At 48.0% G+C, this 57,671-nt stretch carries 51 protein-coding genes and 2 pseudogenes (1 of these 53 cut by a window edge); 24 read left to right on the top strand and 29 right to left on the bottom strand.

Going from position 1 to position 57,671, the window contains the following annotated elements; all coding sequences use genetic code 11:
* The first annotated feature begins 93 nt into the window (after positions 1-93).
* Positions 94-378 carry a sulfurtransferase TusA gene (gene tusA / locus LJ740_RS22300; RefSeq protein WP_229531353.1) on the top strand — a complete coding sequence of 95 codons (285 nt, stop codon included), beginning with the start codon at positions 94-96 and terminating at the stop codon, positions 376-378.
* A gap of 3 nt (positions 379-381) precedes the next feature.
* On the opposite strand, the gene LJ740_RS22305 is transcribed toward tusA, so the two are convergent.
* Positions 382-1,326 (bottom strand): LysR family transcriptional regulator, encoded by a 945-nt coding sequence (locus tag LJ740_RS22305; RefSeq protein WP_229531354.1) that lies wholly within the window; start codon positions 1,324-1,326, stop codon positions 382-384.
* A 120-nt stretch (positions 1,327-1,446) separates the two neighbouring features.
* Between LJ740_RS22305 and LJ740_RS22310 the strand changes: the two genes are divergently transcribed.
* Positions 1,447-2,340 (top strand): DMT family transporter, encoded by an 894-nt coding sequence (locus LJ740_RS22310; RefSeq protein ID WP_229531355.1) that lies wholly within the window; start codon positions 1,447-1,449, stop codon positions 2,338-2,340.
* 9 nt (positions 2,341-2,349) lie between these two features.
* Here LJ740_RS22310 and LJ740_RS22315 read toward each other — a convergent pair whose 3' ends face one another.
* A complete protein-coding gene (locus tag LJ740_RS22315) occupies positions 2,350-2,640 on the bottom strand; it encodes a YebG family protein (protein ID WP_229531356.1) in 291 nt (96 codons plus the stop codon).
* Positions 2,641-2,692: 52 nt separating this feature from the next.
* The gene (locus LJ740_RS22320) at positions 2,693-3,664 is read right to left on the bottom strand and encodes a helix-turn-helix domain-containing protein (RefSeq protein WP_229531357.1); all 972 of its coding nucleotides are present in this window, start codon (positions 3,662-3,664) and stop codon (positions 2,693-2,695) included.
* A 116-nt stretch (positions 3,665-3,780) separates the two neighbouring features.
* On the opposite strand from LJ740_RS22320, the gene LJ740_RS22325 reads away from it, so the two are divergent.
* Entirely contained in the window at positions 3,781-4,176 is a 396-nt protein-coding gene (locus LJ740_RS22325) for a rhodanese-like domain-containing protein (RefSeq protein ID WP_229531358.1), read from the top strand.
* A 15-nt stretch (positions 4,177-4,191) separates the two neighbouring features.
* On the opposite strand, the gene LJ740_RS22330 is transcribed toward LJ740_RS22325, so the two are convergent.
* The 6 genes from LJ740_RS22330 to LJ740_RS22355 all read right to left on the bottom strand — a co-directional run bounded on the left by LJ740_RS22330 (position 4,192) and on the right by LJ740_RS22355 (position 9,895).
* On the bottom strand, positions 4,192-4,881 hold the full coding sequence (locus LJ740_RS22330; protein WP_229531359.1) for a helix-turn-helix transcriptional regulator: 690 nt from the start codon (positions 4,879-4,881) through the stop codon (positions 4,192-4,194).
* 77 nt (positions 4,882-4,958) lie between these two features.
* Entirely contained in the window at positions 4,959-5,504 is a 546-nt protein-coding gene (locus LJ740_RS22335; protein ID WP_229531360.1) for a heme NO-binding domain-containing protein, read from the bottom strand.
* 56 nt (positions 5,505-5,560) lie between these two features.
* Positions 5,561-6,301: an esterase family protein gene (locus LJ740_RS22340; RefSeq protein ID WP_229531361.1), complete on the bottom strand. Its 741-nt coding sequence runs from the start codon at positions 6,299-6,301 to the stop codon at positions 5,561-5,563.
* 5 nt (positions 6,302-6,306) lie between these two features.
* Complete coding sequence (locus LJ740_RS22345; RefSeq protein ID WP_229531362.1) at positions 6,307-7,470, bottom strand: ATP-grasp domain-containing protein; 1,164 nt, start codon at positions 7,468-7,470, stop codon at positions 6,307-6,309.
* A 32-nt stretch (positions 7,471-7,502) separates the two neighbouring features.
* Positions 7,503-8,627, bottom strand: a complete 1,125-nt coding sequence (locus LJ740_RS22350) for an alpha/beta hydrolase-fold protein (RefSeq protein WP_229531363.1) — start codon at positions 8,625-8,627, stop codon at positions 7,503-7,505.
* Positions 8,628-8,665: 38 nt separating this feature from the next.
* Positions 8,666-9,895: an ATP-grasp domain-containing protein gene (locus LJ740_RS22355; RefSeq protein WP_229531364.1), complete on the bottom strand. Its 1,230-nt coding sequence runs from the start codon at positions 9,893-9,895 to the stop codon at positions 8,666-8,668.
* 344 nt (positions 9,896-10,239) lie between these two features.
* On the opposite strand from LJ740_RS22355, the gene LJ740_RS22360 reads away from it, so the two are divergent.
* From LJ740_RS22360 to LJ740_RS22375, 4 genes are all read left to right on the top strand, one after another.
* On the top strand, positions 10,240-12,147 hold the full coding sequence (locus tag LJ740_RS22360) for a CBS domain-containing protein (protein WP_229531365.1): 1,908 nt from the start codon (positions 10,240-10,242) through the stop codon (positions 12,145-12,147).
* A 110-nt stretch (positions 12,148-12,257) separates the two neighbouring features.
* Positions 12,258-12,464, top strand: a complete 207-nt coding sequence (locus LJ740_RS22365; RefSeq protein WP_229531366.1) for a hypothetical protein — start codon at positions 12,258-12,260, stop codon at positions 12,462-12,464.
* Positions 12,465-12,546: 82 nt separating this feature from the next.
* Complete coding sequence (locus LJ740_RS22370) at positions 12,547-13,434, top strand: succinylglutamate desuccinylase/aspartoacylase family protein (RefSeq protein ID WP_229531367.1); 888 nt, start codon at positions 12,547-12,549, stop codon at positions 13,432-13,434.
* A gap of 134 nt (positions 13,435-13,568) precedes the next feature.
* The gene (locus LJ740_RS22375) at positions 13,569-15,068 is read left to right on the top strand and encodes a S10 family peptidase (RefSeq protein ID WP_229531368.1); all 1,500 of its coding nucleotides are present in this window, start codon (positions 13,569-13,571) and stop codon (positions 15,066-15,068) included.
* Positions 15,069-15,132: 64 nt separating this feature from the next.
* On the opposite strand, the gene LJ740_RS22380 is transcribed toward LJ740_RS22375, so the two are convergent.
* Together LJ740_RS22380 and LJ740_RS22385 are read right to left on the bottom strand one after the other, a co-directional pair.
* Complete coding sequence (locus LJ740_RS22380) at positions 15,133-17,643, bottom strand: alpha-amylase family glycosyl hydrolase (protein ID WP_229531369.1); 2,511 nt, start codon at positions 17,641-17,643, stop codon at positions 15,133-15,135.
* A gap of 58 nt (positions 17,644-17,701) precedes the next feature.
* A complete protein-coding gene (locus LJ740_RS22385) occupies positions 17,702-20,902 on the bottom strand; it encodes an alpha-amylase family glycosyl hydrolase (RefSeq protein ID WP_229531370.1) in 3,201 nt (1,066 codons plus the stop codon).
* 984 nt (positions 20,903-21,886) lie between these two features.
* On the opposite strand from LJ740_RS22385, the gene LJ740_RS22390 reads away from it, so the two are divergent.
* From LJ740_RS22390 to LJ740_RS22400, 3 genes are all read left to right on the top strand, one after another.
* Positions 21,887-22,405: a hypothetical protein gene (locus LJ740_RS22390; protein ID WP_229531371.1), complete on the top strand. Its 519-nt coding sequence runs from the start codon at positions 21,887-21,889 to the stop codon at positions 22,403-22,405.
* A gap of 79 nt (positions 22,406-22,484) precedes the next feature.
* Complete coding sequence (locus tag LJ740_RS22395) at positions 22,485-22,817, top strand: type II toxin-antitoxin system RelE/ParE family toxin (protein WP_229531372.1); 333 nt, start codon at positions 22,485-22,487, stop codon at positions 22,815-22,817.
* Positions 22,804-23,118 carry a helix-turn-helix domain-containing protein gene (locus LJ740_RS22400; RefSeq protein ID WP_229531373.1) on the top strand — a complete coding sequence of 105 codons (315 nt, stop codon included), beginning with the start codon at positions 22,804-22,806 and terminating at the stop codon, positions 23,116-23,118. The genes LJ740_RS22395 and LJ740_RS22400 overlap by 14 nt, the downstream gene beginning before the upstream one ends.
* A gap of 280 nt (positions 23,119-23,398) precedes the next feature.
* Here the strand turns inward: LJ740_RS22400 and LJ740_RS22405 are convergent, their stop codons facing one another.
* On the bottom strand, positions 23,399-24,142 hold the full coding sequence (locus LJ740_RS22405; RefSeq protein ID WP_229531374.1) for an alpha/beta hydrolase-fold protein: 744 nt from the start codon (positions 24,140-24,142) through the stop codon (positions 23,399-23,401).
* Positions 24,143-24,264: 122 nt separating this feature from the next.
* Between LJ740_RS22405 and LJ740_RS22410 the strand changes: the two genes are divergently transcribed.
* Positions 24,265-24,666, top strand: coding sequence for an MAPEG family protein (locus LJ740_RS22410; protein WP_229531375.1), 402 nt, complete (start codon positions 24,265-24,267; stop codon positions 24,664-24,666).
* A 42-nt stretch (positions 24,667-24,708) separates the two neighbouring features.
* Here LJ740_RS22410 and LJ740_RS22415 read toward each other — a convergent pair whose 3' ends face one another.
* From LJ740_RS22415 to LJ740_RS22445, 7 genes are all read right to left on the bottom strand, one after another.
* The gene (locus LJ740_RS22415) at positions 24,709-25,944 is read right to left on the bottom strand and encodes a metal-dependent hydrolase family protein (protein WP_229531431.1); all 1,236 of its coding nucleotides are present in this window, start codon (positions 25,942-25,944) and stop codon (positions 24,709-24,711) included.
* 88 nt (positions 25,945-26,032) lie between these two features.
* A complete protein-coding gene (locus LJ740_RS22420) occupies positions 26,033-26,524 on the bottom strand; it encodes a hypothetical protein (RefSeq protein WP_229531376.1) in 492 nt (163 codons plus the stop codon).
* Positions 26,525-26,618: 94 nt separating this feature from the next.
* The gene (locus LJ740_RS22425; RefSeq protein WP_229531377.1) at positions 26,619-28,304 is read right to left on the bottom strand and encodes an adenylate/guanylate cyclase domain-containing protein; all 1,686 of its coding nucleotides are present in this window, start codon (positions 28,302-28,304) and stop codon (positions 26,619-26,621) included.
* Positions 28,301-30,034 carry an adenylate/guanylate cyclase domain-containing protein gene (locus LJ740_RS22430; RefSeq protein WP_229531378.1) on the bottom strand — a complete coding sequence of 578 codons (1,734 nt, stop codon included), beginning with the start codon at positions 30,032-30,034 and terminating at the stop codon, positions 28,301-28,303. Before LJ740_RS22430 ends, LJ740_RS22425 begins: the two co-directional genes overlap by 4 nt.
* Before the next feature lie 95 nt (positions 30,035-30,129).
* The gene (locus tag LJ740_RS22435) at positions 30,130-30,675 is read right to left on the bottom strand and encodes a DUF1285 domain-containing protein (RefSeq protein ID WP_229531379.1); all 546 of its coding nucleotides are present in this window, start codon (positions 30,673-30,675) and stop codon (positions 30,130-30,132) included.
* Positions 30,676-30,687: 12 nt separating this feature from the next.
* A complete protein-coding gene (locus LJ740_RS22440; protein WP_229531380.1) occupies positions 30,688-31,533 on the bottom strand; it encodes a DUF3014 domain-containing protein in 846 nt (281 codons plus the stop codon).
* A 340-nt stretch (positions 31,534-31,873) separates the two neighbouring features.
* Positions 31,874-33,298, bottom strand: a complete 1,425-nt coding sequence (locus tag LJ740_RS22445) for a pyridoxal phosphate-dependent decarboxylase family protein (protein WP_229531381.1) — start codon at positions 33,296-33,298, stop codon at positions 31,874-31,876.
* A gap of 146 nt (positions 33,299-33,444) precedes the next feature.
* Between LJ740_RS22445 and LJ740_RS22450 the strand changes: the two genes are divergently transcribed.
* A complete protein-coding gene (locus LJ740_RS22450; RefSeq protein WP_229531382.1) occupies positions 33,445-34,842 on the top strand; it encodes an aminotransferase-like domain-containing protein in 1,398 nt (465 codons plus the stop codon).
* Between the two features lie 73 nt (positions 34,843-34,915).
* Here the strand turns inward: LJ740_RS22450 and LJ740_RS22455 are convergent, their stop codons facing one another.
* Positions 34,916-35,416: a DUF6702 family protein gene (locus LJ740_RS22455; RefSeq protein ID WP_229531383.1), complete on the bottom strand. Its 501-nt coding sequence runs from the start codon at positions 35,414-35,416 to the stop codon at positions 34,916-34,918.
* Positions 35,417-35,432: 16 nt separating this feature from the next.
* Positions 35,433-37,853 carry a M1 family metallopeptidase gene (locus LJ740_RS22460; protein WP_377307090.1) on the bottom strand — a complete coding sequence of 807 codons (2,421 nt, stop codon included), beginning with the start codon at positions 37,851-37,853 and terminating at the stop codon, positions 35,433-35,435.
* Between the two features lie 290 nt (positions 37,854-38,143).
* Between LJ740_RS22460 and proB the strand changes: the two genes are divergently transcribed.
* The 3 genes from proB to LJ740_RS22475 all read left to right on the top strand — a co-directional run bounded on the left by proB (position 38,144) and on the right by LJ740_RS22475 (position 41,504).
* Entirely contained in the window at positions 38,144-39,250 is a 1,107-nt protein-coding gene (gene proB, locus LJ740_RS22465) for a glutamate 5-kinase (RefSeq protein ID WP_229531385.1), read from the top strand.
* 12 nt (positions 39,251-39,262) lie between these two features.
* On the top strand, positions 39,263-40,513 hold the full coding sequence (locus tag LJ740_RS22470) for a glutamate-5-semialdehyde dehydrogenase (protein ID WP_229531386.1): 1,251 nt from the start codon (positions 39,263-39,265) through the stop codon (positions 40,511-40,513).
* 64 nt (positions 40,514-40,577) lie between these two features.
* Entirely contained in the window at positions 40,578-41,504 is a 927-nt protein-coding gene (locus tag LJ740_RS22475) for a DMT family transporter (protein ID WP_229531387.1), read from the top strand.
* 36 nt (positions 41,505-41,540) lie between these two features.
* Here the strand turns inward: LJ740_RS22475 and LJ740_RS22480 are convergent, their stop codons facing one another.
* Positions 41,541-42,641 carry a methyl-accepting chemotaxis protein gene (locus LJ740_RS22480; protein ID WP_229531388.1) on the bottom strand — a complete coding sequence of 367 codons (1,101 nt, stop codon included), beginning with the start codon at positions 42,639-42,641 and terminating at the stop codon, positions 41,541-41,543.
* Positions 42,642-42,744: 103 nt separating this feature from the next.
* Positions 42,745-43,017 carry a hypothetical protein gene (locus LJ740_RS22485; protein WP_229531389.1) on the bottom strand — a complete coding sequence of 91 codons (273 nt, stop codon included), beginning with the start codon at positions 43,015-43,017 and terminating at the stop codon, positions 42,745-42,747.
* A 154-nt stretch (positions 43,018-43,171) separates the two neighbouring features.
* Here LJ740_RS22485 and LJ740_RS22490 point away from each other — a divergent pair, with 154 nt between their 5' ends.
* The 3 genes from LJ740_RS22490 to LJ740_RS22500 are packed head-to-tail and all read left to right on the top strand — an operon-like array spanning position 43,172 to position 45,954.
* Positions 43,172-43,657: an RNA polymerase sigma factor gene (locus LJ740_RS22490; RefSeq protein ID WP_229531390.1), complete on the top strand. Its 486-nt coding sequence runs from the start codon at positions 43,172-43,174 to the stop codon at positions 43,655-43,657.
* Complete coding sequence (locus tag LJ740_RS22495; protein WP_229531391.1) at positions 43,650-44,216, top strand: hypothetical protein; 567 nt, start codon at positions 43,650-43,652, stop codon at positions 44,214-44,216. The genes LJ740_RS22490 and LJ740_RS22495 overlap by 8 nt, the downstream gene beginning before the upstream one ends.
* Before the next feature lie 40 nt (positions 44,217-44,256).
* Positions 44,257-45,954: an acyl-CoA dehydrogenase family protein gene (locus LJ740_RS22500; RefSeq protein ID WP_229531392.1), complete on the top strand. Its 1,698-nt coding sequence runs from the start codon at positions 44,257-44,259 to the stop codon at positions 45,952-45,954.
* Here the strand turns inward: LJ740_RS22500 and LJ740_RS22505 are convergent.
* The 3 genes from LJ740_RS22505 to LJ740_RS22515 form a co-directional block, all read right to left on the bottom strand.
* Positions 45,951-46,424 carry a DUF2721 domain-containing protein gene (locus LJ740_RS22505; RefSeq protein ID WP_229531393.1) on the bottom strand — a complete coding sequence of 158 codons (474 nt, stop codon included), beginning with the start codon at positions 46,422-46,424 and terminating at the stop codon, positions 45,951-45,953. The two genes, LJ740_RS22500 and LJ740_RS22505, sit on opposite strands and share 4 nt — an antisense overlap.
* A 50-nt stretch (positions 46,425-46,474) precedes the next feature.
* A complete protein-coding gene (gene hemH, locus LJ740_RS22510) occupies positions 46,475-47,560 on the bottom strand; it encodes a ferrochelatase (RefSeq protein WP_229531394.1) in 1,086 nt (361 codons plus the stop codon).
* A 103-nt stretch (positions 47,561-47,663) separates the two neighbouring features.
* Complete coding sequence (locus tag LJ740_RS22515) at positions 47,664-49,286, bottom strand: AbgT family transporter (RefSeq protein WP_229531395.1); 1,623 nt, start codon at positions 49,284-49,286, stop codon at positions 47,664-47,666.
* A gap of 499 nt (positions 49,287-49,785) precedes the next feature.
* On the opposite strand from LJ740_RS22515, the gene LJ740_RS22520 reads away from it, so the two are divergent.
* The 6 genes and pseudogenes from LJ740_RS22520 to LJ740_RS22545 form a co-directional block, all read left to right on the top strand.
* On the top strand, positions 49,786-50,403 hold the full coding sequence (locus LJ740_RS22520) for a tetratricopeptide repeat protein (RefSeq protein ID WP_229531396.1): 618 nt from the start codon (positions 49,786-49,788) through the stop codon (positions 50,401-50,403).
* A 119-nt stretch (positions 50,404-50,522) separates the two neighbouring features.
* Positions 50,523-52,863 (top strand): annotated as a pseudogene (gene rnr / locus LJ740_RS22525) (ribonuclease R).
* Entirely contained in the window at positions 52,864-53,607 is a 744-nt protein-coding gene (gene rlmB / locus LJ740_RS22530) for a 23S rRNA (guanosine(2251)-2'-O)-methyltransferase RlmB (RefSeq protein WP_229531397.1), read from the top strand.
* Positions 53,608-53,644: 37 nt separating this feature from the next.
* Positions 53,645-54,517 (top strand): hypothetical protein, encoded by an 873-nt coding sequence (locus LJ740_RS22535; RefSeq protein ID WP_229531398.1) that lies wholly within the window; start codon positions 53,645-53,647, stop codon positions 54,515-54,517.
* A gap of 157 nt (positions 54,518-54,674) precedes the next feature.
* Complete coding sequence (locus LJ740_RS22540; RefSeq protein ID WP_229531399.1) at positions 54,675-55,406, top strand: MipA/OmpV family protein; 732 nt, start codon at positions 54,675-54,677, stop codon at positions 55,404-55,406.
* A gap of 61 nt (positions 55,407-55,467) precedes the next feature.
* A pseudogene (locus LJ740_RS22545) lies at positions 55,468-55,644 on the top strand (AIM24 family protein); the annotation flags it as partial.
* A gap of 92 nt (positions 55,645-55,736) precedes the next feature.
* Here LJ740_RS22545 and LJ740_RS22550 read toward each other — a convergent pair.
* The 3 genes in view from LJ740_RS22550 to LJ740_RS22560 are tightly spaced (at most 13 nt apart) and all read right to left on the bottom strand, a layout consistent with a single transcriptional unit that may run on beyond the window.
* The gene (locus LJ740_RS22550) at positions 55,737-56,312 is read right to left on the bottom strand and encodes a hypothetical protein (RefSeq protein ID WP_229531400.1); all 576 of its coding nucleotides are present in this window, start codon (positions 56,310-56,312) and stop codon (positions 55,737-55,739) included.
* Positions 56,312-57,496: a M48 family metallopeptidase gene (locus tag LJ740_RS22555; protein WP_229531401.1), complete on the bottom strand. Its 1,185-nt coding sequence runs from the start codon at positions 57,494-57,496 to the stop codon at positions 56,312-56,314. The genes LJ740_RS22550 and LJ740_RS22555 overlap by 1 nt, the downstream gene beginning before the upstream one ends.
* A gap of 13 nt (positions 57,497-57,509) precedes the next feature.
* A protein-coding gene (locus LJ740_RS22560) for a hypothetical protein (protein WP_229531402.1) crosses the window boundary here: on the bottom strand, positions 57,510-57,671 show its 3' portion. It continues 552 nt past the right edge of the window; the window shows 162 of its 714 coding nt (coding positions 553-714); its start codon lies beyond the right edge, outside the window — the gene reads right to left on this strand; the stop codon is at positions 57,510-57,512.

Here is a 57,671-nt window from a genome sequence, read left to right on the forward strand (position 1 = left end):
CTATCGTCAGCCTGGCTGATCTGATTGAGTACCTGAAAGACAAGCCTGAGATGGCGCAGCATCTGGAAAATATCACTCAATACCGTGCCAGCTATGGTATCTGAAGTTCAACCTGCGCAGCTAGCGGAAGCGCACAGTCAGAACGCCACTAAACACCTGGATGCATTGGGGCTAAGATGTCCTGAGCCAGTGATGATGGTGCGTCTGGAGATCCGCAATATGCAGGACGGTCAAACCTTGCTGATCGATGCTGATGATCCGGCTACCAAACGCGATATCCCCAGTTTTTGCCGGTTTATGGACCACACTCTGGTGGCCCAACAAACTGAGCAAATGCCTTATCAGTTTCTCATTCAAAAAGGCCACGTTCAGGCATAACTATCAAGGGGGCAGCGTTGTGGCTGCCTGTTCAACATTGCTGGCTCCCTGAAGGTTGTGACGCTGTGTTAAATGCCGGATAAAGGCGTTGACACTGTGGTTGTGGGTTTTTGGTTTAGTCACCAACAGGACGCCTACTGACAAAGCTAAATCTGCCATCTTAATTTCCGCAATTTCGCCGCTATCCAACTGAGACTGCACGGAGATTTTGCTGATCGCGGCGATACCGGTGCCACCTGCCACGCAGGCTTTTATTGCCTCGATACTGGTAAATTCAATCAAGGTACCGGTCATTGCACCGGCCTGAATCAGGGCTTTCTCAAATCGGTTGCGGTAGTAACAACCCTGCTCAGTGAGTAGCAGGGTTTCTCCTGCTAAATCTGCCAGTGACACGTCGGCTTTGCCTACCAGCGGGTGTTTGGGGGAGGCCACCACTACGACAGGCTCTTCACCCAGAGCCTGTTGCTTTAACCCCGCAAGCTGATGGGTGGCACTGACATCCGTATCATCAAAGATCAGGGCAACGTCTATTGCTTCGTTCAATACTAATTGCCTCAATTGTTTTACGGCAACAGGTTGCACCTGAATATGGGTATCGGGGAAAGTTTGATGAAAATTCCGGATAACCTCGGGCAATCGATAAGTCAGCAAGGTTTCGTAGCCGGCGATACGCACTACCGGTTTAACGACAGAATCGCCTTTGACTGCCAGTGTTGCTTCGTCACGAAGGTTAAACAGCTTTTCGCAATACTGCTGTAGTTTTAGTCCGGCCTCGGTAAGGGCGACACCGCGTCCGGTGCGTTTGAACAGGCGGGTCTGTAATTCGTCTTCCAAAGCTTTAATTTGATTGGTAACCGCTGACTGCACATAGCCCAGATGAGCCGAGGCATCGCTAAAGTTCTGAAACTGTGCGGCAGCTCTGAAAGTACGAAGTTTCTTAAAATCCACTATTGTTCGCCAATTTGTAATCTCTAAAAATGATATCTGACTTTATAAGATATTAATATAAATAAAATATGGGTTAGGTAATAATGCTTTAGCTCATCTAATAACGGGATCAGGATAATAATGTCAGACAGGCTTCAGGCAGCAATATTTGCCTCACTATGTGTTTTGTTGTGGGGACTTATCCCGGTTGTGGCAAAGACCGGGCAAATCGGGCTAACCAGTGAGCAGTTTCTGTTTTTTTCCAGTTTAACTTCCTTTCTGGTGATGTCAGGCGTGGCATTGCTTAGCGGGAAATGGCATCAGGTAAAGGTACTGAGGATAAATGACGGACTAAAAATAGTCGCCAACGGCCTATTAGGTACCTGGTTGTATTACTGGTTGTTGTATCAGGGATATTCGTTGGCTGATGGGGTGGAAGTGCTGGTGACCCAATATACCTGGCCGGTCACCATCTGTGTTCTGTCGGTGCTGATCTTAAAAGAACAATGGCACAGGTATAAAAGTCTTGCCGTTATTTTTGGGTTTAGTTCCGTGGTGTTGGTTTTAACTAAGGGGAATTTAAACAGTGTTACAGTGAGCGAGCCGGTGGCAATCTTCTGGGTGTTTGTGGGGGCCACCAGTTTTGCCATGTTTTCCGTGCTCAGTAAATATTTTCACTATGAACCCATAACATTAACCACTCTCTACTTTGCCGTTGCGACAGTCGCATCCGGGGTGCAGTTAAGTGTAACTGGCCAATGGGCATGGCCTGCTTCAGAAGGCTTGTTGCCGATAATTGTTAACGGGGCATTGGTCAATGGGATCTCATATCTGTTGTGGATATGGGCCATTAAAAAGGCCGATATGAGTTTCGCCACCACCTTCACTTTTGCTACACCCTTGATTTCGCTGCTATATCTGGTGCTGTTCTTCAATGAAGCTTTTTTAGCGGTTTATGGCATTGCATTTTTACTGGCAACCCTGGCTGGCTTTTTTGCCAATAAAGGGCCGCCAACTCTACCAAAAAGCTCCTGACAAGCTACGTCAGGCTTTTTTCGACTGCAGTGCTACGACTTCGGCTTTTTCTTCTTTTAGCAGGGAGTCAGCTTCAACACCCTTAAACAACTTATTCAGATTGTCTTTGTTTTTTGACAGGGTGATAGATAAATCTTCCATCTGGCTTTCTTCCAGCTTGATACCTTTGGCTTCCAGATAAATGGCGAGATTGTCGGCCACTTCCAACATCTTGTCGTACTTATCCGCTTCTTTTTTGTCAGTCGTAACCAACTTTTCCACCCCTTTGTGCTCCACTACATATTTAGTGATTACCGCCATAGGTAAACCTCAACTTTGATACTGTTAATATATACAGTTATCAGTATGACCTTTAAGCAGATTTTTGCAAGTCTTTCTCTGATTGTTGATTTACTTTAAATTGTTCCCGATACCGGGTGGGGGTGATATTTACCAGGTTGCGAAAATGGTGACGCAGTGTCATGGCATTGTCGAAACCGGCAAACTGTGCCACGCGCTCGATATTGTGCTGGGTTTCTTCCAGAAGTTGTTTAGCTAATGCCACACGCTGTTCAATTAACCAGGCGTTGGCGCTCATATTAAATGTAGCGCGAAATTTTCGGTCGAAGGTGCGCCGCGACATGCTGGCCTGTTGTGCCAGGGTATCAATGTCGAGTTTTTGGTCCAGGTTGGCGATGGCCCAATCCAGCGTTTCACTGAACAGGTTACGGCCCCGGTGTACCGGTTTATCCACGTATTGCGATTGACCACCACTGCGGTGGGCTGCCAGTACCAGGCGGCGGGCGACTTTATTGGCAATATCATGACCATAATCCTGACGGATCACTTCGATACCCAGATCAATGGCGGCAGAACTACCGGCTGAGCAGCCTATTTCACCATCGTATTGATACAGCACGTCGTCTACATACTCACAGTCGGGAAACCGGGACTGAAAAGCCGCTTTATACATCCAGTGAGTGGTGGCTTTGCGACCACGCAGCAGACCTAATTCAGCCAGTAAAAACGCACCGGAACAGAAGGTAAGTAAGCGTTTACCCTGGTAATGCAGCTTCATGATGGCGCTTTTGAGCTCCGGGGAAATCTCTCTGGGCTGACTGCTCCAGGAAGGGATCACCAACATATCATAACCGTCCAGGTGGGTGACATGTTGGCTTTGCAGTAAGATGCCACCTGTCGCCAGCAATGGGTCCGATTCAAAACTAACGATATCCGTTTGATACCAGTTTTCAATATCGGGCCTGGGCAAGGCGAAAAGCTCTGTTGCACAGCCTAATTCAAATAATGCCTGACGACTGAAGGTTAAAATGGCTACGCGCTTCATAACAATTCCCATTAAATATTTGGCCAGATATTAACGAACAATTGTATATAAGCCAATTTTAATTTGTACGGTTTTTACTCATACTTTCCCGGTGTTTTTATCAAAGGAGAAATACCATGGCATCACCGGTAGCCAGAATACCTGCGGCTTCTTCCAATCGAGCGTTGGCGCACTTTGAGGCCTTACTGGAGTTTGAAACTGATTGTTGGGATGTGCACTTCGCCATGAGCAATCAGCGTCAGGACTTTGTTTTACTGGATGTCAGGGCCGAAAGTGTATTTCAGTCCGGGCACATCAAAGGCGCGGTAAATCTGCCTCATGGCAAAATTAATGAACAGAGCATAGCGGCTTATCCCGCTGAAACCCTGTTTGTCGTGTATTGTGCCGGTCCTCATTGTAACGCCACTGAAAAGGCTGCCATCAGGTTGGCAAAACTGGAGCGGCCGGTGAAGAAAATGATCGGGGGCGTTACGGGTTGGGTAGATGAAGGCTTTCAGCTACACACTTGTTGAGTGAACAGATAATGCTCATCCATAACTGTCACAAACCGTGCTGAGAAAGTGTTTAAGACTGCACTGAGCGCTGGTGGTAAATGACTGATCGGTAAGCTGAATATCGCTAAACCGGTCAAAGCGAAAATTGCGATAATTGTTGCGCAGTTCACACCAGGCCAGCAATGTCCACTTGCCAAACCAACCGATAATACCCAAAGGCCAGAGAATGCGTTCGCTCGTCTGGCCTTGTTGATCCTGATAGGTAACGGCAATTTTGAACTGAACTTCGCAGGCCTTTCGCAACAAGGCATGAGTCTCACGGTAAGGGGCGTCTTCTTCAAAAATCGGGATGCAGTAAGGCTGTCGCTCTAATAGCAGTTTCGTGGACTCGGGTAAGACGGCTTTGAACTTGTCGGTGGCTTTCTGGGCAGCCAATGCCAGGCTGGGATCGGTAAAGGCCTGAGTCATCTGACTTCCCACTAACAGCGCCAGGGCTTCTTCCGGGGTAAACATCAGTGGCGCCAGCTGATTCTGTCGCCCCAGCAAATAGCCAATGCCGGGTTCACCTTCAACATTGACTCCGGCAATTTGTAGCGAGCGGATATCTCTGTATACCGTGCGGATGGAGGTTTCCATCACATCGGCGATGGCCTCTGCGGTAATGGCGGTACGGCGGCTGGCTAGTAGTGTAAAGAGACTAAATAGACGTTCTGCTTTTTTCATGTGAGACGCTATGTTTCGACCTGTTGCGCAGAATCATACCTGGTTTGCGGTCAGAAATTGTCAGTAGTGTGTTTTGGTTAGTCATTTAGCACAATATCGAATTGAATGGCTGCCTGTCCCTGCCATTGAGATTCAGATTTAGTCACATTACCCTGCACCTGAAAATGGGCCAGCGTACCTTTAATCAGGCCAATCGCCAGATCTTCAAAGTGCCGGGAAGACTGGTAATACATTCGCAGATGCGTGTCCGACAGCTGTTCATGAAAAAACTTAGGAAGCTCTGCATCCGGATAAAGTTTTAATACTTCGACGTGAATGTAGCCGTCAATATTGGACAAAAAGTCAAATGCGTCCCTGGCGTCAGCAAAGAACTGTGGATAGCCTTTCACAAGCTGGCCCAGCAGGTGATTGCCAAACGCTTCCAATAACTCAGGTACAGCGATGTTGGTTTGTTCGCTCAGGGCCACCACCAGGCGCACAATTTCTTCATGATCATAAGTCCCTACGGTGGTGTAGGCTCCATCGTTGGGGAGTTTTGCAGCATCGATAATGTCATCCAGTACTTCATCTGAGAATACCTCTTCCACCATATCCATGAACTCGGTAAAAACCACACCTTTCACTTTTGGCTCTCCTTACGCTTGTGTTGTGTTGATAAATGGCATTTCTTCATGGCCTTTCATTGGATGATATGAGGTAAAAAGTGCACAAGTTGTTTGCGCCACCAGGGCCAGTCGTGGTCGACATCATGACCCCAAAAATCCACCCAGGCATCTACCTGTTTTGCCGCCAGAATTGATTTCATTGTAGCGGTATCATCCATCATCTCATCTTCCCAGGCTCCCTGGCCGACACAAATGATGATCTTACTGTTCTGGTATTTGCTCAGGTACCAGGGATCGTTCATATTGGGCAGATAATCCAGCGGAGAATTGAAATAAAGTTGTTCAGTGCCGTAATTGCGTCCCAGCACTTTTTTGATGTTGTACACACCGCTGAATGCCAGCACCGCGTCAAAAATCCCCGGCTCTTTGAAAAAGAAATTTGCAGCATGATAAGCGCCCAAACTGCAGCCGTGAGTGGCGATGGCAATTTTGCCGCCGCATAGTTGCCAGATAAAGGGCACAACTTCGTCGGTCACGTAGCGATGAAATGCTTCATGTCGGCCACCAATGTGCTCATCGCTGGTTTGCTTATTCAGCCAGGTGTCTTTGTCTATGCTGTCAATGCAGATGAACTTAACCTCGCCGTTGTTGATAAACTCCGAGGCTGCAGCAATCATTTTGAAATCTTCAAATTCGTGAAATCGCCCGCCAGAGCTGGGAAATACCAACACCGGTTTACCATAATGGCCATATACCTTGAGTTCCATTTCCCGGCCAAGTCGTTCGCTGTACCACTTGTGATATTCAATATGCATGATGCTTAAACCTTCTCTAACATGGCGTGACAAATGGCCAGCATTTCTTCTTTTTCATGACAACAGAAAATATAGCAGTACTGTCCCATAGCGCGAGAAAATACCTGAGGGACATCGCCCTGATAGCGGATCAGGTGGCCAAATTTTTGCTGAATGTCCTGGTGACTCAGTGAATATTGATAGTGATGCTTGCGACCCACATAGGCACAATAATGATTAATGCTCAGGTGTTGCGTGGGGGCATTATGACACAGGGCATTAGCCCATTCATCATAGAGGTTTGCATCCATGGCGAAGTTAAACATATCCATCGCCCGTCCACCGGGCGGGCGCATGTTCACTTCCAGACAAATCAACTTGTTATCTTTGTAGCGCCGGAAAAACTCAAAGTGGAAAAACTGCATTCTGAGGTCGTATTCCTGCAGCACTTTTTTGCCTTCTATAATGAGGTCGTCGGGTATCTGGCGATCGTAATAGTAGTAAATGTCCAGGTCTTTATTAACGATATCCATTACCCCCGAGGAATAGGTGCAGGACATTAAAAACAGTGGATTGCCATTGTAGTCCACCATGCCATCAAAGGTATAAATATCGCCTTCTACAAATTCTTCAAAGAAGAAGATTGCATCGCCTTTGATACGCAAAAATTCTTCCAGATCGCCGTGATTACTGATTCGATAGGTGCCCGATGCGCCCACACCTTTATCCGGTTTGGCCACCAGGGGATAGCCAAATTTTTCCACGAACGCATGGGCCTGTGCTGCACTTGCCACTACCGCCCCTTCAACAACTGAGCAGCCCGCCTGCCTGAAACGGCGTTTCATATCAGATTTATTTTTGACATCCGGCAGTATGCTTTGATTGATGCCAGGTATATTAAAATCGGTTCTTAAATGAGCTTCCAGTTCCAGCCAGTGCTCATTGTGAGCGTTAATCTGGTGAATGCGGCCATGTTTGTGAATGAGGGCGGCAACGGCGCGATAAACCTCGTCGTATTTTTCCAGCGAACTGACCTGATAGTAATCTGACAGGTTGGCTACCAACTGAGGTGGCAGACTTTCAAACGGCGCATCCGATAAACCGATCACATTGACGCCGCGTTTTTTAAGGCCTTCGCAGAATAAATAATAGTTAGGTGGAAATTGCGGAGACAGAAAAATAAAATTCATTGTAACCCCTCAGGTTCCGGTTAGACCTTGTGTTATTTGTGATTGCCGAACATAAACGTGAGCGGTCGCCAGACGCGTTTTGCCCAGGCCGCTTCGTTATGCCATGCGCCTTCATCTTTAAACCACATTAGATTATTTCCTTCCCGATAGCCACGTTCCTGCAACACTTTAAGCATGTTCAGACAGCCGGGCATCAGTTTGCGCTCTAAATCTTGTGTGCCGTTGTCCAGATACAAGCGGGCATTGAGCTTGTGTTTTGGGTTCGCCTTTACCATTTGCCAGGCGTTCACTACAACCGTGGTTTTGCCCCAAAATAGCGGTGACAGGCAGGCAGCATGACCAAATACAGATGGATAATACCAGGCAGCTAAAAAGGAAATGAGTCCACCCATGGATGAACCCATAACCGCTGTGTGTTTTTTACTTTTTAGCGTGCGATAGCTGGCGTCAATCATGGGCTTTATTTCTTCTACGATAAACCTCAGGTAGTCCCGGCCTTTCTGGTTGTCGGCGTATTCTTCCAGTCTGTCTTCGGTGTTGTACAGGCCGACTATAATCGGTGGTGTGATTTGCCCCTGAGCGGCTAACGATTCAATGGTTTCATCCATGCGCCAGTCGCTGTGTAAAAATGCGGTATTGGGGTCTACCAGGTTTTGCCCATCGTGCATATACAACACCGGGAACTTCCTGGTGGGGTTGTTTAAATAAGCGGTGGGCAGCCAGACAATCACTTCCCGCTCGCGAAAGCCCTTGCCGCTGATGTGCCCCAGATAATCTACCTTGCCGACTATGTGATCCTGCATAGGAGGCGGATTGTTGTGCCAGTGGTTTACCGATAAGTGTAGTTCCATATCGTCATTGGCCACCACCCGAAAGTTCTGTTTTGCGGCAATTTCGTTGAGGATGGCTTCATTTTCCCAGGTACCGTCGGTGATCTTGAATTCCAGGCCGGTGCCCCTGGGTACTTTCAGGCTATTTTTCCAGATGCCATTGTGATTGTGCAGTGGCAAACCTTCCGGTTGCCAGTTGCCAATACTGTGGTGATTACCGGTTACCCAGAGCGCAGGTCCCTGGTGTTCGGCCTCGACGGCAAAATTAATGGTGCTGGTGGCTGTCATTAAGCGATGCGGTTTCTCATTGATTGTGTATTGCATCATACTGATAATCAGCGCCGAACCAAGCACTCAAATGTCATTTAGCGATGATTGTCATTGATCCATTGTTGTATCAATTGTCGGTAGTGAGAAATAAATTGCTCCTGTTCATGTGCTGGAAATGTCTGCTGCACCGTGGATACGATAATCTGATCAAATTCCCCGGAGCGGGTAAAATGCCACATGACTTCGTCGAGATCCTTAAGCGCACTGTGACGAAACTCCCAATAGCGTTCGGTTTCCAGGTGTTGATCCGCCAGTTTGGCATATTCCCGCAGTTTCTCTTTGAAACTGCGCTCTGAGTCGGCAATCTCGTAATAGGGTTTAATATCCATAGTGACATGCATCGGCCGCTCAGTGGCGATGCAGAACATAGACCAGGCGTACAATGATGAAATCGCCCAGGGAAAATAATAATGCAGGCTGGTGAGGGCGATATCCGGGCAGGCATTGGCAAAATCCATCGGCCAGAGTTGCCCGTCTTTGTATATGGCTTCACAGGAATTAAAGTCCCAGCGGAAAAAGGCGTTGATCACTTTGGTGGTGAGCAGCGCTTCCTCATTGGTGTCATCATCCACCACCTTATCCGTCAACACATAGCGCAGATGTTGTGGTTGCGCCGGGTCGTATTTGAAGCTGCGCACATCGGGACCAATACCCAGGCAGCGCACAAACACATCAAAATTATCCAGCCCTTTTTGAATGTGCATCAACTCTTTATCTGATGCGTGATATGCCGCCATCAATTCCTCTTCGTTATCCACCCGGGTAACCCCGCGCCAGCCTCCGCCATCGAAGGGCTTCATAAATATCGGATAACCGATGTTTCGGGCAATCTCTGGTAAATCAAACAGATCGTGATAACGGGCGGCGGTGGCCGTGTATTTCTTGTTATCCGGACCCACTTTGGGGGGTAAAAACCAGGTTTCAGGGACATTAAAGCCCAGCCGCATCATGGCGCAGTAGGCACTGTGTTTTTCCATACTCTGAAAGGTAAACGGATTGTTGAGCAGGTACAGGTCGTTCATCAGCGCGGCTTTTTTCAGCCACTCTCTGGGCGTAAAGTGCCAATACGCCAGTCGGTCTATAACCAGATTGTAACTGGTACCGTGTTGCAGGCTAAAAGGATGTATACGCACCCGTTCGACGTCGATTGCGGTTTCCTTACCCTGCCAGTTACACTTTTGCCCCATCCAACGCGAGAGTCCTTCGAACGCGTTGGGCCAGTCTTCCTCATCGCCTAACAAGAGTCCTAATTTTTTATGGGTCATATCCTGTCCACCGTGGCTGTGGTTATTCGATAAAGGTGTAGCCGCTATTTAGGGGGATAGCAAACTCCAAACCGGATTTGTGGTACTGACTGTGCAAATAATAATCATGGGCTGGTGGCGACAGTTTCCCTTTACGTAAACTGAATGTCGCTGCAGCCTTTAAACTGTAAGGGATTGCCCCGTTAAAAAAGCGTTAACAAATGAAAAAATTGTGCGTATAGTCAAATTACCTTTGTTGTTGTGCAGCGCCTTTTTAAGCGAGTGCTGAGGCCTGAAAAAACACAACCAATGATTGCTGTTAAGTATTTGGTACGCATTAAAATCAGAGAAACAAGGAGGCTGGGATGGGCCAGCATGAAGTCAGTATAAATCGTTCCGCAGATGCGATTCGTTTGTTTATGCGGCATTTGCTCAGGGATATCCAGGCGCTGGAACAAATGCTGGAAAACGACATGTTCGAAAAGGACAAAAGTCGGATTGGTGCGGAGCAGGAATTTTTCCTGGTTGATTCTCACATGCGCCCGGCATCGGTGGGGCATGATTTATTGACCGCGCTGGATTCGGACTATTTTACGCCAGAGTTAGCCTTATTTAATCTTGAGGCCAACCTGGATCCGCAAGAGTTTGATGCGCTGAGTCTCAGACGCATTGAGACCCAGCTTAAAGATCTGACCCAAAAAATCCGTGATAAAGCCAATGAAATGGGCGCTTATGTGGCCCAGACCGGTATTTTACCCACCATCAGCAAGTCTGACCTCAATCTCAACAACATTACCCCTAAACCCCGCTATCGCATGATAAATGAGGTGCTTTGCGGTATGCGCGGTGAAGACAGCCGTCTGAATATTGAAGGCCTGGATGAACTGATGTTCACCCACGACAATGTGCTTATTGAAGCCTGTAATACCAGTTTTCAATTGCATTTTCAGGTAACACCGGAAGATTTTGCCACCTATTACAATATTGCCCAGGCCATCAGCGGCCCCTTGCTGGCACTGGCGGCAAACAGCCCCATATTGATGGGCAAACGGTTGTGGCATGAAACCCGAATCGCCCTGTTCCAACAGGCAATCGATACTCGCTCCGCCAACAAAGCCAATCGCGAGCAGGAACCCAGAGTCTGGTTTGGCAATCATTGGGTTAAAGAATCGGTGCTGGAATTGTTTCAGGAAGACATTGCCCGCTTTCGGGTGCTGTTTGCACAGGATATTGATTGCGATCCGTTCGATGCGCTGGAGCGCGGTGAAGTTCCTAAATTACAGGCGCTGTGTTTGCACAACGGCACCGTTTATCGCTGGAATCGCGCCTGTTACGGGATCAGCAATGGCAAGCCGCATTTGCGCATAGAAAATCGCATATTGCCGGCAGGCCCAACGCCGCTGGATACCATGGCAAACAGTGCCTTTTATCTGGGGCTGTTGTGTGGCTACAGCAAGGAAGTCGGGGACATCTCTAAATGCATGGATTTCTCCGATGCCAAACTGAATTTCAACAATGCCGCCAAGCATTCAATGGACACGGACTTTCACTGGTTTAAAGGCAAAAAATACGGATTTGAAGATCTGGTGTTGCAGGAGCTGTTGCCATTGGCGAAAGAAGGCCTGAGAGACAGGGGCATTGATTCCGGCGATATCGACAGATATTTGGGCGTGATTGAAGAGCGCACCAGACACAACCAAAATGGTGCCATCTGGATGTTGCGCAATTACAACACCATTCTGGATAAGGGGCTGAAAAAAGAAAACGCCTGCCGGGTACTGACCGCATCTATGCTGAACCGGCAATCTTCCGGCGACCCGGTGCACACCTGGAACGACATTACGCCACCTGAGATTAGCGCCATCAAGCAACATAACCAGCTGGTGGAACAGGTGATGTCTACCGACATCTTTACCGTGCACCCGGATGACCTCATTGATTTAGCGGCGAAGATCATGCACTGGAATCATATTCGCCATGTTGCAGTGGAAGACAACGGCAAGCTGATCGGCGTTGTGTCCTATCGCAGTATTCTGCAGATTTATGGCAAATACGCCGCCCGCGGTGATGTGCATCTTGTGCCGGTACAGGAAGTGATGAGTAAAGAGCCTATTACTATTACGCCCACCCATACCATTGACGAGGCAATGTATCTGATGCGCACCCATAAAGTGGGGTGTTTACCTGTGTTGTCGAAAGACGGCCTGGTGGGCATGTTGACCGAAGCGGAATTGATGGATGAATTTTCCAAGTGGTTAGAAAAGGGCGGTTGAACAACACAACCCGGTACGGTTGACAGTCCGGTGAAAAACTGGACTTTTTTCCGGTTCATTTTTTCATCTGTCACGGTATGATGGCAGCAGTTTGAACATCAGGGAAAGATATGAAAAACACAAAATTGATTGCCCGCAAAGTGGCATTTGTTTGCTGCCTACTTGTTGCGATTCTGCTGATTGCCAGAGCCAGTTGGGCAGCGTTTGGACAAGGTATCAGCTTGATCATCCATCCGGAATACGTGTCTGGTTTGTTGCTGTTAATTGTCAGCCAGTTTCTTGCTCCGCCGGAAGCCACATCTGTAAAAAGTGAATAAGCTATTTTTTCAGCTATTGCAGGTCGTTTACTGATAAACTCCCATCTTCACAGAGGATGATGTTGGATATGTGGGAGTTTTTTTGGAACGGGTTTTCGCGGAATTAGATAGTGGTCAGCCAGGCCCCTTGATTATAGTGGTTGCCGCACTTCACGGTAACGAGCACGTTGGTTTTCGGGCCATGGATCGATTGGCCGTCACACTTAAAGCAACAGATTTTATTGGTAAAATTGTCGGGATAACCGGAAATCTTATCGCCGCAAATCGCAATGAGCGATTTATTGAGCGGGATCTCAACCGATTTTTTGTGTCTTACTACCTCAATGCCGCCCATTCAGATGTGCCCGAATGGCACGAAGCGCGACATCTTATCGATCATATTAATGGCTTTATCGACGCGCATCCTAAAGACCAGGAAGTGTATTTGCTGGACATGCATTCTATGTCTGGTCATGGCACACCTTTTACCTGTTTTCCGCATACTCAAAACAATGAACAGCTTGCCCAGCAATTGCCACTGCCGGCCATTGCTGATCTTGTGGAAATTTTACCCGGTACATTAACCGCTTATTATGCTGACAAAGTGACCAGTACCATAGTGGTGGAATGCGGTCAGCACAATGCCGAAATAACGCAGGTGGTGGGAGAAAACGCACTGGCCTGTTTTTTACGGGTAACTGGCTGCCTGATCAATCTCGAGCGGTACCGCGATGCCGATTCTTTTTTGCGATTTCACACACAAGGCGCAGCTCAGATCTTTACCCGGGTGAAATACCGTTATCACATTGCGCATCAGGGCTTTTTTGAGATGTTGCCAGGCTTTGAAAACCTGCAGATGATTGCGCAGCAACAATTGCTGGCCAATGACAAAGGCGATGAGGTGCGGGCTCCCTTTAGTGGTCGCATGGTATTGCCCAGCTATCAAAAGCAAGGTGATGACGGTTTTTTTATTGCTGTTGATGACGTCTGAAACACGCCCTGAGGATATGCTGTTTATCGCAAAAATCAGGACATTAACAGCAATGCTATTGCCTGAAACCGGGCAACTATTATAGTCGCGGAGCTAATCAAAGTTTTTAAAAAATATAACGAAAAGGCGAATAAATGAAACGGAAAACAAACTTGTGGTGCATGCTGCTGATAGCGTTAGGTAGCCTGCAGGCAAATACCATTTTTGCCGGTGAAAGTGAGCAAAAAACAATACCTGACCCCGTCGTCTCTGTTACTCAGCATCAGGGGAAGTTTAACGGCGTACGTATGGACTATACAGCGACTGCTGGTGAAACCCCGTTAAAGAACAAAGAGGGTGACGTTACCGCCCAGATATTTTCAGTCAGTTACGTGAAAGATGACGTCAAAGATACGTCTAAGCGCCCGGTTGCCTTTATCTTTAACGGTGGTCCGGGATCGGCTTCCGTGTGGCTGCACATGGGCGTATTTGGCCCAAAGAAAATCGTCATTCCCAGTGATGCTGAAGATGATGGTGCTGCCCCCTTTAATTTGCAGGACAACCCGGACACTGTGTTGGACGTAACTGATCTGGTGTTTATTGATCCGGTTGGAACCGGGTTTAGTCGGGTTGTGGGCAAAGGCGAAACAAAAGACTATTGGGGCGTAAAAGAAGATGCTAAATCCATCGCGCAGTTTATTCGCATTTGGTTAAGAGAAAATGGTCGTTGGAACAGTCCCAAATACATTGGCGGTGAAAGCTACGGGACAACCCGTTCAGCCGCGTTAATTGAAGAACTGGAAGGGCGTTGGGACGATGTCTCCATTAACGGTATTCTTTTGATATCAACAATCCTGGATTTTACTATTGATACCTACGACCAGGGCAATGAACTGCCGTATATGGTGCAGTTGCCGACTATGGCTGCCACGGCCTGGTATCACAAACAGGTGGAAACTGACCTTTCGCTGGCGCAATGGGTCGATGCCGCCCGTAATTTTGCCTTAAGAGAGTATGCGCCTGCATTATTGCTTGGCTCTTCCTTGCAGGGCGAGCAACGGGATAATATCCGAAGCAAGCTGGCTCAGTTTACCGGACTGTCAGAATCTTATCTGGAACGGACCAATCTCAGAGTCAATTATCAGCGCTTTAACAAAGAGTTGTTGCGTGATGAGGGGCTTGCTTTGGGGCGGCTGGACAGTCGTTTCAAAGGGGTTGAGTACGATGATGCCGGTGAATACCCGGAAACCGATCCTTCATTTTACGGTATAGATGGCAGTTACACGGCGGCACTAAATCACTGGGTGCGGGAGGGATTGCAGTTTAATCCTGAGCGCGAATACACCATTATCGGAGGCGTTACCCAATGGAACTGGTCATTGCAGGGTGAAGGCAAGCGCCAGCCGTACCTCAATGTTGCTCCCTACATTGGTAAGGCAATGCGTGGCAATAAAGATTTGAGAGTGTTTAACGCAGCCGGATATTACGACTTTGCAACGCCATTGTTGGGGGCGGAATACGCCCTGGACCGCAACGGCATTGACCCTCAGCGGGTAACTTACAAATACTATGAAGCGGGCCATATGATGTATATTCATCATCCCAGCTTTCAACAGTTCTTAACGGATGTGCGCGACTTTATTCAGGCCCGATAAGATCTGATTTGCTGGCAGGCCTCCGATCGGAGGGCCTGCTGCATATCTTTGATAATGCTCAGAGTTATTCTTTAAACAATACCGTGACGGCTGTTCCCTGGGCCACAATACTTCCTGAAACCACCGGGCCATTGGCCTGATAGCCTTCACCATTTTGCATCGCAATTTGCCAATTGCCAGCCGGTAAACTGTAGCTGTAATTATCAGCACTGTTGTAAATCACCAGTATTTCAGACCAGCTATCGCCATTGGCCTGAGCATCAATATGATTCACGACAACGCCGTAGCGGGGCAGGGTTGTCGTGATGTGATTGTTCACTTCATCCCAGGTGTTCATTCTGAAACCCGGATGGGCATTGCGCATACTGATCACACTGGCGTAATAATCTACGATATCCTGATGGTCCTGTTTCCATTGCCATTGATATTTGTTGATGGCATCTCCGGCGTTATAGCTGTTGTGAACTCCCTGTTTGTCTCGCAGCATTTCAACGCCGCCGTGCAAAAACGGGATCCCCTGACTGGTAAGTACAATGCCGTTAGCAAAATTCTGAATACGTTTTAAATAGGCTGAGCTATGGGAAACGCCATTGAGTGTCGCCCATTCCAGAATTTTGTCCCGCAAGGTGAGGTTGTCGTGGGCTGACACATAGTTGATGCTTTGTTCTGGATCCATAGCAAACATGGCATCCCAGGTGTCAATTACTGCATTGGCATCCTGATTGAAGCGAATCGCTCCGCGACTGCCCACTTCGATACGCCAGGTGTCCGGATTGGCATTGAAGGCGTAACAATCTCCGGAATTACAATCACCGTTATCATTCTGCCCCTTGATGGCTTCTCGAAACTTGGGATTGAACACGCCCACATGAGAATCGTGTACCCGGCCTATGGTGCCCAATCTGACTCTGGAGTCTTCCCGTTCATCAACACAACCAAAACAGCCGGGCCAGGGTTCGCCATACATCAGGATATTTCGACCGGGCAGAACGGATTCCAGATGTGCGCCCCAATCGCCAAAGTTCTGATAGCTAAACACGCCCACTAAATCAAAACGAAAACCATCAATTTTGTATTCAGTGGCCCAGTATTCCAGCGAGTCGCGAATCATGCGGTTTACCATAGGCACACCGTCATCAATAGTATTGCCCACTACCAGATTCTGATGATAGAAGTACTGGTTGCTGATGTTTTCAAACATTTCATTGCCGTAGGTGTGGTTGTACACCACGTCCATAATGACCCGGATACCGGCTTTGTGAAATTCGTTAATCATGTTTTTAAATTCTTTGACCCGGTTTTCGTAGTCAGTAGGGGTCAGAGAATAACGCTCTTCGGGAATGTTGTAGTTGCGCGGATCGTAACCCCAGTTGTAACAATCATTGTTGTCTGGCAATCCATCACAGGTGGCAAAGTCGTAAACCGGTAACAGCTGAACGTGGGTAACGCCCAGTTCTTTCAGATGATCGATACCGGTTTTTAAGCCGTTGAACTCGGTGCCGGATTGCACCATGCCCAGATACTTGCCTTTTTTATTGGCATCGACACCGGAGCTACTGTCGATGGTGAAGTCTCTGACATGCACTTCATAGATTACGGCATCTTCTCGCTCAACTAATGTCGGAGCGCCTGCCCAACCACCATCTGGCTGTAATCGGGACATATCCAAAACGATATTGGTGTGGCTTTGTGGCTCAATCATCTTTCCGTAAGGATCTCTGACCTCTATGCCATTGATGAGAAAGGTATATTCGGCCAAATGTAGATCGCCGCTGACGGCTACCTGATAGACATCGCTGTAACCATTGAAATTGGGCACTAGCGTAAGCGAGTAAAGCTGGCCGTTTACCTGCACTTTAACGTCGCTGTGATCCGGTGACCAGATGGAAAACACCGTTTGTGTCGGGCTGTATTCGGCCCCTAAAAAGTCCACCGGCTGTGCACAGTTTTGACTACAGGTGCTGGCTTCTGACAGGCTGTATGCCAGGGTTTGGTCGTTGACCGTGACCAGGTAGCTACCATTAACAGAAGTATAAATATCTGCGCCACTTAGCTCCAGAACACCATTGCTGTCACTGTCGCCATAATTTTGTGACCAGTCGCCGGAAATATCCAGTTTAAAGCGCTGATTGGTCTGACCGTCAAAATCCACCTGGGTTTGCCAGGTATTATCCGCCACCAATTGCATGGCAGAGGTTCCCCAACCATTAGCGGTGCCCCGAAAATACAGCTGCGCAAAATTGCTGCTGTATCCGGAGCCTGTGCAACTGCTTACCGGGTTTGCTGCAATGGCTTTGCTGGTGGCGTTAAACTCAATGTGGTAGCTGGATTGACCGGCTACAGTATAATCGCTGGTGGGGTAGTTTTCGCCCCAGTCGCCATAACGGTCTATTTTAAATCTGGGGCCACCACTGGCATCACCGCCGCCGAATCTTTGGCAGGTGGTGAAAATATTGTTGCCCTGGTCCGTCAATGCAGTGGTGTTCCAGTTATTGGGTGTACCGCGGAAATACCAGTCGGCACTAACACTGCCGGACACTGCACTTAGCAGCATGAAAAAAGTGAGTTTGTTCATTGTTGTTTGCTCATAGGTTAGCCCCGATAGTGCCAGTAGCACTGTCAGGGCGAGTGGGTTATTTCAGATACAGGCCGTCGCTACCAATTTTACCAGGGCCATTTAACACCCAGATCCGCGCTGAATAAGCCGGTACTGAGAATTGCAGGCTGCCGTTACTGGTTGAGAGGCTGGTGCCGCTCACAACATCCGTGTAGGTGCCGTTTTGTATTCCTGAGACGGTGATGTTTTGTGGTGATGAAGCCGCCAGGCCCACCACTGCATAACTGCCTTCAGAAGATAAATCGCGGACAAAACTCATACCTGCGCTCCATTCATTCACCTGACTCATCGGGGCTTTTTGCAGTGCCGGGATCCCTTTGCGGATCTGATTGAGACGCTTGATGTGTTGATACAAAGGATGGGACTGCGTGGTACTGAGGTCGTCCAGGTGAGGACCAAAATAGGCCCGGCCGGTTTGGTCTATGGTGTCATTTGCACTGGCGATGTCTTGCGGCAGGCCAGCCTGAAACATGATTTCTTCGCCGTAATACAGTGATGGTATACCTCGTACCGTCCACAGCAGGTTATAAACCAATGCGGCGTGGGCTTGGTCACCTCCAAAGCGATATTTGAAGTCGTTATCCGGGCCAACATCATGGTTTTGGAAAAAGGTCACAAGCTTGGTGGCATCACCATAGATCCAGTCCATGCTGAATATCCCGCCAACGCCGCCAAGATTACCGCGGGTGACATTGTCTCTGAAGGTGGAGAACAGCGAAAAGTCCAGTACGGCTAAACCTGAATCGCCACCGCCATTGGGATTAGCCGGGTCTTGCGTGGTGCGGGTATACCACCAGGGACGGATGACCGCAGAAGCATTGTCATTCGCGATTTCTGAACCCCATCCGGTGCCTTTTACCAGGTTTTCACCAAATACAAACAGACCGGGTTTATGGCTTTGCCAGTTGTGTATGTAGGTCAGTAGTTCATCGCGCTCAACGTGCTTTACTGTATCCAGACGAATGGCGTCCACGCCCATATCCAGATACATCTGAATCGCACCATTGAGATAATCTTTAACGTTTTGGTTGCCGGTAGCCAGGTCAATGGTATCGCCAGCCATGTGCTTCTTCTGCAATGCGGTGGGGTTTTCCCAGTCTCCGCCGGCCATAAAGCCATCCAGGTGATACCAATTGGGATCTAATCCCTGAGCATCGATACCAAAAAAGCGATTGGCATCGTAACCCGGACTGGGAACTGTGACACCGGTTTTAGGGTCCACCAGGGGCACCAGTCCATCAGGATCTGAATTGTGGCGATCCCGGAACCACTGCGGGGCCACCGGGTTGTCGTTATCATCGCGATTCAGGCGGCTATAATCTCCCAGATTACCCTGATAGGGGCCGTTATCCACATCACCTTGCTCTGCGCCTGTCGGGACATAGTATTTAATGGGTAAGTGATCAATCCAGACCTCGCCGCGCAAACCATATTGACCAGAGTGATTTACCACCACATCCTGTACCACTTTCAGTCCTTTGCTGTGAGCGGCATTGATAAAGTCCTGATAACTGGCATCGGGTGATTCCAGTCGAGGATCTACCTGGTAAAAGTCATAGGCATGATAGCCGTGGTAATCCAGGCCAGAACGATTCTCAACTGGTGGGGTTACCCAGATGGCGGTAAACCCCAGATCTTTGATGTAATCCAGTTGCTGGATCAGACCTTTAAAATCGCCGCGCCAGTGTGGGTCGCCTGCTTTTATGCGATCCCGGTTGTAGTAGTTGTTGCTAGTGTCACCATCGTAAAAGCGCGCAGTCATGACAAAGTAGATGGTTTCGCTGCGAAAATCGCCGCTGTCCGGCAAGGCGCCTATCTGATAACTGAAGGTTTGTATCTGTTGATTATTATCCGCATCAATTGCCAGAGTTTTGATCACCAAATCTGTGCCTGTTCCGACATCCGACGCTGTGATGTTCTGTCCGGAATATAACGCTGAGCTGCTGGTGGGCGTGCTGCCATCCGTGGTGTAATAAAGTTGTGGTGTGCTGTCCTGGTTATCTGTGATAGCCAGTGTTATCGACTGAGTATCCTGGTAGGAACCCGCCGATGGGGTGGCCGTGGCTACCGGCGGCTGGGTATCAGTGCCAACAACTTCTGTGGCATCGATGCTGTTATCACTAGTGTCAAAACAAATGTCATAGGTGCTGTTGGGATTTACCAGATAATCGCTGCCGGGATAGCTCTCAGTCCAGTCGCCATAATGATCAACTTTAAATCTGGGATTGTTGGCGGCAAAGGATTGTTGGGTGCAAAACACCAGGCCATCGGACGTGGTCATGGCCGTGGTTGCCCAGTTGTTAGGCGTACCCCGAAAATACCAGCTGTCGCCGCTCATTTCCGTTACGTTAATGGTTACCGTGTCCGTATCCGAACCGCCCTGATCATCGGTGACTGTCAGCTGTACGCTGAAACTACCCGGTGTGGAGGTATCGACGCTGATGGACTCAGTCGTCTCGCCAGTGCTCCAGCTGTATTGGCTGATAATGCCATCCTGATCGGATGACTCTGAACCGCTCAGTACCAGGTTATCATTCACCGCCACTGAGATGCTGCCTCCGGGTGAAATCACCGCTATGGGGAGCAGATTAGAGGAAGTGATGGGGACTACCGAGTAGGCCAGAGTGGCATCGTTTACTGTGATGCGGTAAGTGGCAACACCTTGTACATAAATATCGCCACCGGATGATTCCAGGATGTTATCACTGTTGCTGTCGCCGTAGTTTTGTGACCAGTCTCCCTCAACATCCAGTTTAAAGCGCTGATTGGCCTGACCGTCAAAGGCCACATCTAACTGCCAGGTATTATCGTCCACCAGAGCCATGGCATCCGCATTCCAGTTGTTTGCTGTACCTCTGAAATACAGCTGAGCAAATTGCTGGCTGAAACCCGGCTGGCTGTTGCAATCTGCGACGGCGGTGGTGCTGATATTTTTGCTGATGGCATCAAAGTTAATTTCATAACTTTGGTTGGAATTCACCTGCACATCTGCGCCAGGGTAGCTTTCCTGCCAGTCTCCGAATCGATCGATTTTAAAGCGTGGCCCACCTCCAGCATCACCGGAGCCGAAGCTCTGGCAGGTTGAATATTGGTTATTACCCTGGGCGCTGAGTTCGGTGGCATTCCAGTTATTGGCTGTGCCACGAAAAAACCAGTCTGCATAGGCGTGACCAGATAACACCAGGCTGCAGCCGACTGAAATAATTTTCCAGTTCATATGAGATTCCTGTTACTTGTTGTTTCTGATGCGAGAACATCAGTGTGTGATTAATGGTTATTGGTTTTATGCAGGCACAAGGAGGCTGACTCGTATTCAATTGAATACAAGGTTCTTTCTCGTCTAATTCTCTTTTTATTCGTATCTCAGGGGCAGGTTATCCCGAACCGGTACAGCGGCGTTGCACCGCTGTTAAAGCATTTCCAAAATGGAAGGGCCCCTGTTGTGCACTTTTAGGTGTATGTTCACCTATTCGGTTGTTAACAATTAATTAACAAGGGTGTAGTTAAGAATAGGTAAATAAAATAATCAAATGAATACGTATGCAGCTAATAAATATGAATTTCATTCTATTTATCTCCTTCGTCTGGTACTCATGCTGCAGTATCAGCGGCAACTCGACAGAGCGGCTAAACCTAACCAAAGTCTGATACCAATTATTTTGGTTAAGTCTTAATTCATCGATACTGAACCACTCAACCTATTTACAGGCTCCAAGGCAGACTTTTTTCGGCTCCGCTGTTTAGTTCAACCGCTATCATTTGATTGAAACCATTGTCGGGGCGCCGACTGCGCCTTAAGGTGACCGGGCTGCGCCCCCCTTAAGAATCCCCCGCAGCCCCTGACGCGCAACAACATAAACTTCGCCATCAGTACAACGACGACCATCAATGACAGCACATCCCTGTGCTGGGCATTGATTGAGGTATCATCCCTGATACCGCTCATCGTTGTTTTAACTGATGTCGCAGTTTATTGCGCGTAAAGGGAGATTAGGTTAAGCACTCCGAACAAATATTGGCGTAATCGAACCTGTAAAGGAATCTGTTTTGCTTTATCTCTCAATGAAATTTATTAATTTCTGGACACTACAGTCATTAAATTAACATTCATGCTCTCGTCCTGCCTTCGTCTGGCACACATGCTGCAGTATCAGCGACAACACAACAGCGTGGCTCAACCAGGTAATAAGGAGTTATCACCATGATAGTGTCGCAGGCAGATTATGATCGATGGCAGAACATGTATGGCAATGGCAGGACTGCCGGGCAAGATTCAGCAACAGCGCAAGGCGCTACAACATCGCTGACCGATCCCCTGGCACAACCAGAAAGCAGGCAAAAATCTGCCCAGGATGGCAACCAAAGTGGAACGGACAGGACATCAATTGCCGCTTCTGAGGAGCCAAAGAGTTTTCTGGAAGAGGCGCTTGAACGGCTTACACTCAATCGACTGGGAATCGATCAGGAAAAAATGGACGAGCTGAAAGAGGAAATTGAAAAAACGGAATCCGCAATTGACGCCCTGAGTGATCAGAAACCCCACACTCAGGCACAACAGAAAGAGCTGAGTTTTCTTAAAGACAAACTGGAAAAACTGAAAGAAGCGCTGGAAGAGCTGGTTAAGCAAGCCAATGAGCGAACAAATGGGGAAGACATTGCCGGCCAGAAAAATGCCGAAAACTCAGTAAATCAGTATAAATCCATCGCATCTTTGAGTTGATTCGGGTTCTCTGAACACTCTGTACGTTAAATGCGTATGGGTGTTGTGTTCTATACGCTTTTAACGTACATTTGTGAGAATGAAAAGCGTATTTGTCGAATCATCCATTTTTGCAAAGTATCGGGAAATCTATCTCAGCGAGGAGGAGTATAGACTTTTTCAGGCTGACTTGATGGTAAATCCCAGAGAAGGCGATGTGATTCAGGGGACTGGCGGTTTGCGTAAAGTCCGAGTGGTAAGTAAAGGAAAAGGTAAACGTGGTGGTTCGCGTGTCATTTATTATTATCTGGATAAAAGAAGACGTTTTTATTTGCTAACCATTTATGGCAAAAACGAAATGTCAGACTTAACTGCAGATCAAAAGAAACAGCTAAAAGCTTTTATGGAGGCGTGGCGTCATGAGCAATCGTAATCTTTTTGCCGAACTAAGTTCAGCTTTAACTGAAGCTAAAGCGCATTCAGAAGGCAAGTTAACGTTAAAAACTCACAAGGTTGATGAAATTGTCGAGTTGAAAATCTCGCCTAATGAAATCGTCAATATCCGAGAACAGTTTAATATGTCTCGTGGGGTGTTTGCTCAACTTCTACACACGTCTTCCCGTACACTGGAGAATTGGGAGCAAGGTCGAAGTGTGCCAAATGGTCAGGCTGTAACGCTTCTTAAGCTAGTTCAGCGGCACCCTGAAACCCTGGCTCATATAGCTGAGTTATAAACGCAATGAATACTGAAATTGCAGTAAATAATTTGTAGAAGTCGGCATCTGATCTGACGAATACCAGTTTTTGGTTAGGTGTCTCGTCAGATTAGTTTGCGCTCAGATTCCTCTCAGCCCAAACCAGTTTTCCATCAATGAGTGTTTCCATTGGCGTTCTGCCACAGCATATTTTGCCTCGATTACTTAAATTATTAAAGATTCTCGTGTTAATGTATAAACACTGTAGTCAATCTCTTCAATTCGTTCGAAAATCAGTTTTACTTTTCAGGCTCGTAAATCAATAACCAATAACATGACCAAAATGTTTGATGATGTGTTGTTTCCAGGCTGGCCAGTCGTGCATGGATTCGGCTCCCCAGATATCACACACCACATTGAGACCTTTGTGGCGCATAATTTCGCTTAACTGCACGGTTTCTTCCAGACAACCGCCTTCGTATGCGCCCTGGCCGCAGGTTAAGATAAACTCACATTGCGATTGTACCTGCTGTAATACCTCACCGTGCATGTTGGACAGGTAGGCGATAGGGTTGTTGAAGTAGATATCGTCGTTGCTAAAGCCATGTGTTAAACCCGTTATCTCATAGCGACCACTCATGGCAAAACAGGTGTTAAAGATATGCGGATATTTTAAGGTGTGGTTTACCGCGTAATACGCCCCGAGACTCACACCGGTGGTAACCAGGGGAAGTTTATCCATTCTGCAGTCATGATATATCCAGGGCACGATGTGGTTGATAATGTAATGTTCGTAGGCCTGATGGGCTTTGATGTAATCCGCCGGGTGGCTTTGTTTGCTATTCCATGTTTTTGCTACGTTACTTTCCGGACAATAGAGCTTTACTTTGCCGTCATTGATCAAGGGTGCCAGCAGGTTGATCATTCCGGCATCTTCCCATTCATGTGCCATGCCGGATGAGGAGGGAAACACCAGTACGGGTTGCCCGTAGTGACCGTAACTCCACAGATAAAATTCTCGTCCCATAAAGTCATTTGGAAACCGATGAAAACTCTTATGCATGGGGCACTCCACAGAAGGTTATCAAATGTTAACTTACACTATGAATCACAAGTGAGGATTGCGCCAATTTGCGATACACAATATTCTGTGGCCGGAAGTAAAAAATAAATAAGGATTAAATCATGTTGTTCGCGATGTTTGCTATGGTGGTGTTGACGCTGCTGGTGGGACTGGTCACCCTGTCCAGTCGTATGAAAAGCGTTAAAGCCGGAGAAGTAAAAGCCAGATACTACAAGTTGATGCAAGGCCAGGAATTGCCCGAATATGTGGCTAAAACCGGGCGCAATTTTAACAATCAGTTTGAAGTGCCGGTATTGTTTTACGCCGCCGCGATTTTGCACATTGTGATGCAGGCTGAAAGTGGATTGGGTTTGATTTTAGCCTGGGTTTTTGTGGTGCTGCGCTATGTGCACGCCTTTATTCACATAACCTACAACCATATTTTGCATCGTATGCTGGTGTTTTTTGCTTCATTTTTTGTGGTGGTGGCCATGTGGGGCAATCTGCTAATGGTGGCGATGTAAAGAAGTGCGCTCTGCTGAGCTGCAGAGCGCTAAAATGATGGCTTAGGGAATTTGTTGTTTGAATACTTTGCCGTCTTTCATCACAAAAATCACCTTGCCCATAGCGTTGATGTCCCGAAGTGGGTCACCGGATACGGCAATGATATCCGCCAGCTTTCCGGCTTCGATGGAGCCCAATTGTTCGCTGACGTTCAGTAGTGCTGCACCGTGCCAGGTGGCACTGCGAATGGCATCCAGTGGTGGCATTCCGGCCTCAACCATATAGACAAATTCCTGCCAGTTGTCGCCATGGGCAGAAACACCGGAATCTGTACCGTAAGCGATTTTTACGCCAGCCCGAAACGCGTTACCGAAGGTATTTTGAATCAGCGGACCAATTGCTGCCGCTTTAGGGCGTACTACATCCGGAAAGAAACCATCGATTTGGGCTTTTTCTTCTACCCATTTGCCGGCTAATACCGTGGGTACATAGTAGGTTCCGTATTGCTTCATCAACTCCATGGTAGTGTCATCCATGTAGGTGCCGTGTTCGATAGACGATACGCCAGCCCGGATAGCCCGCTCCATGCCCTCTTTTCCGTGTGCATGTACCGCGACAGTCATACCATAGTCTTTGGCTGTGGCAACGATAGCCTGCAACTCGTCGTCCATGAACTGCGGGTTTTGACCGTTTTTCGCCAGGCTTAACACACCGCCGGTAGCGGTGATTTTTATCAGATCGGCGCCGTCTTTATAACGTTGCCTGACGGCTTTTCTGGCGTCAGCAATGCCGTTTATCACACCTTCTCTTGGACCCGGATCGCCCATGATGTCTTGATTACTGCCGTTACTGGGATCAGCATGTCCCCCAGTTGTTGCAATGCTTTTAGCCGCTGTATAAATTCTCGGACCGACAATATCACCAGCATTGATGGCGCGTTTCAGGGCTACCGATTCGTTGTAGCGATCGCCTAAATTACGCACGGTGGTGAACCCGGACATCAGTGTCAGTTCCGCGTACTTAACACTTTTAAGTGCGAAGTCTGCTTCGTTTTTGGTAAAGCGTTCAATGTAAGCGCCAGGACCCTGTTGAGAAGAGATATGCACATGCATATCCATCAAGCCAGGCATAACGGTGGCGTCTTTCAGGTCAATGAGGGTGTCGTCGAAATCCGGTGTCGAATAACCGCTTTCTACGGCGACAATTTTATTGTTATCCACGATAATCGTGGAACGAAACAGGATCTCATCGGAATTGGCCGGAATGATCTTCCCGGCGTGTATATAGGTGGATGCCATCACATCTGTGTTGCAAAGCAAGATAACACTGCTGATAAGCGTGCTTAGTATTCGACTTTTCAAAACCCGAACCTCCAATTTAGTGCGGTTAGCGTATATAAATCGTTTTCTTTTTTAGTTTGGCAATCTGCCACATCAGTAGTAGCAAGAATAATATAAAAATGACTAAAAAGGTTTGATGTAACAAGGGATCTTCTAAATTTTCTACTAATGGCTCATCGACAGGGAAGCGCATCAGCACTTCTGTGGCGGCCGGTAGAAGATGGAACAATAAAGTACTACTCATTAAGGTCAACTGTACATACGGGGTGATGGTGCCAAACACCTTAAACAAAGAGAGTACAATCGCGCCCAGCAGCGCTACTAACGTTAAAACAGCCAGTATATGAGCAGGGTTGAGTCCACCATGATTAAAAATAAACAGCGAAGTGCCGGCAGTGATCGCGGTAAACAGCGCGTAGAGTTTCCCCATCGGATGATTGAGCAAAATCCGCTGGTGCTTTGCAATGAGTACCATGGCCAGAATAAGTGCCAATAAGCCAAATAAGGTATGAACTACACCTGGTAAAGATAACGACACTTACGCTCCGGGGGGTGATTGGGGTTGTCTGAGCAGCACGTTGAGCAACACAGAAATTTGCGCAACGTTAGCAACTAGCCGTCAATAAAGCAAATTAGCACGATATTGAACGCCGCTGAAACTGTGCAATTGCATCCCCTGGATGGTGTTCCAGGTAGGTTTCCAGGGCGCTAAAAAGTTGCTGATTCGGGCTTAAAAATAGTTGTTTCAGTATGTGGTCAATGTCTTCAAACTGATTAATTTCAGCCTCGGAAAAGGCATCCCTGTAACCCAACAACTGGTAAACAAACTGCTTGTTTGTGGTTTCATCTGTACTGCCATAATCCAGTTGAGCTGCGAGCCGAAACAAAAATTCTGTGCCGGCCTGTTGGCGGGTATTTTCGGTCACTAAAATATGTGTGCCCAGTTGTTTATTGAGTTGTTCCAGTTGCTCAGCAATGTCTACGGCTGCGCCTATTATGGTGAATGAGCGGTTGGTTTTGGTGCCGATATTACCGACAATAATTTCGCCGCTGGCAACACCAATGCGAATGTCAATATCGGGTAAACCTTTGCGAATACCCACTAAGTTTGGCAGAGCAAGGCGCAAATGGTGTAGTTGTTCTACCTGTTTAAGTGCCCCGCGACATGCCAGTCTGGCGCAGCTTTGGCTTTCCGTAAACGGGGGGCTCCAAAAAGCCACAATGGCATCACCGATGTATTTGTCCACCACGCCGTCAATCTGCAATATGGCCTGACCGGCGAGATTGTAATATTCATTGATTACAGCCACTAACGATTCCGGTGACAGGGTCTCACTGAGTTTGCTGAATTGTGCAATATCTGAGAAAAGTACACTGGCATGGTGTCTCGCACCTTTTACCTCTTCGGGATGTTCGGTGAGCAGTTTAACAACCCTGGGGTCCAGGTATTCCTGCATGGAGGCCCTCAGCGTTTCTTTCGTCTCCACCTGTTGCATTAAATGATTGAATGAGGTGGTCAGTTCGCCGATTTCATCATTACTGATCACGGGTATTTGGTGGCGGTAATTTTCTCTTAGTAATTCATCTGAACCCCGGATCAGGGCTTTGAGGGGAGCTGTCACCCGTCTGGATGCATAGGCTGCGACAATAATGCCAACCAGCAGCGCCGCTACTGAAATACTGATATTGAAGGTCAGCAGGTTGTCGTCCTGTCGCTGAATTTTTTGAATACCGGCCTGGGTGATCCCGAATAAATTGTGCTGCAGTCTGGCGATGCGCTGATTAAACAGGGTTTCATGGCGTTGCAACTGTTCAGTCATTAATTGACTTCTGAGGTTATCGCGCGATTGCACCGCGTTGATTATCTCCTGATACAGGGTTTGCATTTGCCATTGATCTTCAGCCAACATGCGCAAATCCGGAGTGACGCGCGCCAGCGCAATCGTATCTTGCAATATGCGCGTAGCATAGGCGGCTTGCTCGGCCAGAGACTGAGTCTCATGAATTTGCTTCATGATTTGTTCCTGTCGTACAAGCAATGCCTGCTGTTCTGTCGCCAGGGCACCCTGCGGCGTTGGTATGGTCTGATTCAGCCTCAGTAACCGCTCAAACAGAATTTCCTGTTCTAACGTGTGGATATAGATTTGTGTTATGTGTTTATTGATGGGCGAAATCAACTGTGCAATATCCCTGACTTCCTCCTTGACTGTGGTCATACGCATATAGTTACCAATGGCAACGACTAACACAAAACTCAACATCAACAGGCTGATCGCGTAAATCTTAAGGCTTAGTGGCAGATAGAGTCTGGATTTCATTTTTGCGCTATCTCCCAATAGAAGGTATCGGCAGGGGGTTCCAGGCCGTTTTGCCACTGCTGGCAGAGCGCAAGGTATTTTTTCGCGGCAATATCCTCAGGCTGAGAAGTCAGATATTCCTGAAACAGCGATGTGGCCTCGGGGAGTTGCCGTGATTCGAATAAGCGCAGGCCTTCAACATAACTGTCCAGTTGCGCCAGTGAGTGGGGAGAGTAGTCTTTTCGATAGCCCATCAGATGAAAGACTTTGATGGGGTCATCTTTACCTGGCACTTTAACCCAGCCTAATGGTCGTATGATGAACGCCTCATCCAGAGAGCCGACAACATCCTCACTGAGCACCAGATTTACTTTGAAAAATCGCGCAACCCCCTTGAGTCGGCTGGCGGCATTGACTTCGTCGCCGATTACCGTGAATGAGCGCGCTCCAGAGGGCCCCATGTTAGCAACAACCAGTTCACCGCTGGCTAAGCCTGCGCGAAACTGCATGGCATTATCAGTAACGTTGTTTGGGTACTGCTTTTGCACAATCTGAGTGAACTGTGCAACCCCTGTTAACTGAGACAATAGCATATGACAGGCGAGGTTGTTTTGGGTGTGCTGCTCGGAAAAGGGATGAGTCCAGAAGCTTAAAATCTCCGTCAACGAAAAATTGAGAATGCCGCGGAACTCACGACTGATACCCAATTGGATGTCCAGGTATTGATTGAGCAACCTGATAAATTGTTCCGCTGAGAGGTTATTGGCAAGTGCATCAACGCCTTCCAGATTAGATAAAATCACGGTAACACACTGACGCTCGCCGGCAACGTTGTAATCAAGGGTGCGTTGCTCTAATTGCTCAATCAATTGCGGATCCAGATACAAGCCAAACACGTCTTTAAGGTGCTCTGCACGGCGCAGGGTATCGAGCGCCAGGTTAAACCTTTGAGTCAGCACGGCCACCTCATCGTGACTTCTTGCCTGTACCTGGGACAGCTGTTCCTGCGCCAGTAAATGGTTTATTTGTTGATTGAGTTCAGTGACCGGCCTGCTTAACTTTTTCGACAGAATAGCGGCATACACCATCCCGGTAATAAGGGTGATAAGGGTTAACAGGGTATTTTGAAGCAGTACCGATTCCTGATGTAGTTGTGCTCGTTGTGAAGTGGTTATGGCATAATTTTGCAATTGACTGAGCGCATCTTCGGCGATCCGGTTCAGGGCGTTCTCTTCCTGACTCAGTGTCTGCCCGGGTAGGTGTTTTTCGCTGCTGGCGGTATTTTGCGCGTCTTCCTGTAACAACGCCCTGGTATGCGCATAGTATCGTTGGTTTGCGCTTCTGATTTGTTCTACTGCGCGAAGAATCGCACTGTCGGGTGCCGTGTGCAGGGAGGCCGGTACCCGGTTGTCTGCCAGTGTCAGTTGCTTAACAGCTTCTGCTAATAGCCTGTCTGCCTGATTATATTGTTGATGCCACAGCGCCTTTTCTGCGTCGACTAAGTGGGATTGCCGGACGGGTTGCTGTTGCCAACTCAAAATGCGTTCGACGTGAATTTCCTGTTCCAACATGGCAATCGTGGCATCGTCAATCAGCTGCACCACGGGAATGATGTACCGGGCCAGGTAATTGATTTCAGCATTAACACTGCGGATCTTGTGGTGGGTATTGGCAGCGATAAGCAGCAACAGTAACAATACACTGGCGGCTATAGCGAACACTTTTTGGGTGATACCCGGGGTATATTTCATGGCGAGGTTGTAACTTTAGTCCAGGGCCTGAAAGGGCATGCTAGCGGGTTTTTCGGACACTGACAAACACTCAATCGCTGGGCGCGAAATAAGGATTAAAGATAACCTAATTGTGCGGCGTAATCGCCACTGTTGACCTGTAATACCTGTTTTCCGGTTACCGGACAACGGGTTTGCTGTGCTTCACTGTGATCGGTAAGTTGGTAAAGTACATTCTGATGCAGCCTTGCCCAAAGTTTACGTCTGATTAAAACATAGGGTAACCAGGTTTCATGTGCCGGGTGATATCTGAGTTCGACAGGGTTTTGCGGGCTCGCTACGACTTCGTCATCAAGGGAGGTGGTGAGTACCAGATAACCGTCTTCGTTGCGCCACTGGGTAATAATAAAAGGAACATCCTCAACCTGAATGCCCACTTTTTCAACTGGGGTAACCAGGAAGTAATCCTGTTCTTCGCGTTTCAGCACTCCGGAAAACAGCTTTACCAGCGCTTTGCGGCCAATGGGTGTACCCATATAAAACCATTGGCCATCTTGTTTTATTTGCAGATCTATATCGCCGCAAAAATCTGGGTCCCACTGCTCAACCGGGGGTAATTTACCCTTGCCTGAAAGGCTTTTTTGCAGTGAGGCCAGGTCCATCGCAGGCTGGTCCTACTGATCTAGCAGTGCTTTGATTTCCCTAAGCTTGGCTTTGATCACACGCATATTTTCCGGACCCGTGCGCAATAATTGTTTTTGTGGAGCGGTTAGATCTTCCACCTGATCAATGCGATATTTATACATTACACTGTCGGTGTATACTTCTACCGGAACCGGGATTTCCGGCGTATCCAGCAGATGGTCTATGGCATCCATCAGGCGATAATCAAAATTCTCATCGGGGTTGCCAATTTCCGCAAAGATCTCGGAAATGGTGGGTTTGTAGACCTCATACAGATCCAGTAAATCTTCCGCTTCAATACTATCCAGCGCATTGACATAAGCGCTGTAGCGTTGATAACTGGAGGAGTCTATCCATTCTTTTCCGGCCTGACGGTAAACCCGGAAGCTATTTTCTGGCGCCCGCAACAGGTGGTGTCTGGCGGCCAGTTGCTCATTGGCCAGGTTTTCAGTAAATACCACAAAGCGGCGTAACAGATCTTCATCTACCAGGAATCTGGCCAGCGTCGGCATTTCTGCCAGACTCACAATGGCCGTTTTTACGGCGGCATCACTGATATCGATGGGCTCAGGCTCGGGTTCGGGCGTTGGTTCAGGCATGGGCACCGGCTCTGGCAATACCTCTTCCGGCTCTGGCTCAGGTTCGGGCAGGGTAACGGGCTCTGGATCCGGTTCAGTAACAATGGGCACTTCCACCGGTTGTGGTTGTTCCGACTGCTCAGCGTCGCCAGAGAATAGCAGATAAATAACGACCAACAGTATCACAACGCCAGCAGCGAGGGCGAAATAGAAGGCCGGGGACTTCGCTGTATTTGGGGTATTTTCGTTATCTGTCATAACCGTACCGGATTCCTGTAAAATTAACTTTAAAAGTAATGCAAGCCTGCTTAATTTGCACGTAAAAACTCATAATTTCTTGTGCTGATCTTTGGTGCAAAAGCCCTTTTTTCAAGCTAAATCATGACATTAGTTCAATTAATTTAAACTGAATTTGAGATTGTTGAACTTTGGTGCATGAAATTTGTGCCGGGCAGACCCGTTTTAAGTGCAAAACAGCACATGGGCCCGAATCGACGTGACAAAGAACAACAGGCACTGCAATGTACCACAGTTATTGCAATGCCTGATAAATATCGCGGTGGATTAATGTTTCTGAGCAGATGTCAGTATGACAAAATCAGGTATTTTGTAACGCGACGGTATTTAACTCCTGTATGGCAATTGCGATATCAGCGTCTTCTGTTTGCCAGTTGCTCAATGCTGCGCGAATAATATGTTGTCCCTGCCATTGACCGGGGCTAAAGAATACCTTCCCACGGCGATTTATCTGATGCAGTATCTCGCTGCAACTGACCGATGCCAGGTGCTTCTCATCAGGTCGAAATAACACCACGTTCAGAGCGCAGGGATGAACCAACTGCCAATGGTTGCTGGCGTCCAGGTAATCAGCGAGAATCGCTGCCTGACGACAGTTTTTCTCCACCCAAAAGCGGATGCCGGCCTGACCATAGGCCTTGATTGTCATCCAGACGGGTAATGCCCGAAATCGTCTGGAATTCTCTATGCCCAGCGACATAAAGTCAGGGGTGGTTGTTGATTGCACCAGATACGGGGCTGCCACATGACAACTTTCAACCAGCAAACGCTGATGGCGGGTAAAGAAAAAGCCGCAATCATAGGGAACGTTCAGCCACTTGTGCCCATCAAGGGTAATGGAGTCTGCCAGTTCCAGGCCGTCACTGAGGTGCTTTTTAGCCGGTATGAGGCGGGCAAAAATTCCAAACGCAGCGTCCACATGAAGCCAGGCTGCATGGGCCTGACAAAGTCCCGCTATGGTTTGTAAATCGTCGAAACTGGTGCCGGTTACTGTGGCTGCACTGCTGATCACAATTTTACTGCGCGCCTGACTGTTATTCAGTTGCCGCTCGAGGTCTTTCGGGTTCATGGCTTCCGAATCCGGCAGCGTTTTTATATAGCGAACATTATCCTGGCCGAATCCTGCCAGCCCCAGGGTTTTTATCATACTGGCATGAGGGCAGGCACTGAAAATCTCGACATCAAGGTGCTTCATACCCTGTTTTGCGATGTCAATCTGCTGTTGCTCTCCGGCATATTGTCGGGCGGTGACAGCAGCCAGAAAGTTGGACGCAGTGGCACCTGTGGTGCACAGGCCGGTGAAACTATCGGGTAAATCAAACAGTGCCACTAGCCATTTAATGGCTTGCTGCTCCACCTGCGTGGCAATGGAGTCGCCACCCTTTGACACATTCTGATCCAGCATTGCAACCAACCAGTCAGCATAGGTAGCTACCGGGGTTGCTCCACCGGTGACAAACCCCCAGTATCGCGGACCACGACTGCCGGACATCTGAGGGATCAATTCAGACTCAACCAGTTTTGCCGTGACTTCTGAACCCAATCCTTGTTCCGGAAGTGCCGTTTCTGGTAAATGCGGCGTCAGATTGGCCACGGGAAAGTGCTCAATATTTTGCAGAAAATGCAGCGACTGTTGCGCAAAGTGGCTGATAAGCTCCTGCCACTCAGTGTTATTGGGTGAGCAGAAAGTGTTGTTGGGTGTATTGTTGAGCATGGTGTTGATCATGGTTTTTTGCCTCCGGTTGACGAGTACAGAGACTTTAAATGATTCAAAAATAGAGTACAGATACAAAAAATAACAAATAAAAGTATACAGATTGTGTTGTTAACGATAGTTTTTGTCTAACGCTTAGTCTGTCTGTAAACGGGAATATGATTCAGTATAAAACACTAGCCAATCAGCTGATGGCAGAAATAGACAGCGGCTCAATGGTTGCCGGGCAACGGTTGTTGTCAGTGCGGGATTTTAGCCGTCAGCAACAAGTGAGTATGACAACGGCACTGAACTGCTACAACTTTCTGGTGGAACGGGGTTATGCAAGCACGCGTCCACGGGCAGGTTATTTTGCGCAAAAACCGGTTCTGAATCTCAGAACAATCCCACTACAACAGTTTTCGCCTGAGCCTCAGGTTGCCGCTCAGCCTCCTCTGATTCACAGCCAACATCCGTTGGCGACAGCGCAGATGGCCGAATCTCTGCTGCCCCTGCAACAACTGGGCAATGCGGCCCGATCGGTTTTTAAACGAGCTCATGCACAGGGATTACATTATGGCGACAGCAATGGTCACCCTTTTTTGCATCGGGCATTGGCCGCTCATTACGCCGAAGCTGGTTTTACCCTCAATGCCGGCAATATTGTCATCGGAAATGGTTGCTTAGACAGTGTCCGGCTGGCCCTTGAAGTTACCACACAACCTGAGGACGTAGTGGTGGTCGCGTCGCCGTGTTTTAATGGTCTGCTGGATATTTTGCGTAGTATGAACAGACGAATTCTGGAAATTCCCAGTACGCGTCAGGGCATAGACTTAGTGTATCTGGAAGATATTATTCGCTCGGGCAGTGCCGCTGCACTGTTACTCACCGCCAACTTTCAGAATCCGCTGGGGCATCAGTTTAGCAATGCTCACAAAGCCGCAATTGCTGAACTGGCCAATCGCTATCAGTTTCCGGTGATTGAGGATGATGTCTACCAGGAATTGAGTTTTAACGGCGTGTTACCCCTACCAATTAAACATTGGGATACTGACGGCAATGTGTTGTGGTGCAGTTCCTTCTCCAAAACACTGTGCGCCAGTTATCGGCTTGGCTGGTGTGAGCCGGGGCGATTTTATCCATTGTTTGCCGCCCGGCGGCGGGCAGAATCTATGGGGGTGAACATGCCACTACAAGCCATCCTGGCGGATTTTATTGCCAGTGGCAATTATCGAAAACACATCAGGAAATTGTTGCCTCTGCTGAGTCAGCAGGTACGTGATTACCGCCACTATTTGCTTACCAATACCCGGGACGATCTGGCGGTGTCTGAGCCTCAGGGGGGCATGGTGTTGTGGTGCCAGGTTCCCCGGTTGAACAGCGAGCAACTGGCGGCAGATTTAGATACTGAGCAGGTTGCCATCAGACCTGGCAATCTGTTTTCTTCTCGCCATTATTATCATGATTATTTCCGCATAAATTGCGGTTGGCCACTTGATGACGAGCGAAAGCGCGAGCTGGATATATTGCTGCAAAAGATTGAAAGAAATCGCACTGGTGAGGTTGAAACAGCGTAACAGCAGTGTCAGGGATTGAAAATGTAGCCCGGTGAACGGAGCCGGGCCACTAAAATGACAATCAGCGTCAGCTTTAAGGAAACTCTACTTCCAGCAGCTTACCGGATTCACGGAAGGTCAGGGTTTTCAGGCTTTTGTTGCCATTGATGTTACCTTCGATGTTTACCGTATTGATTTGCTCAGACCAGATATCCTGCAGGGCACTGTGTTTCACAGAGATTTTGTTTACCGAGTCTGGTAATGGATAATCCTGATAAACCCACAGGAATTTACCGTCAATTTCGTAGCCAACCTGATTCAGGGTAACCGTTTTTTCGTCCAGCACCAGCTGAAAGCGTTCAACTACGTAGTCGGCAAATGTTTGCTGGGTTTTGGGATTGCTCAGAATATCCGCGCTACCATCACCCATGACACTGACGGCGTGCTCAGCATCATGCAGGTAAAAACGATGCATCACTTCCAGATTTCTGCTGTTTTCGTTGAATAAAACCGTTGTAATTGCGGATTTAATCTGATGAGCGAAAGAGGGCGCCGTAAAGGCGCCCAGCATTAATAAGACGATAAGAATGCGCATTGCTTAGTGCAACTCCTCATTGCTCGTCTTTGTTGTCTTCGTCATCGTCTGTCTTCAGCTCGGTTTTGATATCCTGCATGATATCGCGACGGGCGTTACCGGTGCGTGCCTTGGCTTTGTAGGCTTCGATACGCGATTCGATGATCTTACGCGGGTAATGGTTATTGGTGACATCCACATCGGCAGTTTCCCAGCGCGGATCGACTTCAACACTTACCAGTTCTTTGTCTTTTGGTGTCACCAGCAGTTTCTCAACATGCTTAGGACTGCGACGCCAGATTTCAGCAGGGTAGTAATGGCGCTCTTTGCTGCCATCCGCAAAGGTGGCTTCAATGATGATAGGCATAACCAGGCCACCGATGTTGCTGAATTCCATAACATAGTAATTCTGATCTTCGCTGACGGCGCGCTCAAATGCAGTGCGCTCCCAGTCTTCCAGTCCATCCAGGAATTTCTTGTAGGCATTGCGTTCTTTGTTGGTAACGGTCCAGCGGTCATTTTCATCATAGAAGTCACGTACATCCGGGTTGCGTTCTACCCAGGTTTTGCCTTCCTGCATGTTGCGCTCTACGGTTACCGGCATTGGCTTGTCTGACTCTTCCTGGCGATCGCGATCAAAATCGATATCCGGATCTTCGGTGTCGATGCGCAGTTTAGAGACTTTATCGATAGAGATATCTACGTGGTCTGTGCTGTAAAACCAGCCGCGCCAGAACCAGTCCAGATCAACCCCGCTGGCTTCTTCTAAAGTGCGGAAAAAATCGGAAGGGGTAGGACGCTTGAACTTCCAGCGCTGCGCGTATTCGCGCAAAGCGAAGTCAAACAATTCACGGCCCAAAATGGTTTCCCGCAGAATTTTATAGGCGGCAGCAGGTTTTGTGTAGGCGTTAGGACCAAACTTAAGGATGCTGTCTGATTGCGTCATGATCGGTACCTGCACCGAACTTTTCATATAGCCGGTAATATCTCTGGGTTCAACACCCCAAGGAATATCCGGATCCCATTCCTGGCCGGCAACCCCGTCGAGGAAGCTGTTAATACCTTCATCCATCCAGGTCCACTGACGCTCGTCGCTGTTGACCACCATCGGGAAGTAAATGTGACCGATTTCGTGAATTACTACGCCAATCAAAAAGCGCTTTTCAGCGAGGGTATAGGTACGGGAACCATCATCCTGCAACGTCGTACGTGGACCATTGAAGGTGATCATGGGGTATTCCATGCCACCTACAGGACCATTTACCGACTGTGCAGTAGGGTAAGGATAATCAAAAGAAAAGCGCGAGTAGACTTCCATGGTGTGTACTACCGATTCTGTGGAGTACTTTTTCCACAGATCGCCACCTTCTTTAGGATAGAATGACATGGCCATGACGAAAGGCTGCTCTTCGCCGCCCTGCTCATAACCTTTAGCGTCCCACATAAATTTACGCGAGGTAGCCCAGGCAAAATCTCTGACGTTTTCGGCTTTAAAGCGCCATGTTTTGCTGTCATCAGTGCCTGCTTTTTCGTTTTCAAGTGCTTCTTCGGCGGTAACTACAAATACCGGGCGCTCAGCGCTTTCAGCTTCCTTCAGACGCTCTCTTTGTTCTTTCGTCAATACGTCCTTCGGGTTTTGCAGTACACCGGTAGACGAGACTATGTGGTCGGCAGGCACGGTCATCTCGACTTCGTAATCACCAAATTCCAGGGTGAACTCGCCGCGACCCAGAAACTCTTTGTTGGTCCAGGCTTCGTAGTCGGTGTAGGCGGCTAAGCGCGGGAACCACTGGGCAAACAGGAAGATGTCGTTACCACCTTCGCGCTCATCATCCGGGAAGTGCTCGTAGCCAGAACGGGCTGATACGGCGTTTTCTTCCAGAACATTAAAGGCAAAGTTCAATGAAAACGCAGTGCTTTGGCCTGGCTTTAACGGCTGATTCAAATCCACCCGCATCAGTGTGCCAACAATGGTGTGCTTCAGCGGGTTGCCGTTGCCATCTTTAACATTGCTGATATCAAAACCCAGTGGCGTGTCAGCGAATGCCTGCTCCTGACGCAGGAAGTCCAGAGTCATTTTCGCTGGTGCTGAATCCGTAGCTGAGTTGGTTACCGGGCCACGGGTGCCCATGCCACCGAAAGTCTGTGTCATACGGGCCATGGAATCGTCTTTAAAACGGTTCTGATCCAGATAAACCCACAGGTATTTCAGCGTATCAGGTGAATTGTTGGTATAGACAATGTCTTCGGTGGCCGTAACCCGACGCTTGTCCTCGTCCAGCGATGCGCTGATTTTATAATCGACTTTTTGCTGCCAATATTGATGGCCCGGCTCACCGGCGGCATTACGGTATACATTGGGTGTCGGTAACGATTCGTCCAGTTGTCTGAACTTGTCTTCAAAGTCACCTTTTGTTTGTTTGATGGCTGCGTGGGCAGCACTGAAACTTAGCATCATCGACGAAGCGATGACGAGCAGAGTGCGTCTGTTCATTAGATGTTCCTGGCGGGTTCTTGTCGTTAGTTTATTTATCGCTGTTAGGTTATAACATAAGTGGCTCGCCATTGTCATCGTACCTGCGCAGATAAGCGGGGCGGATAGCGCCAGAGAAACTTGCCAGTTACATTTCTCTGTATTTTTCAAATTAAGCATCGCTAATAACCAAATAGCCTTGTACAAAAGCGGGTTTTTTGCCAATCTCGCGGGTTCGATAATTTCTTTAATTTTCCGGATTCAAAGAGAGCGATATGGCGGAGTTTCAGTGGCAAAGAGCCGTAATTAAAATAGGTAGTGCATTAATCGCACCTGATGGTCAGCGTTGTAGTGCTCAGTATCTGTTAGCAATCGCTAAATTTATCACTGAAAGTCGACTTCAGGGTAAAGAAGTGGTGCTGGTATCATCCGGTAGTGTCGCCGCCGGGCGCAGCCAGGTGCCGGTGACTCATCTGCCCACGATTGCGGAAAAGCAGGCTATGGCGGCCATTGGGCAGTCGCAGATGATGGCTAACTGGGCGCGCTTTTTTGATTTTCCCTGTGCTCAGATTTTGCTGACTTATGACGATCTGCGGGATCGCACCCGGTATGTTAATATCAAAAACACCCTTCGGGAATTGTTAAAACATCAGGCTCTGCCCATAGTGAACGAGAACGACAGTGTCGCTGTCAATGAAATTAAAGTGGGAGACAATGACAACCTGGCGGCCTATACCGCACTGGTGGCTCAGGCCGATACCCTGATAGTCTGTTCTGACATTGATGGTCTTTTTGACGCGGATCCACGTAAGAACCCACAAGCCAAACTGATCCCGGAAGTGCTGGCTATTACTCCGGAGATCCACGCGCTGGCTGGTGGCGCAGGCAGCAAAGTAGGCACCGGTGGCATGGTGACCAAATTGCAGGCGGCTGAGAAGTGTGCTCAAAGTGGTATTCAGACCTTGATTGTCAACGGACGAAAAACAGAGGTATTCGACGCATTGCTCAAAGGGCAATGCCCAGGCACCTTGTTTCGGGCGGGCGCATCCCCTGAAGGCGCGCGGGCACAATGGTTGCGCCACACCTTATCGACAAAAGGTGATATCGAAGTGGATGCCGGTGCGGCGAATGCACTGTTGCATAAAGGGGCATCCCTGTTACCGTCAGGCATTATCTCTGTGGCGGGCAAGTTTAGCTCAGGCGAAGCGGTGCAGGTAACACATAACGGAAAGCCCATCGCCAAAGGGTTGGCGCTATACAGTGCGGACGATTTGAGGCTGATAGCCGGGCAAAAGAGTCAACAAATTGAAGCCATTTTAGGCTATACACTGAATGAAGCGGCGATCCATCGCGATGATTTAATTCTTTCACGTAACAACTAATTCAGGTGAAACATGACATTTTCTGTATCTGAGGCTGCGAAAGCGGCAAAACTGGCAGCCAGAAGCACTGCCAAATTAACCGATAAACAAAAAGCCGCCGCGTTACATGCTATAGCAGCGCAAATTCTTAGCAGTGAAGACGCGATAATAAAAGCTAACAAACTGGACCTGGAGCAAGGTGAAGCCAATGGCCTGAGTGCAGCGATGCTGGATCGCCTGGCGCTGGATTCGTCGCGTCTGCAAAACATCGCCAATGCGGTAAAAGATATTGCCGACCAGCCCGACCCGGTGGGCAGTACCAGTGGCTCTCATAAATTACCGTCGGGCATTGAAGTCAGTAAAATGCGTATTCCACTGGGGGTGATCGCCATGGTGTATGAATCCCGTCCAAACGTGACCATTGATGCTGCTGCCTTGTGCTTTAAAGCCGGAAATGCGGTTATTTTACGCGGTGGTAAAGAGGCGCTGAATTCTAATCTGGCATTAGCTGCCTGTATCCATCAGGCCTTTGCTGAGCAGGGTATTGATGCCGCGGCGGTGACGGTGATACCGGATCCGGACAGAGCCATTATGAGTGAGTTGCTGACCTTAAGCGACGACATTGATCTGGTGATCCCTCGTGGTGGTGAAGGCCTGATACGCTTTGTTACCGACAATAGTCGTATTCCCGTGATTCAGCATTTTAAAGGGGTATGTCACCTTTATGTGGATGTTGCTGCTGATTTGCACAAAGCCATTAGCATTCTGGAAAATGGTAAGACCCAACGCACCGGTGTCTGTAATGCCCTGGAAACTTTGCTGGTACACAAGGATATCGCCAGTGAGTTCATGCCACAGGTAGCGACTTTGTTTAAACAGCACGGTGTGACAGTGCACGCCTGTCCAGCTTCGATGGCATATTTTGCAGAGGCAACTGCCGCCACGGAGGAAGACTGGCACGCTGAATACCTGGCGCTGGAAATAGCGGTGAAGATTGTCGATGATTTTGACGGCGCGGTGGAGCATATCGCCAACTATGGCTCTGGTCATACCGAAGTTATCGTGACTCAGGATATCAGTACTGCAAAGCGCTTTACCCGTGAAATTAATTCATCGGTGGTGATGGTAAATGCTTCTTCGCGTTTTTCTGACGGAGGAGAACTGGGGCTTGGCGCAGAAATTGGCATATCCACCAGTAAACTTCACGCTTACGGACCTATGGGGGCTGAATCCCTGACCACAGAAAAGTTTGTGGTTATGGGAGACGGGGAAATTCGCTCCTGACCATTTTTTGCCTGTGACACTGTAGATTCAAATAATACAGTTCTGTTTTGCAAGGAAACTGCAAATGTCTAATGGATTATTGTTTTGTTTGTGTGCCCTGATTTGGGGCACCACCTGGTACGCTATTACCTTCCAGCATTCTGAAATGGCGCTGATCTATTCGGTGGGGATACGCTTTTTTCTGGCCGCCTTAATGCTGGGGCTTTGGTGTTTGTGGCACCGGTTGTCTTTGCGCTTTGGCTGGCAGGCTCACTTAAAAATGTTGGCGGTGGGGTTTAGTTTATACACCCTGGACTATGTGTTTTTGTATCTGGCACAACAATATATTGTCAGTGCTTTGTTGGCAGTGCTGAGCGCCAGCGTGGTGTATTTTACCGTGTTTTTACGCCGTGTTATGTTGGGCAAGGCAATACGCAGCGAAGTTCTGATCGGAGCTGGCATCAGTGTGATTGGCTTGTATTTGTTGTTTGCGCCGCAACTCAGTGGCGTCAATACTGGCACGGCATTGCAGACCGGATTGATTTTGGCGGCCATATCCTTTTTCTTTGCGGCGGTCGGTAATGTGATTTCTGAAAATGCCTTGTCGGAAGATGTGCCCGTGGTGCAGTTTAATTTTGGTGCCATGAGTTACAGTCTGATATTTACCTTCGGTTACGGTTTTTTCAGCAACGCGCCATTTGTACTGCCAACTTCAGCGGATTACTGGGTTTCGCTGCTGTATCTGGCTTTGTTTGGTTCCGTACTGGCGTTTGGTGCTTACATGAAACTGGTGAAGCATCTTGGCGCGGATAAATCGTCAAATGTGATATTAGTTTATCCAGTGGTTGCACTGCTGGTATCCACCTTATTTGAAGGTTATCAATGGACCCTTTTGGGGTTGGTGGGTGTGCTGGCTATTATGCTGGGCAATGCCATTGCCATGGATAAAATAACCCTGCATGGGCTTGTGCGCTCCTGGCGCACCTTAAAATTATCCATGGCAAGAAAGTAACAGTGTACAGCGGGCTTCGTTTCAGAAACGAGGCCGTTAGCCTTTGCTGCAAATCTGACGGGCGATATCGTCCAGACACACCATGATTTCACGGCTGGCGTCTTCCATCTTATTCAGGTGGGCAGAAGCGCCTTGCCTGTCATCCTTTTTAATGTATTCCAGCGCTTTAACGCCATTGTCATGCAGATCGCGATGCGGCCGTTCAAGGCGTTGGAATGCCTGAAGCTTACCGTATTTGTCTCTGCCGGTACCACTCATCCAACGTCCCAGACGACAGGATGCCTGGTCTGCCACCGCTGATGCTGACTTGTCGCTGGTACCAAATGCCATGGCATAGATGTCGCCCTTCCAGACAATGTGGTCCAGCTTAACGGTCTGAATAAAAGAGCGAATGGCAGAATCCTGAATAGCGCTCTTCATGTGATTGGTTTGTTCTACAATGGAGCCGTAGAACTCGTTAAGTTTTTCAACGCCGTCCGACAATGTCTGATTATTACTCTGAATGTCATCAACTGTTTTGACGGTTTCGCTGGTGGAGCTGATGATTTGCCGAACCAGCTCTGTCACTTCATTTGCCGACTCATTGGTGTTGTTGGCTAAAGAGCGAACTTCATCGGCGACCACACTGAAGCCCCGACCGGCATCACCGGCTCTGGCGGCTTCGATGGCGGCGTTAAGGGCCAGTAAATTGGTTTGGTCTGAAATTGAAGATATGGTGGTGACAAAGGAATTAATATTGTCTGCCATTTCCGACAGCCCGGTGATATTAGTGGTCATATTCGACATTTTGTCGGTGAGCCCGGTCATGCCGGATACAATATTGTTCAGCGCACCGCTGGAGACGTCAAACAGTTGGTTGATTTCTTCTACTGCGTGACTTTCAGATTCAATCTTTTCGAAGGATGCCAGCACTGTTTCCCGAATACCTTCCACCTGAGCAATACATTCAATGGCAGAGCGCAAAATGGCCTCGTTGTGGTTTTCCTGCGTCTGAATGGCACCTGATGCCAGGTCTGATTTAAGTTCTTCCAGTTCCTGACGCAATCTTTCGTTATCGTCTAATGTGGATTGCAATTCTTTATGCAGCTGCGCTTTTTCCAAAGCGAGTTGATCATAATTGGATTTCAGTACCAGCATGTATAGTCTCGTGTGATCTAAAAGTCTTAAAGATAGTTCAAATTAGCACTAATTGTGAAAGTCTGTCGATGATAAATTCCTTTCACCATCGACCCGCTCATCACTATGACAAATTTTTTATTTTTTGATACAGTTCCCAACGCGGATCCGTGACAATTTTTTCCAGGATTTCGATGCGCTCCCGCAACTCCTGATATTCGTTGTTTTTGCGTTTTTCACGTTTCGACTGCAGGCCCACGTCTGATTTAAAAGGCGAGCTAACCTCCATATTCATCCAGCCCATCACCTGAGTATTAAACTTGTGATCCAACCAATAGCCCAATCCACACACTGTGCTGATACCCGCAAATAGTAAAACAAAAATAACTAGTTCCATGACTAACTCCTGATGTTGAGGTTCAGCTATGCAGTGTTGCCGCGCGGGAAAATATTACAAAAATGTTTTAAAAATATTTTTTCAGATATTTGTAATAAAGTTGGAAACCTGGATACTGATCAGGAAAGTAATAATCCCAGTTAAGAGTGACAAGTTGCCGTTGAACATCGAACAAATCCTGAAGGACTATGGCGCGCTGTTTAGCCGTCTGGCGGGCAGTTATGAAAGTAACTTAGCCTTGCGCCAGGAGTTAACTCAGGAGATTGCGCTGCATGTCTGGCAGTCACTGAAGCAGTTCAGGGGAGACAGTCAACTGAAAACGTACGTTTTAAAGATCGCGCATAACCGATGCGTACAGCATGTGGTTTCAGAGAGTAAAAAACCCAGAACTGAAGATATAAGTGATGATTACTGCCTGCATGCCTCAGCACCATTGCAGGCCGAGCAGGAACTGATGTTGCAGGGCCTGTTGGCCGAAGTGCGTAAGTTACCACTGAAACAGAGGCAATTGATCACACTCCATCTGGAAGGTATGCAATATACCGAAATTGCAGAAATATGTGGTATGACGGTTTCTCATGTCGGTGTTTCAATCAATCGTATCCGAAAACACTTAGCCGAGGTGTTGCAATATGAATAAGCAAAACGATCCTTTGTCGCAGCTTTGGCAAAGCCAGCCTGTGCAAACCGTGAATCCTGAAGAACTGCAATTGCAGTGGAAAAAGAACCGTCGTAAGCAATGGTTATGGGTATTGTCAGACATCCTTGGGCTGATAGTTGGGGTTGCCGTTTGTGGTTATCTTTTATTTCACGAAGAAAATTTGTTGCGCCAGATTTGGTCTTTCACCTTTATCATTCTGCTGCTGGCAATGACTCCCTATTTGGTTAAATTGCGGCTGGGTAGTTTAGGATCTAATATCCCGACCAATGAATATCTGTCGCGGCTTATTCAGCAAAAACTGAATAATATCCGCATTGCCAGAATGACCAACTGGATTATGGTGAGTATTACCCTGTTTTTTGCTGTCTGGTCGATGGCCTTTTACCTGTATTATCAACCCAATCCCGATGTGTACCTCATTAAAGTGCTGAAACGCACCGGCTTTATCCTGCTCGTGTCGGGCATCATGGCCTTGTGGGCAAGGCGTGAAATCAGGAAAAATAGTGAAGAGTTGATCCGTTTTCAGAAAATGCAATAGAGTAGAGTCAGACTAACGCAACGAGCAATGGGGTTTAACGATGAGTAAAAGCAACCGGAATGAGCCGACAATGTCGGTTGGCGGCAGCGTCGTTGAAACCCACCAGGTGTTTAATCAACCCCTACCTTTAGAGAACTTCAACGCGTTCAGCTCTGACAAAATCTTACAGCATTGGCTGAGTGTTTTTGCCGGCACTGTCGATACCAGTATCCTGACCGGTTATGGCCATCAGGTGGGCCATGAACTTTTGTCTGCAGGGTTTGAAGCCAATACCCATAAACCCGAATTTGTTTCCCACGACAGATTTGGGCGGCGCATTGATCTGGTTAAATTTCACCCTGCTTATCACCAGTTAATGGATAGGGCAATTCAGGCGGGCATTCACGCCATACCGTGGGCGGGCAATCCATCCTGCGGACACGCGCTAAGAGCTGCTTTGGAATATATGCATAATCAGGCGGATTCGGGGTCCGGGTGCCCGCTTACCATGACTTTCGCCTGCGTGCCGACCATTTCACACAGCCCGGATGTTGCCGCACAATGGTTGCCGAAAATAACGGCCCGCCAATACGACGAGAGAAATATCCCTTATTTTGAGAAAAACGGTTTAACCATTGGTATGGCAATGACCGAGAAGCAGGGCGGCTCTGATGTGCGCGCTAACACCACATGGGCCAGGCCCGTAGCTGAACCTGGCAATGGTGCCGCGTACCGGATCACTGGTCACAAGTGGTTTTGTTCGGCCCCCATGTGTGATGGCTTTCTGGTGTTGGCTCAGACCGGGAGCGGATTATCCTGTTTTCTGCTGCCCAGGTGGTGTCCTGATGGCAGTAAAAATACCCTGTTTATACAACGCTTAAAAAACAAGTTGGGGAATTGTTCAAACGCGTCTTCAGAGGTGGAATTTCGCGAAGCTTTTGCCTGGTTGATTGGCGAGGAAGGACGAGGGGTACCTACTATTATTGAAATGGTTTCCCTGACCCGATTTGATTGTATGGTGGGCTCGTCAGCTCTGATGCGTGCAGCCACTGCACAAGCCCTGCATCACACGTCTGGGCGCAGCGTTTTTGGTAAAGGTTTACATCAACAACCGCTGATGTGTAACGTGTTGGCAGATTTGGCAATCGAAGCTGAAGCGGCGCTGGCTTTATCAATGCGGGTAGCCTATGCACTGGACAATATTGATGACGAACAGCAAAAGTTATTTGCGCGGGTGGCAACGGCAATTGGTAAGTACTGGATTTGTAAGCGCGCGCCCAATCATGCCTATGAAGCAATGGAATGTATCGGAGGGGTGGGGTATGTGGAAGATAACCTGCTGCCGCGTATCTATCGCGAAGCGCCGGTGAATGCGATTTGGGAAGGTTCGGGCAACGTACAATGCCTGGATGTATTAAGGGCCTTTCAAAAAGAGCCACAAAGCTTACAGGTGATTTTATCTGAGATCAGCGAAGCCGCAGCATTAGACACCCGAATGGCGAATTTTGTCAGCGAGCTTCAAAAGGAGCTGAACGATCCTGATTCGGCAGAACTTAAAGCCCGGCGTATCGTGGAAAAGCTGGCATTGGCACTGCAAGCCAGCCTGTTGTTGCAGTCTGGCGATAGCGATGTTGCTGAGGCGTTTGTTTCCTCGCGCATCGCCGCTGACAGCGGTTTAAATTATGGCACCCTCAACTGCGCTGAAGCGCTTTATCAGCGCATAATGCAAAGGGCGCGACCGGATCTCAATGGCGCCTAATGCTTGGGAATTTTAAGGTTGCGCAACTTAAGCCTGATTTGCAGCGATCGCGTAGTCAGGAAAATCTCTCGCAAGGAAAACATCAGTGCCATTATCAGTACCATAAGTGCACCAATAAATATGGCTGAAATCAGTACCGACAACTGAATAGTGTAAATATGACTGATAAACAACACAGTAATGACCACACAAAGCAGCAGTGCTGTGAGTGTGTATAAGCTGTAAGCTTTGTTTATCAGGGAAATACGTTTCCACAGGTAACGCAATTCTTCGGTTTGTACCTTTTTGCTTTGGATGTCCTGTACATCAGGAATGCTATTTTCCAGTTCTCTGGAGCGGTCCATGATGCGCATCAGACGATTTGAAGCGACACCCAGTAGTGCCGCGATGCCGGTGATAAGGAAAACCGGGGCTACAGCTGCCTGTATCACCTGACCAATGTGAATGATTTCAAGTACGTCACCTGACATGCAATTACCTCAATGATAAAAACGCGCAAATTTAAACGGGAGGCATAAATCTAAGATTCAGCCCCCAACTGAATGGCGCGCTTTTGTCTGTTTTCAAGATCTACGTCAGCGGAATCATGCCATTGTTTGATTTCTGCGGAAACCAGCGATACCAGTAAATTTATGTGACTTTCATCACTATTCAGACATTCGATGTATTCATAGCGTTCTCCGCCGGCTTCCAGAAAGTAGTCGCGATTTTCAACGCCTATTTCTTCGATAGTCTCCAGGCAGTCAGCAGAAAATCCGGGACACACCACCTGCACTGACTTAACTCCTTGCCCGGCTAACTCCTGTAGGGTGTGATCGGTATAGGGTTTCAACCATTCTTCCCGGCCAAAACGAGACTGAAAAGTGGTGAGATACTGGTCCGGCTGCAATCCTAAATAATTGGCAATCAGTCGCGACGTTGTATAACACTCGCAATGGTAAGGATCACCATTGAGCAAATAGCGCTTTGGGATACCGTGGTAGGAAAAAATGAGTTTATCTGCGCTCCCCTGCTTTTCCCGGTGCGCTTTGATCTTTTCGGCTACAGCTGCGATGTAGTCGCGATTGTCGTGGTAATGGCTGATAAATTTAAAATCCGGCAACCAGCGTCGCTGCATAAAATCCTGGGCGAGCGCATCAAACGTGCTACCGGTGGTGGAAGCACAATACTGGGGGTAGAGCGGCAAAATCACCAGTTTGCGTACGCCCTGTTGCATCATAGAATCCAGTACATCGCCTATTGCAGGCTTGCCATAGCGCATGGCAAAGTCCACCACCACGCCATCGCCATACTGGGCTTTTAGCTGCTGCTGTAGGGCTGCAGCCTGATTTTGAGTATGCACCATGAGTGGGGAGCCTTGTTCGGTCCATACGGTCTTATAAGCCCTGGCACTTCGGGCCGGACGAAAATTCAGGATCACCAGATTCAGAATACACCACCAAATCAGGCGAGGCACTTCCACTACTCTGGGATCAGACAAAAACTCCTTCAGATAGGGTCTTAGTGCCTGTCTGGTGGGCGCTTCCGGAGTCCCCAGATTAGTGATCAGGACGCCTGTTTTATCGCCCTGAGCGTGGTTAAAGTGAGTACTGTTTTTATACTTCATACCTGTTTCATATCAGTTTTGTTACAGAGGTTACGCAGAGAACAGACGATTGGTTTTATGTTGATGAAAAAAGACGAAGGTAAAGCCTTCGTCTTCCATGGTGTTATGGGTTGTAGTAGGTTGCTGCTCCTGGCCCCACTGGCATACCCAGTAAGAATACCCAAACATAGAACAGGATTGTCCAGCCAACAATATAGACCATCGAATAAGGCAGCATGGTGGCTATCAGCGTGCCCATCCCCAAATCTTTCTTATAGCGGGCAGCAACCGCCAAAATCAAACCAAAGTAGCTCATCATTGGGGTAATGATATTAGTGGAAGAATCACCAATTCGATACGCTGCCTGAATTACCTCAGGAGAATATCCAATCAGCATTAACATAGGCACAAAAATTGGCGCCGTTACGGCCCACTGCGCTGACGCGCTGCCTAAAGACAGATTCACCATGGCACACATCAGGATGAACAGGACAAATACCGAAGGACCGTCCAGTCCCACTGCCTGCAGGAATGCCGCACCTTTGACTGCCAATACTGTGCCCAGATTGGTCCATTTAAAGAAGGCCACAAATTGCGCTGCAAAGAACACCAGGGTGATGTATAAGCCCAATGAACTCATACTTTTAGCCATGGCGTTGATCACATCCCGGTCGTTTTTCATGGTGCCTGCGACGCGTCCATATACAAAGCCTGGGATGGCAAAAGAAATAAAGATAAATGCCACAATACCTTTCAGGAAAGGAGAGCCCGCTACTTCCCCGGTTTCAGGGTGACGCAACACGCCGTTTTCCGGCACTATGGTTAAGGCCAGCACTACGCAGACGGCAACAAACGCCAGTCCTGCCATTTTCAGGGCTTTCTTTTCCTGAGCTGTCGGTTGCTCAATTTTAGGTTGTTCCAGTTCAATGGCTGCTTCGCTGGGGTCGTATTTGCCCAGTCGAGGTTCAACAATTTTTTCTGTGACGAAAGCCCCCATAAAGGCCACCACAAACGTACTGATAAACATAAAGTACCAGTTTACCTCCGGCCCAACGGTATAGCCCGGATCAATCATGTGGGCGGCTGCTTCTGTTATTCCTGATAACAGAGGATCAACGGTGCCCAGCAGCAAATTGGCACTATAGCCACCTGATACCCCGGCAAAAGCCGCCGCGAGTCCGGCTAACGGGTGCCTGCCAAGGGAGTGGAATATCATGGCTGCCAGCGGGATTAAAACCACGTACCCCAGTTCGGATGCGGTATTGGAGATTATTCCGGCAAACACGATTACCACGGTAACCATTCTGGGGGAGGCGTTAACCACCATAGAGCGCATCGCGGTTTGCAGTAAGCCACTGTGTTCCGCCACGGACACGCCCAGTAAGGCCACCAACACCGTGCCCAATGGAGCAAAACCCGTGAAATTGGTAACAAGCCCGGTGACGATGCGCTGCAAACCCTCGGCATTCATCAGGGAAATCACTTCAATTACGCCATCGGCTTCACGACCTTTTGCACCTTCAGGTCGCGGGTCTAAAACACTGACATCGAAGTAGCCTAAAACGCCGCTCAGCAGCACAATAAATAAGGCAAACATGGCGAACAGGGTCACAGGGTGGGGAAGCAGGTTCCCAAGCCACTCGACGGTGGCTAAAAATCTGGCAAACGCGCCAGATTGAGTCTCATTTCCGGATTGTGATAACGATGAGTTATTTTCCGGTTGAGTGGTGTCGTTAGATGTACTCAAATCTTATCCTCGTAGCTTATTGTCGGGATTATTTTGACCGACAAAGTTACTCTTATATTTTTTAAGGCACGAGGTTAAGCATTTTTAGGCATCACGTCCAGTTTAGAGCGTGAATTCGGGGCGTCAAAAATACGCCAAATGGCCAGTTTTTGGCGGTATTTAGTGAGACTATTGCCAGCTAAATGGCATAGTTTGCATCTGAATGATGGTCAGTCAAATCTGGCAAAGTATTGCCCTGCAACAGAATTTTATTGCCGGTTTGTGGTAGCTGATAAGGTCGCTGTTAGCTGCAGGCTTTCATTTTGATCGCCAAATTAAAATATTTTTAGGGCGGTGAATGAAATTTGTCGTCTTCACAGGTTTTCCAGTATTTCTGGCGTAAATTATGCTTTAAAAACCCAGATAACCGTTAATGCACAAAAATTTGTCGGCCCTTGCCGATATTTGAGATTTTGCCAATCTGGCCGATAGTCAAATTATCGGTAAAGAGAAATTAACCATGAAACAGATTTTATTATTAATGCTTTGCTGCTTTTCAGTCCTGACCCAGGCGCAGTCGCAGATTAAAGCCGTACAGTTGTATAGTCAGGATGAATTGCTCAATCTGATCAATCGCAATGAACACTTATCGCGGGTAGTGTTGGATGATTGCCAGTTGGTGCAGGATATCGAGGCTCGCGCGGAGACCTTACGGGTTCCGGCGTATCAGTTTCTTTGGGGAGATATGTTGGCCTGGGGAGTTTGTGTTGAAGCCGATCCCGAGCGCGGGGTGCCACTGATGGAAGCCGCCGCCATGCAAGGTCTGGCTCCGGCTATGGAGCAGTTGGGGCGCTATTACGCGGCCGGAAAACTGGTACAACAGGATATCCCGCGAGGAATCGTATATTTGCGGGAAGCGGGTTCTCTGGGTAATTTAAAGGCGCAAATCCAACTGGCTGAACTGTTTATCGAAGGCCACGGTAGCCCTTATGATTACGAAGATACGTATCACTGGCTCTACAACGCCATTACCAATGATGCCAAATTACATCAAAAAATTGCCGATTGCATGGCTTCTCTGGAAGAGCTGATGCACCCCAAAAGCGTGCGTCGGGCGCGCCGTCCTCTGGAGTCCTGAAACTTCACTAAGCCTGCAGCATTAATAAAAATTTATTATCTGTGGGCAATGAAAAATTCCCGCTTGTTGGTATACTGATGGCATAACTAAGTCAGGGAGCGAAAGCTCCGTCGAGAGATATGCAAGACGATCCTTATTACGCCAGGGAAAAGGCCAAATACGAACAACCAGTCGCTTCCCGTGAATACATACTGCAATTGATTAATGATGCAGAACGGGCGTTATCCTTTTTAGATATTTGCCATAAAGTCAATGCGAATGACGAAACCAGTCGCATTGCTGTGCAGCGACGCCTGCGCGCAATGGAGCGGGAAGGCCAGGTTATTTTTAATCGTCAAAAACGCTACGAAGTGGGCTCTGTGATCACCCATGTAACGGGTTCTGTCATAGGGCATCGTGACGGTTTTGGTTTTCTTAAACGCGATGACGAAGAGCGGGATTTATACATCTCAGCGGGTCAGATGCAGTTTTTATTACACGGTGATCGCGTTGCGGCGGTGGCAGGAAAGAAAGATGCCAGAGGTCGCATCGAAGCCAAAAACATCGAAATAGTCGAACCGCGCAAAGAACCCATTGTGGGGCGCTTTTTTATGGAAAGTGGCGTGGGAATTGTGATCCCCGATGACAGTCGTTTGCGCTTTGAGTTGATCATTCCCCCTGAACACATCAATGGTGCGAAGCAGGGTCATGTCGTGGTGTCTGAGATGACACAACGCCCGCGCAAAAGGGTGTCGCCGATTGGTCGTATTGTTGAAGTACTCGGTGAGCATATGGCACCTGGAATGGAAATCGAAATGGCATTGCGCAATTTTGATATCCCCCATACCTGGCCATTGAAGGTTAACAATGAAATCAGCCGACTGAGCGAAGAAGTCAGTGAGTCTGCGAAAAAAGGGCGCATTGATCTACGCCAATTGCCACTGGTAACCATAGATGGTGAAGATGCGCGTGACTTTGACGATGCGGTGTTTTGTGAGCCCCAGGAAGACGGGGGCTGGCAGTTATGGGTCGCCATTGCTGATGTCAGTTACTATGTGCGACCTAAAAAAGCCCTTGATGACGAGGCCCAAAATCGCGGAACTTCCGTGTACTTTCCCGAACAGGTGGTGCCAATGCTGCCTGAAATCCTGTCTAACGGATTGTGTTCTCTGAATCCCAATGTTGACCGCCTGTGCATGGTCTGTGAAATGTCCATCAGCCCTGCCGGTAAATTACAGGCTTATCAGTTTTACGAAGCCGTGATGAACTCCCATGCCCGGCTGACCTACAATAAGGTGTGGGCGATTCTGGAAGGTGATCCACAACTCTATCAACGTTATTTTGAACATGTGCCGCATTTACAGAATCTCTATAAGTTGTACAAGGCACTGAAAAAATCCCGGGCTGAGCGGGGGGGCGATTGAATTTGAAACGCAGGAAACGAAATTTGTATTTAATGCAGAACGCAAGATAGATCATATCGTGCCGGTGGTGCGTAACGATGCACACAAGATCATCGAAGAATGTATGATCATGGCCAATGTTGCCGCGGCTGATATGCTGCATAGCAATAAAGCGGAAGGCCTGTACCGCATCCATGACGAGCCCAGTGAAGAACGTTTAAAGTCCTTTTTAAGTTATTTATCAGAAGTGGGTATCAGTCATCACCTGACTGAAAAAGCGACGCCAAAGCAGTTTTGTGAAGTAGTGAAAAAAATACAGGGTCGTCCGGATCAGGAACTGATCCAGACCATGTTACTGCGCTCTATGCAACAGGCTATTTACGATCCTGACAACGTCGGCCACTTTGGCCTGGCGTTGGGGGCGTATGCCCATTTTACCTCGCCTATCAGGCGTTATCCGGATCTGGTGGTGCATCGCGCCATTAAGGCCGTATTAGATAAAAAAGCACAACGCAAAAGTAAAACCGGTGGGTATGCCTATAACGAAGACGAAGTGGCACAATTAGGAGAGCATTGCTCAATGACGGAACGCCGGGCTGACGATGCTACCCGAGACGTATCTGACTGGTTAAAATGCGAATTTATGCAGGCCCATGTTGGCGATTCTTTTGAAGGGGTTATCGCTTCGGTCACGAATTTTGGCTTTTTTGTGCGACTGTGCGAGTTCCATATTGATGGCTTAGTCCATATCACCACCCTGACTAACGATTATTATCAATACGATGAAACCCGACAATATCTGATTGGGGAATCCGGCGGTACTATTTTCCGTCTGGGGGATCAGGTACAAGTTAAGGTAATGGCAGTAAACCTGGACGAGCGAAAAATTGATTTTGTCCTGGATATGCCGCTGCCAACCCGTAAATCAAGGCGGTCATCAAAAGCCAAATCAGGTAAGTCTGATCAGGTCAAAGCGAAGCGTATTACGGCTAAATCCAGTCGCAAAAAGCCGCAGAAAAAGGCCACAAGCGCCAGTAAGCCCGGCACGGCCAGTAAAAGTAAGAAACGAGGAAAGTAAATGGCGCAACAAGAATGGTTATACGGTCTTCATGCCCTTGAGGCGGTGGTAGCCAAAGAGCCTGAACGTCTGATTGAGTTATATGTACTTAAAGGACGAGACGATGACAAATTACGTAACATTATTAACCAGGCGCGTCGCTTTGGCATTGCGGTACAATTTTGTCAGCGCAAAGTGTTGGATGACAAGGTTAATGGTGAGCAACATCAGGGGATAGTAGCAAAGGCTAAACCGGGTCGGGTTTTGGATGAAAAGGATCTGGCGGACATCATTGCCAGCGAAGACAATCCATTTATTTTGGTGTTGGATGGGGTAACCGATCCTCACAATCTCGGGGCCTGTTTGCGTAGTGCTGATGCGGCTGGTGTACACGCAATGGTGGTGCCCAAAGACAAATCGGCTTACCTGACTCCAACGGCGCGAAAAGTCGCATGTGGTGCTGCAGAAACAACGCCCTTGATACAGGTGACAAACCTGGCCAGAACATTACGCCAGTTGCAGGAGTCGGGTGTTTGGGTGATCGGTACCGCCGGTGAAGCTAAGCAGTTAATTTATGACGTAAAACTTTCCGGTCCTATGGCTTTGGTGATGGGCGCCGAGGGCAAAGGTATGCGCAGATTAACCCGCGAAGTCTGTGACGAGTTAATAAAATTGCCAATGGCCGGTTCTGTCTCCAGTCTGAACGTTTCGGTGGCCACAGGCGTGTGTTTGTATGAGATTGTTCGTCAGCGGATTGCGAATTAAACCAATCCGTGCCGCAAAGCAAAAGAGGTAAGTCGTGGTGCAAAAGTTAGTAACATCAGTGGTGCTGTTATTTACAGTCACCTGCTTCGCCCAGGATGAGATGCCGGATCACGATATTACCCTGTTCGATCTGTTTATCACGTCTGACACAATTAACATTTCTAATCCGGTGCCTGTAGCTAACCGGGTAGGTTACGAAAACCAACCATTGTTTATTGATGACAACTCACTGTATTTTACCCGCATGGAAGATGTTAATGCCGACGTCTGGTTGTGGCAAATGGGACATGAAGTTGCCATTACCAAAACCCTTGAAAGTGAGTATTCACCAACGCCAATTCCCACCAGAAGTGGAGCGCTGTCTACAGTCAGAGTAGAGCATGATGGCACGCAGCGATTGTGGCAGATTAATTCGGATGGCAGTTTTGAACTATTGTTCAGCGATATTAAACCTGTGGGCTATCACGTCTGGCAGGAAGACAATGTGGCGCTCTTTGTCCTGGGAGAGCCGCATCGATTAGAGGTTACCACATTGGGGCAGGCAGAGACGACAGTCGTAGATGATGCTATTGGTCGTTGCCTCGCCTTAATCCCGGGTACAACCACCATGTCATACACCACAGAAGAAGAAGGTTACCATCAGCTCAGAACCTTTGATTTTGACACTAATGAGAGTGGCGAGTTGATGAAGCTGCCGGAAAAATCACAGGATTATGCCTGGCTAAACGACAAACAATTGCTGACTTCCAATGGTAAACAACTGCTGTGGTGGGATGCTAATCAGCGCGTCTGGCTGCCCGTCAATATGCCGAAAAATCTGACGTTGAGTGGTATTACTCGTTTGGCTATTTCGCCCAATAAACGTCGTCTTGCGGTTGTGCATCACAAACAATCTTCGTCACTGAAGTAATTGCGTTATCCCACAAAATAAGTGCCTTGAAATCTTTCATTACAAAGTAAATGTTTGAGGTCAATTAACCTTCACTTTTGGTCATTAGACTGCGCCAGCCGGTTCGAGAATGAACCGGTATTCATGTATCCGTTTTTAAAAGTGAAGGACATAAATAATGACCAAGGTATTTTTAGTGTTGATGAGCGCCAGCGTAATTTGGGCTTCTTCAGCAGGAGCGAATGAACAACAGACTGGTTGGGGAGTCGGGGTAGGGGCTGTTTTTATGGATCAGGGGTATCGTGGTGCTGATAGCGAAACCCAGTTGTTCCCCATAGTGTTTTATCAAGGACAAAACTTCTTCTGGCGTGGACCTGAATTAGGTTACCAGGTCACGGACAATATAACCCTTTATGGCGAATATCGTTTTGATGGCTTTGAACTTGAGGATTCAGATTATTTTGCTGGGATGGAAGAACGCAAAGGAACACTTGATATCGGTGCATCTTTTACTGTTGATAGTGAATTTGGAGAATTGACGTTTTCTGGTCAGGCGGATGCGTTGGGAGAGCATAAAGGCTATGAATTGGGCGTGCGATTCAGCAAAGGTTTTCAGTTATTGGGGGGAGCTATTTCTCCATTTATAGAGGTGAATTACCTCAGTGATGACTTAGTTGACTATTATTATGGTGTCAGGAATTCAGAAGCCAATGCGTTTCGACCGGCGTATCAGGCGGAAAATACCGTTAATTATTCAACCGGACTTTCCGGAGTCTGGGTGGTAGCGGAGCGACAGAGTATTATGGCCTCATTGACATATACTGTGTTGGGCGATGAAATCGAAAATAGCCCAATTATAGAAGACGGTGAGAGCACCAATTTGTTTATGGGGTATATTTATCGTTTTTAGAGCCGTTTGCGCTATTTCTTAAAAAAAACGGCATTATCAACCTGGTATAAAATATTAAGGAATAACTATGCGTTGCCACGAAATTGACTATGAAATTATTGGTGCCTCGATGCAAATGGTTGAGGTGGAACTGGACCCGCAGGAAACTGTGATCGCGGAAGCAGGAGCGATGAACTATATGGAGCAGGGCATCGAATTTGAAACCAAAATGGGTGATGGTTCAGCGCTGGCAAACGGGTAGTGGCCGGTGAGACAGCCGGAATAGAGAATTATGCTATTTGGTTGGCCAAAAAACAGAAGGGGGAAAGTCCCCCCCCCTCGATCGTCAGATTAAGCTTTGATTGAATTATAGGTTTTGTTTAGCGCCGGCTTATAGCTTTCATAGTAATGCAAAGTTGGTGCTGTAAAGATCATGCCGAAAAGCTGCTTGTCTTTAACCCAAACAATAACGTCACTATTTTTCTTCAGTCCATTGGCATCAAAAAATTCCAACTCAAAACGAAAAGCTACCTGTTCACCGATTTGCTGTGGTCTTACATTTTTAGTCTCGATTTTTAAGGTACCGTCTTCCTGATTTATGATCGAGGTTTTTACCAGATCCTCTAATTCGTTAGGCAACATTTCGGCTCTGAATTTAGGCATAGGAAGTTCTTTACTGGTTTCTTTTAACAGTGTTTCACCTTCTTTTATTTCACCAAACACCAGCATTTGATTGAGTGAGTAACCATCAATTGTCCATACTTCAGCTTTTTCGCCAGGCTCAAAAGGAGATTTACTCCAGGAGGTAGCGGGTAGTACAGAGAACCCTTTTACTTTTAGCTCAGAAGCGGGGATTAATTTAAATTGAGCGCAGGAAGTGACCAATAATACTGCGCTGACAATAAGGATTTTTTTAATTAGTTTCATCAGTTTAATAGCTCCATGTAGTATTTAATCATCGCTTTATCTTCCGCTTCAGGGTAGTTTTCCAAATAGCTCCCGAAGTGTTTTTTAGCGAGTTTTTTATTTTTTTCTTTGGTGTACAAATAGCCTAATTGTTTGTGGGCATCTTTGGGACAGCTCTGTTGTTGCAGTGCTGTCTCGTAGGCACTGATTGACAGTTGAGTATCCCCTGGCTCACCCCGTAATCGGTATAATTCGCCATAAAAATACTCAATTAAGGCTGGGTCGTAATTAATGTTTTTGTGACGTTCCAGAATTGACTCAGTTTGCTCGTATTCCTGTAAACTCAAGTGGTTGCTCATAGCCCGATGATAGATTTTAGCCACCTGTTTACGGAACTCGTTTTCTTCTCTGGTATACTCTTTCTGCCATTTTTCCTGAAACAGTGTTGATTGATTATTGAGATTACTTAAGCGTTCTTCGGAAGTTGGATGGGTTGCCCAAAAAATGCTTCTTTCTTCTTTTGATAAATCAGCTTCACGTTCAGCGATTAACAGCCCCCATACCTGACCAGACTCATGGGTGTCGTAACCTGCATGTCCCATCATTTCAAGGCCAATGATATCGGCCTCTCGTTCCTGATCCCGACCAAATTCCGCCAGAGCTGAACCACTTAACAGGGTGCCTAAGCCGACTATGCCGGTTAGTGAGCCTACTGCTATATCGATCACCAGAGCGGCGGCGCTGGCATCTTTGAGTTCTCTGAATTGTTGAATTTGGTGGGTTTGCAGATAATGACCAATTTCGTGACCCAGAATTGAGGCTAATTGCGCTTCATTTTCCAGGCGCAGGAAAACGCCTGACCAAATGTGCATCATTCCGTTGGGGAACATTGCAGCATTAAAGTTTGGATTATCAATGATATAAACCCGAATATTGGCGCAATACTCAGGAGTCAGTCGACAGACTACACTTTGCACGTACTCATTGAGTTCCTGATCCTTAATACGATATGGGGAGAGTTGCACGTCTCTTTCTATCTTTTCCACCTGATACCAAAAACCCCCTTCATCAGAAGCGGGATCCGGCCTATAGTTGACATCTATAACCGGCTGTATTGATAACGAAGTAGCGCTTAACTGAAAAGCACTGAGTAAAGTCGACACCAACAGAATCCGAATTTTACCCAGTGAAATCTGAAACGACATCGCTGATTCTCCGCTAGGCAGAAGGAATGGAGTCCAGCAGATTTGCCACAGTTTCCCTGGCAGAATCTTGTTCTCTTAAATCACCCGAACTACTGATCAAACGGTTAAACCAGACAATGTCTCCGGTGTTCAAGTCAACCAATGAAGAAAACCCCAGTTGAGTACCGCCGGGAAT

The sequence above is a fragment of the Planctobacterium marinum genome (assembly GCF_020687805.1).
GTDB lineage: Bacteria > Pseudomonadota > Gammaproteobacteria > Enterobacterales > Alteromonadaceae > Planctobacterium > Planctobacterium marinum.

Excerpts from the sequence above, each read along its gene's own strand:
- tusA (WP_229531353.1), top strand. The coding sequence starts at position 94 with ATGGTATCTGAAGTTCAACCTGCGCAGCTAGCGGAAGCGCACAGTCAG.
- LJ740_RS22310 (WP_229531355.1), top strand. The coding sequence starts at position 1,447 with ATGTCAGACAGGCTTCAGGCAGCAATATTTGCCTCACTATGTGTTTTG.
- LJ740_RS22315 (WP_229531356.1), bottom strand. The coding sequence starts at position 2,640 with ATGGCGGTAATCACTAAATATGTAGTGGAGCACAAAGGGGTGGAAAAG.
- LJ740_RS22320 (WP_229531357.1), bottom strand. The coding sequence starts at position 3,664 with ATGAAGCGCGTAGCCATTTTAACCTTCAGTCGTCAGGCATTATTTGAA.
- LJ740_RS22325 (WP_229531358.1), top strand. The coding sequence starts at position 3,781 with ATGGCATCACCGGTAGCCAGAATACCTGCGGCTTCTTCCAATCGAGCG.
- LJ740_RS22330 (WP_229531359.1), bottom strand. The coding sequence starts at position 4,881 with ATGAAAAAAGCAGAACGTCTATTTAGTCTCTTTACACTACTAGCCAGC.
- LJ740_RS22340 (WP_229531361.1), bottom strand. The coding sequence starts at position 6,301 with ATGCATATTGAATATCACAAGTGGTACAGCGAACGACTTGGCCGGGAA.
- LJ740_RS22345 (WP_229531362.1), bottom strand. The coding sequence starts at position 7,470 with ATGAATTTTATTTTTCTGTCTCCGCAATTTCCACCTAACTATTATTTA.
- LJ740_RS22350 (WP_229531363.1), bottom strand. The coding sequence starts at position 8,627 with ATGATGCAATACACAATCAATGAGAAACCGCATCGCTTAATGACAGCC.
- LJ740_RS22355 (WP_229531364.1), bottom strand. The coding sequence starts at position 9,895 with ATGACCCATAAAAAATTAGGACTCTTGTTAGGCGATGAGGAAGACTGG.
- LJ740_RS22360 (WP_229531365.1), top strand. The coding sequence starts at position 10,240 with ATGGGCCAGCATGAAGTCAGTATAAATCGTTCCGCAGATGCGATTCGT.
- LJ740_RS22365 (WP_229531366.1), top strand. The coding sequence starts at position 12,258 with ATGAAAAACACAAAATTGATTGCCCGCAAAGTGGCATTTGTTTGCTGC.
- LJ740_RS22375 (WP_229531368.1), top strand. The coding sequence starts at position 13,569 with ATGAAACGGAAAACAAACTTGTGGTGCATGCTGCTGATAGCGTTAGGT.
- LJ740_RS22380 (WP_229531369.1), bottom strand. The coding sequence starts at position 17,643 with ATGAACAAACTCACTTTTTTCATGCTGCTAAGTGCAGTGTCCGGCAGT.
- LJ740_RS22385 (WP_229531370.1), bottom strand. The coding sequence starts at position 20,902 with ATGAACTGGAAAATTATTTCAGTCGGCTGCAGCCTGGTGTTATCTGGT.
- LJ740_RS22390 (WP_229531371.1), top strand. The coding sequence starts at position 21,887 with ATGATAGTGTCGCAGGCAGATTATGATCGATGGCAGAACATGTATGGC.
- LJ740_RS22395 (WP_229531372.1), top strand. The coding sequence starts at position 22,485 with ATGAAAAGCGTATTTGTCGAATCATCCATTTTTGCAAAGTATCGGGAA.
- LJ740_RS22400 (WP_229531373.1), top strand. The coding sequence starts at position 22,804 with ATGAGCAATCGTAATCTTTTTGCCGAACTAAGTTCAGCTTTAACTGAA.
- LJ740_RS22405 (WP_229531374.1), bottom strand. The coding sequence starts at position 24,142 with ATGCATAAGAGTTTTCATCGGTTTCCAAATGACTTTATGGGACGAGAA.
- LJ740_RS22410 (WP_229531375.1), top strand. The coding sequence starts at position 24,265 with ATGTTGTTCGCGATGTTTGCTATGGTGGTGTTGACGCTGCTGGTGGGA.
- LJ740_RS22415 (WP_229531431.1), bottom strand. The coding sequence starts at position 25,944 with ATGGCATCCACCTATATACACGCCGGGAAGATCATTCCGGCCAATTCC.
- LJ740_RS22425 (WP_229531377.1), bottom strand. The coding sequence starts at position 28,304 with ATGAAATCCAGACTCTATCTGCCACTAAGCCTTAAGATTTACGCGATC.
- LJ740_RS22430 (WP_229531378.1), bottom strand. The coding sequence starts at position 30,034 with ATGAAATATACCCCGGGTATCACCCAAAAAGTGTTCGCTATAGCCGCC.
- LJ740_RS22435 (WP_229531379.1), bottom strand. The coding sequence starts at position 30,675 with ATGGACCTGGCCTCACTGCAAAAAAGCCTTTCAGGCAAGGGTAAATTA.
- LJ740_RS22440 (WP_229531380.1), bottom strand. The coding sequence starts at position 31,533 with ATGACAGATAACGAAAATACCCCAAATACAGCGAAGTCCCCGGCCTTC.
- LJ740_RS22445 (WP_229531381.1), bottom strand. The coding sequence starts at position 33,298 with ATGATCAACACCATGCTCAACAATACACCCAACAACACTTTCTGCTCA.
- LJ740_RS22450 (WP_229531382.1), top strand. The coding sequence starts at position 33,445 with ATGATTCAGTATAAAACACTAGCCAATCAGCTGATGGCAGAAATAGAC.
- LJ740_RS22455 (WP_229531383.1), bottom strand. The coding sequence starts at position 35,416 with ATGCGCATTCTTATCGTCTTATTAATGCTGGGCGCCTTTACGGCGCCC.
- LJ740_RS22460 (WP_377307090.1), bottom strand. The coding sequence starts at position 37,853 with ATGATGCTAAGTTTCAGTGCTGCCCACGCAGCCATCAAACAAACAAAA.
- proB (WP_229531385.1), top strand. The coding sequence starts at position 38,144 with ATGGCGGAGTTTCAGTGGCAAAGAGCCGTAATTAAAATAGGTAGTGCA.
- LJ740_RS22470 (WP_229531386.1), top strand. The coding sequence starts at position 39,263 with ATGACATTTTCTGTATCTGAGGCTGCGAAAGCGGCAAAACTGGCAGCC.
- LJ740_RS22475 (WP_229531387.1), top strand. The coding sequence starts at position 40,578 with ATGTCTAATGGATTATTGTTTTGTTTGTGTGCCCTGATTTGGGGCACC.
- LJ740_RS22480 (WP_229531388.1), bottom strand. The coding sequence starts at position 42,641 with ATGCTGGTACTGAAATCCAATTATGATCAACTCGCTTTGGAAAAAGCG.
- LJ740_RS22485 (WP_229531389.1), bottom strand. The coding sequence starts at position 43,017 with ATGGAACTAGTTATTTTTGTTTTACTATTTGCGGGTATCAGCACAGTG.
- LJ740_RS22495 (WP_229531391.1), top strand. The coding sequence starts at position 43,650 with ATGAATAAGCAAAACGATCCTTTGTCGCAGCTTTGGCAAAGCCAGCCT.
- LJ740_RS22500 (WP_229531392.1), top strand. The coding sequence starts at position 44,257 with ATGAGTAAAAGCAACCGGAATGAGCCGACAATGTCGGTTGGCGGCAGC.
- LJ740_RS22505 (WP_229531393.1), bottom strand. The coding sequence starts at position 46,424 with ATGTCAGGTGACGTACTTGAAATCATTCACATTGGTCAGGTGATACAG.
- hemH (WP_229531394.1), bottom strand. The coding sequence starts at position 47,560 with ATGAAGTATAAAAACAGTACTCACTTTAACCACGCTCAGGGCGATAAA.
- LJ740_RS22520 (WP_229531396.1), top strand. The coding sequence starts at position 49,786 with ATGAAACAGATTTTATTATTAATGCTTTGCTGCTTTTCAGTCCTGACC.
- rlmB (WP_229531397.1), top strand. The coding sequence starts at position 52,864 with ATGGCGCAACAAGAATGGTTATACGGTCTTCATGCCCTTGAGGCGGTG.
- LJ740_RS22540 (WP_229531399.1), top strand. The coding sequence starts at position 54,675 with ATGACCAAGGTATTTTTAGTGTTGATGAGCGCCAGCGTAATTTGGGCT.
- LJ740_RS22550 (WP_229531400.1), bottom strand. The coding sequence starts at position 56,312 with ATGAAACTAATTAAAAAAATCCTTATTGTCAGCGCAGTATTATTGGTC.
- LJ740_RS22555 (WP_229531401.1), bottom strand. The coding sequence starts at position 57,496 with ATGTCGTTTCAGATTTCACTGGGTAAAATTCGGATTCTGTTGGTGTCG.